This is a genomic window from Devosia sp. LC5 (genome assembly GCF_000735585.1).
Lineage (GTDB): Bacteria > Pseudomonadota > Alphaproteobacteria > Rhizobiales > Devosiaceae > Devosia.
Genome location: NZ_JNNO01000047.1, coordinates 1 through 57671, shown reverse-complemented (window position 1 = coordinate 57671; position 57671 = coordinate 1). Strand labels below are relative to the sequence as shown.

The following is a 57671-nucleotide window of genomic DNA, read 5'->3' as shown; positions in this document are numbered from 1 at the left end:
AAACTGATTGAAGCCGATGACGACGCCCCGCAGCGCATCGACCGCATAGGTGATCGGATTGATCTGCACCAGGAACACCAGCCATTCTGGATAGGCCGTGGCGGTCTGGGTGCGGGTCAGCGCCGGATCGAGCGGGAACACCGAGGACGAGGTGAAATAGAGCGGCAGGATGATGGTGTTGGAGAAAACGCCAAAGCCTTCAAAGCTGCGCACCCGCGCCGCCAGCACGACGCCGAAACAGGTCAGGCCAAAGGCCAGAACGAACATGAGGCCGAGCGCCATGGCCATCTGTTCGAGGCTGAGGGTGACATCGGCAAAGCGGGCGAGGATGAGCACCAGGCCGCCATGGATCATGGCCACGGTGCTGCCGCCCAGCACCTTGCCGAGCAGGATCAGCGCCCGCGGCATGGGGGAGACCAGCACCTCGCGCAGGAACCCGAATTCACGGTCCCAGATCACCGACACGGCGAACTGGATCGAGGTATACATGATGTTGAGCACGATCACGGCGGGGAACAGGAATTGCAGATAGGTATAAGGGATGACATAGCGCACCTCCCCATAGACCTCGCCGCGGAAATAGGGGTTGAGGCCGACGCCCAGGATCAGCAGCCAGATCAATGGCCGGCTGACGCCGCCGATCATCTGGCCGCGGTCGCGGGTGGCGCGCATTATCTCGCGTAGCCACACGCCATAGACGCCGCGCATGAGGATGATGGGACTGCTCATCGGCGGCCTCCGCGCTTGCCGGCAGCCTTTTCAGCATCGCGCTGACCATCGGCCCGGTCGCGCAATTCGCGGCCGGTGAGCGAGAGGAAAACACTTTCGAGCGTCGGTTCCTGGAAGCGGATTTCGGACAGGCTATCGCGGAATTCGGCGAGGAAGGCGTCAGTGACGGCATCGTCGCCAGCGGGGAGGGCCAGGCTATGGCTGCCCAGCTTCTGGGCTGCGGGATAGCGTGCGAGGATGGCCTTTGTGGCGGCGGCGTCGCGGGGCAGGATATGCAGCCAGCGGGTGCCATATCGGGCCTTGAGGTCTTCGGGCGGCGCCTGGGCAATGATCTTGCCGTGGTCGATGATGCAGACCATATCGGCGCTTTCGACTTCCTCGATATAATGGGTGGTGGTGAGCACGGTCAGTTCGCGCTCGCGACGGAGCTGGTCCAGATACTGCCAGATGCGCTGGCGGGTCTGGGCGTCGAGGCCGACAGTGGGCTCGTCGAGGAAGAGGATTTCGGGCTCGTGCAGCAGGGCCCGGGCGATTTCGAGGCGCCGGCGCATGCCGCCGGAAAAGCTGCGCACGATCTCGTCGCGCCAGTCTTCGAGTTCGACCAAAGCCAGCACGGTGGCGCTACGCTCGCGGCGGATTTTCGGGGCGAGGCCATAGACGAGGCCATGGAATTCAAGATTTTCCCAGGCGCTGAGACGGTCATCCAGGCTTGAATCCTGGAACACGACGCCAATGGAGCGGCGGGCCTTGGTGGGCTGGCGCAGGACATCGGCCCCGGCCACGACGGCGCGGCCGCCATCGGGGCGGCGCAGGGTGCACAGGATATTGACCAACGTGGTCTTGCCCGCGCCATTGGGTCCGAGCAGGGCAAAGCTGGAGCCGCGCGGAATGGTGAGGCTGACGCCATCGAGCGCGGCCTTGGTGCCATAGGTAGCGCGCACATCTTCGACGGTGACGGCGGCGGGGATCATGGCAGGCACTTTCGCGTTGGGGTGCTTCGCGGATGAGGTTCCATTATCCGAACCACGGCGCGGTGTCATTCCCGCGGGGTCCAATGGGTGACCAAGTGTACCAGATCGGGCCGCGGCCGGTCGGCTGGGATATCGGTGGGGGTGCCGATGTGAACAATGCCGGCAATATGTTCGTGTGGCTTGACGCCATATACCTGCGCCGCGCCCCGGCTTTCGGCGGCCCAGCCGGTGAGCAGGATCGCGCCATAGCCGCTGGCATGGGTGGCGTTGAGCAGATTCATGGCGACGGCGCCGGCGGAGAGTTCCTGTTCCCGCAGGGCGATCTTGGCATCGGGCGCGGGGCTGGAGACGATGAGGATGACCAGCGGCGCATAGGTGAAAACGCGGGTCATGATGCCGGCGAATTTTTCGAGGCGCTCGGGCGGCATGTCTTGTTTTTCAAGGCGATAGACGGCGGAGAGGCGCTGCCCGACCTGATGGCGTGTGTCGCCGGAAAAGACGATGAAACGCCAGGGCACCAGCGCGCCATGATCGGGGACGCGGGTGGCGATGGTGAGGATACGGGCCAGTTCCGCCTCACTTGGTGCGGGTTCGGCCAATTGGCTGGTGGGCACCGAGCGGCGGGTTTCGAGCAGGCGGAGGGCCGCTTCGTTGGGGGAAAGCATCATCGTGTCCGCAGCCGTTTGGTGAGGGAGCTGGCGGAGACGGCGAGGATGATGATGCCGCCGACCAGGATTTGCCGGACATAGCTGTCGACGCTCATTTGGGTCAGGCCATTGTCGAGCACGCCAAGAATAAGGACGCCGACAATTGTGTAGAGAATGCGCGGCTCGCCATGTTCGCTCAGCGTCGAGCCGAGGAACACGCCGGCAATGGCGTTGAGCATGAGGCTGGAGCCCTGGGTCGGGTTCGCCGAGGCGACGCGGCTGGCATACATGATGCCGGCCAGGGCCGCCGTGCTGCCGGTGAGAGCGAAGGCGATGAGCTTGAGTTTGCGCACGGCGACGCCGCTCAGATGAGCCGCTTCGCTATTGCCGCCAATGGCATAGAGGCGGCGGCCGAACGTGGTTTGCTCGAGCAGAACCCAGACCAGAATGACCACGGCGAGGGCCAGAAGGGTGAGGTTGGGGATGCTGACGGCGACGCCGCCCCAATCGCCTAAAGCTATGCCGCCACGGGAAAATTGGGAAAAATCCTCGGGGATGGCGCGGCCCGAAATGGTCTTGCCGCCGCTGACAACGAAGGCGGCGCCGGAGAACATGGTGAGGGTGGCAAGGGTCGCGACAAACGGCAATATGCCGATGAAACTGATCAGCGCACCATTGATGGCGCCGCCCGCCAGACCCACCAATAAAGCCAGGGAAACTGCGGCCCAGACGGGAACGCCGAGGGTAAAAAGCACGGCCACGACGATGCCGGAAAGGCTGGCCATGGAGCCGACGCTGAGGTCGAAATCGCCCATCACCATGACGATGGTCATGCCCGCGGCGACCACGATCAGCATGGATAATTGCTGGGAAATGTTGAGCCAGTTGCGGGCGGTCATGAAGGTGTCGGGCAGGCTGACCCAGAAGAAAATCAGGATAGCTGCACATCCGATAATTGTGCCGTAACGCCGGAGAAGGGTTAGCATAGGGTTATCCTGTGGCGCGACCAAAGGTGAGATTGATGAGAGCTTGCTCGCTCAGGGAGGCCGCCGCGACAAAATCGGTAATGGCGCCGTCGCGCATCACTGCGATGCGGTCGGCCATGCCGAGCAATTCGGGCAGGTCGGACGAGACCAGAATGACCGCCATGCCGCGGGCGGCCATTTCGCGGATCACCGTATAGATATCGAATTTGGCGCCGACATCGACGCCGCGGGTGGGCTCGTCGAGCAGCAGCAGGCGCGGATCGCCGACCAGGGCCTTGGCGAAGACCACCTTTTGCTGGTTGCCACCGCTCAGTTCACGGGCGCGCTGATTGGGGCCGGCGGATTTGAGGCGGACGAGCTGGCCGCGTTCCGCTGTAAGGCGGCGTTCGCGGCGGGGGTCAAGGAAAGTGCCCCAGCGGCTTTGCGCCTTGAGATGAGGCAGGGTGGTGTTTTCAAAAATCGGGCGCGAGAGGATCAGCCCCTCCGAGCGCCGCTCGCGCGGGATATAGGCAATGCCGGCGCGCCAGGCGTCGGCGGGGCTGCGCGGCCGATAGGGGTGACCGGCCAGGGCCATCGTGCCGCCCGTGGCGACGAGGTCGCCAAAGAGGGTGCGCAGGAGTTCGCGCTGGCCGGCATTGGCGATGCCGGCAAGGCCCAGGATTTCACCGGCACGGACCGAGAACGAGACGGGTGCGCGGCCGCGAATGGTGAGGTTGGTGGCGGTGAAAGCGATGTGGTCTTGCGGCGGGGTGAGCTGGCGCGGATAGGCTTCCTCGACGCGGCGGCCGATCATCAGGGCGACCAGATCGTCATGGGTGATATCAGCTATTTTTCCGGTATCGATGCTGCGGCCATCGCGGATGACACTCGCCTTGTCGCAAATGGCCATGATCTCGTCGAGCCGATGGGAGACGTAAAGCACCGAAGCGCCCTGGAGGCGTAGTTCGCGCAACACGGTGAAGAGGCGTTCGGATTCCTCACTGGTGAGGGCGGCGGTGGGCTCGTCCAATACATAGAGACGGGCGGGGGCACCGGCTTCGCTGACAAAGGCGCTGGAAATGCGCACCAGCATCTGATCGCCCAGCGTCAGTGTGGCCAGCTTCTGGCGTGGATCGATATGGGTAATGCCCAGTTTGAGCAGGGTTTCCCGCGCGGCGGCGTTGAGCTTTTTCCAATCGACGAACAGGCCGGCGCGGCGGGGGTAGGCGCGGCCCATGAAGATGTTTTCGGCCACCGAAAGGGCCGGCACGACATTGAATTCCTGATGGATGAAGCGCAGGCCCAGCCGATAGGCATGCTGGGCGCTGTCGATATGGACCGGAGTGCCATCAAGGCTAATGGCGGCGCTGTCGGGCGCGACGACCCCGGCCAATATCTTGATCAGGGTGGATTTGCCCGCGCCGTTTTCGCCCATCAGCGCGTGAATCTCGCCCGAAGCAATATCGAGGTCCACGCCCTTGAGGGCCGGGACACCGCCATAGGCCTTGGTCACGTCTTTGAGGGAAAGCAAGCTCATATGGCGGTGTTCGCTGGTTTGGGGGCGGTTCGTCAAGCATTGAGCGAACACGAGCGACGATTGCCCGCCCGTTCTCCCACTGGTGCGGTCGCGAACTCCGCCATAAGCTCTTTCCGACTGTAGGGGATGCGGCCATGTCCGAACAATTTGATGCCATCATTATCGGCGCGGGTCAGTCCGGCCCTTTCCTCGCCGCAAGGCTTGCCGGCACAGGTCTCAAGACCGCGCTGATCGAGCGCGAGCATCTGGGCGGCACCTGCGTCAATGATGGCTGCACGCCCACCAAAACTCTGGTTGCCAGCGCCCGCGCCGCCTGGAGCGCGCGCCACGCCAAGGATTTCGGCGTCGTGGTGAAAGGCCCCGTTACCGTGGACATGAAGGCGGTCAAGGCGCGCAAGGACAAGGTGGTGGGCGCCTCGGTCAAAGGCCTCACCGATTGGCTGGGGAGCCTGGAAACGCTCGACTATATCAAGGGCTCGGGCAGTTTCGTTTCGCCCAATGAGGTGTCGGTCAAGGGCCGCACGCTGACCGCGCCGCAGATTTTCATCAATACCGGCGCCAAGGCGAGCATTCCCGATTGGCCGGGCCTCGATAAGGTCCCCTATCTCACCAATACGACCATGATGGATCTCGACACCCTGCCGAGCCATCTGTTCATCGCCGGGGCCAGCTATATCGGGCTCGAATTCGCCCAGATGTATGCCCGCTTCGGCGCCAAGGTCACGGTGATCGAGCGCGGCCCGCGCCCTGCCGCGCGGGAAGACGAGGATATCTCGGCGTCGATCCGGGACATCGTCGAGGCCGATGGGGTGACGTTCCTGTTCAACACCAATGTCCAGGCGGTGGCCCGGGCCGGCAATGGCGTGCTGCTCTCGCTCGATACCGGTGGGCGGCTGTCCTCGGTCGAAGCCAGCCATCTGCTGATCGCGCTGGGCCGCACCCCCAATTCGGCCGATCTCAACCTTGCCGCGGCCGGCATCGAGACCGACAAGCGGGGCTATATCCCGGTCGATGATCACCTGCGCACCAAGGTCAAAGGCATCTGGGCCATGGGCGACATCAATGGCCGCGGTGCCTTCACCCATACATCCTATAATGATTTCGAGATCGTCGCGGATAATGTGGTTAATGGCGGCAACCGCTCCATCGCCAACCGCATTCCGGTCTATGGCCTTTTCATCGACCCGCCCCTGGGTCGGGTGGGCATCACCGAGGCCGAAGCCCGCAAGCTGGGCCGCAAGGTGCTGATGGGCACCATGCCCATGTCACGCGTCAGCCGCGCCAAGGAGCGCGGGGAAACCCAGGGCCTGATGAAAGTGCTGGTCGATGCGGAGAGCGAAAAGGTGCTTGGTGCCTCGATCCTGGGCATCGGTGGCGATGAGATCGTGCACTCGCTGCTGCAATTGATGGCGGGGGGAATGAGCTACAAGACGATGATGCACGCCGTGCATATCCATCCCACGGTGACGGAACTGATCCCCACGCTCTTGGCGGATTTGAAGCCGTTGGAATAGGGGGGAACTCAACCCCACCCATGGTGTCATTCCCGCGAAAGCGGGAACCTCCGTTTCGGGATGTTGGAGAAGAAAACAGAGGTTCCCGCCTGCGCGGGAATGACATTGTGGTTGATGGATGGTTCGCTGAATTTGCCGGCCTGTAGTGGGCAGCGAGCTACGCCTCCAGCCGCGTCGTCACGAAATCCCGTTCCGCTGCCAACCCGTGCCATTCCCCCGGCACCTCGCTGTCGAAAATCAGCGTGTAGGGTCCCTTGTATCCGGCCTCTTCTGCCGCCGCGATGCATAGGCCGTAATCGGCCTCGTCCAGGTCGCCATCGATGAAGCTGGCCTTGGCGTGGCACAATTCGGCGCGGCCGAAAATCGATTGCAGATCGGCATATTTCTCCGGCCCGGTCCAATTGCCCATATCGGCCAACAGCCCGACCCGTCCGTCCAGCTTGTCGAGCAAATAATGCACATGCGCCGGTTCGGCCAGCAGGTCGAACCAGTTCTCGGTCACCAGCCGCACCTTGGAGCCGGCATTGCCATCGGCCAAAGTGGTCAGCGCCTTGACCGAGCGGTCCAGCGCGTCGCGCGTCGGCTTCTGCTTGCCCGCGATCACCCGCGCATTCCCGGCGCCCAGTTCGTTGGCGACTTCGAGCCAGCCGGCAATCCACTTGGTGTCGCGCGCGCCATGTTCGGGATGGCTGATATCGCCGGCATCGATCAGCAGCGTCTGCAGCGTCACGCCGGACACTTTGAGCTGGTCGCGCAATTCCCCCAGATAGACCGGGTCGCGGCTGCGCAGGTGAAACGACACCAGTTCGAGCCGGTGATAACCATGGTTACTCAGCACCGATGGGAGGCCAAGGAGCGATTCTTCGCCGTCGCCGTAGCGCTGGTCTTCGGGGCCGATGGCACTCGTGGTCAGGTCATGGGGATAAATGCTGCCCAGAATGCGATGCAGCGACCAGGTAGAAACGGCGATTCGGTCGGCGATGGAGGCCATGGGGGTAATCCCTGTTCTTGTTACCAACCAGAGTGCAACGGACCGGTGACGCCATCAAGGCGGCACGCAGTAAAATTCAGGCTTTGTAGATGCGTTCCGCATTGCGATGGAACAGGCGCGCCTGTTCGTCCTGGCTGGCGCCTTTGACGATCTCGCGGGTGGCTTCGACCCAGCGGGTGAGCGAGCCGGTCTTGGTGACCACGGGATGGTCGGAGCCCCACACCACCCGGTCCCAGCCGAAGCACTCGATGATGTGTTCGACATAGGGGCGCAGCGTGTCGATGGTCCAGTCGGGGCCGGAATAGGCAATGATTCCAGACACTTTGGCATTGAGGTTGGGCAGCTTGGCAATCGCCTTGATGTCGGCGCGCCAGGGATCGAGCCCGGCGCCGGTGACATCGGGTACCCCGCAATGATCGAGGATGAACGAGGCATCGGGCGCCCGCTCCACCAGCATTTTGCCGATGCCCAATTGGTCGGCCCGCACGCAGAGGTCAAAGCTCAGATCATAATCGGGCAGGTGGCGGATGTTTTCGACGAACAGATCGGATTGGCTGAGATCATCGGGCGCCTCATGCAGGATGCGGCGGACGCCCTTGACGTGCGGGTGCTCGGACAGCCGCTCGATCTGGTCGACAAAAGCCGGGTTTTCCGGGCGGCAGGCGGCAATGGCGCCGATGATGCGGGGCAGAGCGAGCACGTATTCGGTCTCGGCCAGCATGTCTTGTTCAGCGACATCGACCTCCATATGCAGCGCCGATTCGATGCCCAGCGGCACGGCTTCGGCAAAGTAATCCTCGAGGGTCCAGGTGCGGTTGAGTACCGGCTGGCCAGCCAGCCAGGGATAGGAAAACTGGCGGGGATAAACCAGGTGCAGATGGGTATCGAGAATGCGCATTGGGGTCTCCTCACCGCCACTTCATCGTAACATCAGGCCCGTTTGCGTTAACGGACTGTTAGGACCAACCGCCATTCGCTGAGGCTGGCCTGCAAATGGCAGTTTTCTGCGCTTCCGGTGCTCACGTACCCAAATGTACGTTCCGCTCCGGTTCTCGAAAACCGCCATTTTCGACTCAGCCTGAGCGAATGTCGATTGGTCCTAAGCATCGAGAGCCACTCACAGCCCCGCCACCAGATATTGCCCCATGAACCACACTTCGCGGGCGAGAAACGGCATGGTCGTCTCCCAACTGAGATAGCGGCTGGTGGGGGTGGGTGAGGGTTGGGCGCTCAGACCCGCCCGGCCGGCGATCAGCATGGCGCGGCGCATATGCAGCGGATCGGACACGATCAGGATGCTGGAAATACCCGCCTCGGCCAGCACCGGGGCGGCAAGGGCAAAATTTTCGATCGTGGTGCGCGACTGGTTTTCCTCGATGATCGCTTCGGCCGGAACGCCATTGGCCACCAGCCAATTGCGGCTGGCTTCGGCCTCGCTGAGCTTATCCTCGGGACTGCGTCCGCCGGTGACCACGATATGGCTGACCTGGCCGATGTCATAGAGCGCCTTGGCATGACGCAACCGTTCGGCCAGCACGGGGCTGGGGCGATCCCACAAGACCGCCGCACCCAGCACCAGGGCGGCATCGGCCTTCTGGGCCGAGGATTGGCCGGCATAGCGCCAGATATCGAGCGCCAGCCCGCCGGCTACCGCCACGATGAGCAGCGACAGGGCAAAGATCGCACGATAAATGCGGTGGACGAGGCGCATGCTGCCGGTTCTCTGGTTGGTGTCTCCGGTCCCGTTTGGCACATTCTGGAGCCACCCGCCACGAGAACGGGGCGGAATGATGGAAGCCGCATCCACCCCAGCCACGGTTCTCCCTCGGGCTTGACCCGAGGGCCTCTCTCAATCCGGCGCAAGCGGCGAGTGGCCCTCGGGTCAAGCCCGAGGGAGAGCGGTGACTCAAACCGTCCACGGTGTCATTCCGGCGAAGGCCGGAATCCATGCTGTGAAGCATCCACCAACACCAGTGGTTGTGGGACCATGCGGACATGGATTCCGGCCTTCGCCGGAATGTCACCGCGTTTCTTGGATGCGCCCAGGGTAAGCCCTCCTCATCAAAGGGAGGGTGAGCCCGGTGGAGGACCAGATTATGCGCCACGCACCGGGCTTGGTTCAGCCTAAGCCCACTCGCCCTTGCGCATGACGGGTTCGCTGCTGCCGTCGGCGTGGACGCCGTCGATGTCGATCTTGTCCGAGCCGATCATCCAGTCGATATGGATGTTGGAGGTGTTGCCGCCCCGGGCGAGGATCTGCTCCTGGGTCAAATCCTTCCCGCCCACGAAGCAATCGGCATAGCACTGGCCCATGGCGATGTGGCTGGAGGCATTTTCGTCGTAAAGCGTGTTGTAGAACAACAGGCCCGAGGCCGAGATCGGGGAGGAATGGGGCACCAGCGCCACTTCGCCCAGGCGGCGGGCGCCTTCATCGGTGTCCAGCACGCGGTTGAAAATGTCCTGGCCCTTGGAGGCCTTGAGCTCAACCAGGCGGCCGCCCTCGAAGCGCGCCTGCATATCCTCGATCAGCGTGCCATTGTGGCTGAGCGGTTTGGTGGAGCTGACAATGCCCTCGACGCGCAAGCGGTGGGGCGTGGTGAAGACTTCCTCGGTCGGGATATTGGGATTGCAGGTAATCCCGTTCTTGGCTTCCGAAGCGCCGCCCTTCCAGCGGTGGCCATCGGCCAGGCCAATGGTCAGGTCGGTGCCCGGGCCGGAATATTTGAGCGAGGCGAAATTCTTGCCGTTGAGCCAGCTCCAGCGCTTCTTGAGATTGGCATTGTGCTCCTTCCAGGCGGCAATCGGATCGTCCACATCGACGCGGGAAGCCTTGAAGATGGCGTCGGCCAGCTTGCCCACGGCAATTTCTTCGCTGTCATCGGGGAACATCAGCTTGGCCCAGGCGGCATTGGGGTAGGAAACGATATTCCAGTTGATATCAAAGCCGGTGATCAGCTGCAGGGCGGGTTTGTAGGCGGCCGAATTGGCGCGGTTGGCGCGGGATACCTTGTCGGGGTCCTGGCCGGCCAGCATCATCGGATTGTCGCCCGAAATGGCGAGGCGCGCCGTATTGGCCTTGAAGGCTTCGGCCATGCCGGCATAGAGCCAGGCGGCACCTTTGTCGAAACTCTTGTCATTGGCATATTTGTAGCGGGCGAGGGTGGCTTCCTCATCCGAATAGATGGTGGTGACCAGGCCCGCCCCGGCTTTATAGGCATGCTCGGTGATGCGGCGCACCAGCGGCGCTGCGCTCATCGGCGCGGTCATCAGCAGGTCCTGGCCCTCGGCCAATTGCAGCCCGACCTTGATGGCCACCTGGGCCAGCTTGTCCAGTTTGACGGGATCGATGGGAGTGGCGGTCATTGGGCGTCAGCCTCTTGGTTTTTGAATCGCTGAAGGCTGAGCCTAGCGCTGCTTTGTGGGCAATGTCAGCCATATAGGAAAAAATGTTGCGTGAGGGTGGTCCCCACCTGCCGGCTCGCATGACCGAATGGTAATGTGGCAGCTCTTGTGACATTCCGCCGGGTCGACCATTTAGGGCACCTGCCCACAAGCGATCGGACCTCTCATTCATGACAGCTGCCATGCCTTCCCGCCGTCGCGGCCTGATGCTGGTCAATCCCAAATCCCGCCGTGGCGGCGCGGCGCTGGAGCCGGTGATTGCCCGGCTCGAAGCGGGTGGCATCGACGTGGTGGTCGAGCGCTTCGAGACACCCGAGGAAGTGTCAGCCGATATCGCCCGGCGGCGGCACGAGGCGGATCTGGTCATTGTCTGCGGTGGGGACGGCACCATCAATTCGGCGGCCAAGGGCGTGCTCGCCACGGGGCTGCCGATGGGCATCCTGCCCATGGGCACGGCCAACGATCTGGCGCGGACGCTGGCCATTCCCGACGATCTGCTCAAGGCGGCAGATATCATCGTGGCGGGCCATCAGCGCCGCATCGACCTGGGTGAGGTCAATGGCCATCCGTTTTTCAATGTCGCCAGCCTTGGCCTCAGCGCCGATCTGGCGCGGGGGCTGACGCCGGAAGCCAAGAAACGTTGGGGGAAGCTCGGCTATGGGCTGGCCGCCATTCGCGTGCTGGCCTCGGCGAGGCCGTTCCGGGCGCAGATCATCGGCGACGACGGCGCGGCGGTGACCGTCAAGACGCTGCAGATCGCGGTGGGCAATGGCGTGCATTATGGCGGCGGCACGGTGATCCACGAAGACGCCACGATCGAGGATGGGCATCTCGATCTTTATAGTCTCGAGCTCAAGAACGTCTGGAAATTCGGGCTGATGCTGGGTGCCTTCCGGCGTGGCCAGCATGGCGCCTGGGACGAGGTGCGGACCTCCAAGAGCACCGAATTCGACATTCGGACGCGCGAGCCGCGCGAGATCAATACCGATGGGGACATTGTCACCCAGACGCCGGCGCATTTTATTATCAGGCCCGGTGCGATTGCGGTGTTTGCGCCGTAGGGGTGGTGCCACGACCTCGTGGTTCGACAGGCTCACCATGAGGTCTACTGGTAAGACGTGATCTCCCCATGGACCTCATCCTGAGCTTGTCGAAGGACGAGGTCGTACCACAGGGTGCGGCGCAAGCGGGGAACGGCCCTCGGGTCGAGCCCGAGGGAGAATCCGGGTGAGGGCGAGGGCGGTGATGGCTGGGATGGCGGAGGGCCATTGCCGCCACTTCGACTGCGGCATCTTTGCAACTGCTTTTGGTGGGCCGTCACAATGGGGTGAAAAACCGGGTTGGCAAAGCCGAACGCTTTGGCTAGTAATCGTCTACCGCTTCAGATCACAACCAAGGGAGGCGTCATATGACAGTAATGTTTACCGCTTCCCCCATCGGCATGGCACACCGTTAGGTCCCTGCCATCCGCGGCCCGCCGACAAGGCCAGCCGCCCGCGGTTTTTCCATCGCAGCCATTTCTGATCTGACGGGAATATTTGTCCCGTTCCCGGCTGTGCCTTTCATGACTTTCACATAAGGGCCGGCGCGCTTGGCGTCCGGGTCACCACCATGAGTCGCAAGAAGCTCGATTTCCGCGCCGACGCATTCGCCAATGTGCTCGGCTTCACGTTCCATCATTGGGCCAAACAGCCTTGGCGGGCCACCGGCATTGCCCTGCTGGTGCTCGCCGCCACGCTGGCGGAAGCCTTCAGCCCGGTTTTTGCCGGGCGGCTGGTCGACGCCGTCGCGTCCGGCAGCGGGCAGAACGAAGCCTTCTGGGCCCAGGCGCTGAGCGCGTTCTGGATCATGGCGGCGCTCTATCTGGGCTCGGTTGTGCTGCGCCAGTTCGTCTATTTCGGCGTGATCGCCTTCACGCTGCAGATGATGAATGACGTCATCACCAATGCCTTCCATCGGGTGCAGCGCTTCTCCTCGGATTGGCATGCCAATAGCTTTGCCGGCTCCACGGTGCGCAAGATCACGCGTGGCTCGGGCGCGCTCGACCTGCTCAATGACGTGTTGCTGGTAGCGCTCTGGCCATCGCTGGTCATGCTGATCGGCGCCACGGTGATCCTTGGTGCGGTCTGGCCGGTTATGGGTCTCGTCGTGGGCCTGGGCTCGCTGATCTATGTGGCGGTAACCGTATGGCTGTCGCTGGGCTTCGTCGCCCCCGCCGGCGCGCTGGCCAATGCCTGGGACACCAGGATGGGCGGCGCTTTGGCCGATGCGGTGAGCTGCAATGCGGTGGTCAAGGCCTTCGGCGCCGAACAGCGTGAAGAAGCCATTCTGGCTCGCGTCGTCAGCAAATGGCGCAAGCGGACCCGTCGCGTCTGGCAGCGCGGCACGCTCAATGGTGGCGCGCAGGGCCTGATGATGGCCATCATGCAGGCGGCCATTCTGGGCACCGCGCTCTGGCTGTGGCAGCAGGGCGCGGCGAGCCCGGGCGACATCACCTTCGTGCTCACCATGTTCTTCGTGCTGCAGGGGCATCTGCGCGATGTGGGCCAGCATATCCGCAACCTGCAGCGCTCGGTCAATGACATGGAAGAACTGGTCGCGCTCGACAAGCAGCCCTATGGCATTGCCGACAAGCCTGGTTCGGGCAAGATCAAGATCGGGGAAGGCGCCATCGCCTTTAACAATGTGACGTTCCAATACGGTTCGCACGCCACCCCGCTCTATCGCGATTTCTCGGTGAAGATCGCCCCGGGCGAGCGCGTCGGGCTGGTGGGTCATTCGGGCTCGGGCAAGACGACTTTCGTCAAGCTCATCCAGCGGCTCTATGACGTCAATGGCGGTGCCATCACCATCGATGGGGTCAATATTGCCGATGTGCAGCAATCGAGCCTGCGCAGCCAGCTGGCCATCGTGCAGCAGGAGCCCATCCTGTTCCACCGCACGCTGGCCGAGAACATTGCCTATGCCCGCCCCGGCGCCTCGCGCGCCGAGATCGAGGAAGCGGCTTTGCAGGCCAATGCGCATGACTTCATCCTGAGCCTGCCCAAGGGCTACGAGACCATGGTAGGCGAGCGTGGCGTCAAACTCTCGGGCGGCGAGCGGCAGCGTGTCGCCATTGCCCGGGCGTTCCTGGCCGATGCACCGGTGCTGATCCTGGACGAGGCCACATCGAGCCTGGACAGCGAAAGCGAAGTGCAGATCCAGGAGGCGATGGAACGGCTGATGGTCGGCCGCACCACGCTGGTGATTGCGCATCGGCTGTCGACCGTGCGGGCGCTCGATCGCCTGCTGGTGTTCGACAAGGGCCGGATCGTGGAGGAAGGCGATCATGCCAAGCTGATCACGCTCAAGGGCGGCATCTATCGCCGGCTGTTCGAGCGGCAGGCGCTGGAACTGACCAAGGGGCTGAACGTGGCCTGATAGGAAGCGCCGGGGTGAGAGCCCCGGCGTTGTTTTTTAGACCACAGCCAAATCCACCTCGAACCCCTTCCGCGATACCTCGCTATAGGGGCAGATGACATGGGCACGCTTGACGATGTCTTCGACCTTGGCCTTGTCCATGCCCGGCACGTCCACCTTGAGCGCGGCCTGGATCCAGAAGCCTTCGCCGTCGTCGCGGTCGCGGAAGCTGACTTCGGCGGTGACCTTGGCGTCTTCGGGAATGGTGTCGCCGCTCTTGCGGGCGGCCGCCTTCATGGCGCCCAGGAAACAGGCCGAATAGCCCACCGCGAACAATTGCTCGGGATTGGTGCCGCGTGCGCCGTCGCCGCCGATTTCCTTGGGCGTGGTCAGGGTCACGTCCAGCACGCCATCATCGGTTCTGCCATGGCCCGAACGGCCGCCGGTGGAGGTGGCCCTGGCGGTGTACATGATCTTGGTCATTCAAACGTCTCCTTGCACTGCGCTTGCCCGCCCCTGCGGCAGGTCACGTGAGGAGGGAACGTGCAAGTGGCGGAATGGTGGCGGCTTTGGAGCAATCGATTTTGCGCCAAGGCTATCGCCCATGCCGGCTCACCTCGCCCCTCAGGGGAGAGGCCGGCGCGTAGCGTCGGGGGTGCGATGCTGCAACGGGAGTGGTGTCCCGGCATCGCACCCCTCACCCTGACCCTCTCCCCTGAGGGGCGAGGGGACGAAAGAGCCCGGACTTTTTCATGGTGTGCAGATCGTGGCTTACTGCTTTTTGCGCATCGCCTCATTCAGCCGGTCGCCGAGCGAGCCCAGTGGGTTGGACGGCTGTTGTGGCCGCTGCGATGGGCGGACCGGCTTGTCGCGGGGCATCTCGCGCGGTGCATTGGCGTCGATCTCGCGGCGCATGGTCAGGCCAATGCGCTTGCGGGCGACATCGACTTCGACGACGCGCACCTTGACCACGTCGCCGGCCTTGACCACGGCATGGGGGTCCTTGACGAAGCTGTCGGCCAGCTGGGACACATGCACCAGCCCATCCTGATGCACCCCGATATCGACGAAGGCGCCGAAGGCGGCGACATTGGTCACCGTGCCTTCGAGCTGCATGCCGGGTTTCAGATGCTTGATGTCATCGACGCCCTCGGCAAAGGTCGCCGTCTTGAAGGCGGGGCGGGGGTCGCGGCCGGGCTTTTCCAGTTCGAGGAAAATGTCGCGCACGGTCGGCAGGCCGAAACGGTCATCGACGAAGCGGGCGGGATCGAGCCCGGCCAAAGCCGATTTGTCACCCATCAGGCTGCGCAGGTCGCGGCCGCAGGCGGCAACGATCTTGCGGGCAACGCCATAGGCTTCGGGGTGGACCGAGGAGGCGTCGAGGGGTTCGGCGCCATTGCTGATGCGCAAAAAGCCCGCACATTGCTCGAAGGTGCGCTGGCCCAGGCGCGGCACTTCGAGCAGGGCCTTGCGGGTGGGGAAGGGGCCATTGGCGTCGCGGTGGCTGACAATGGCCTCGGCCACCGACCCGCCCAGCCCCGAAATGCGGGCGAGGAGCGGGGCGGAGGCGGTGTTGAGATCGACACCGACCGCGTTCACCGCATCTTCCACCACGCCATCGAGCGAGCGGCTGAGCCGGTATTGATCGACATCGTGCTGATATTGCCCCACGCCGATCGCCTTGGGCTCGATCTTGACCAGTTCGGCCAAGGGGTCCTGGAGGCGCCGGGCGATGGAGACCGCGCCGCGCAGCGAGACGTCGAGATTGGGGAATTCGGCGGCGGCCAGCTCGGAGGCCGAATAGACCGAGGCCCCGGCTTCCGAGACGATCACCTTGGTCGGCCTGGGGGCGGGCAGGCGCTCGATCAGGTCCAGCACCAGCTTTTCGGTCTCGCGGCTGCCCGTGCCATTGCCGATGGCAATCAGCTCGATCCCGTGCTTGGCGATGAGGTGCTTGAGGCTGGCCTGGGCGCCCATCACATCGTTGCGCGGCTGGAACGGATAGACCGTATCGGTATCGAGCACCTTGCCGGTGGCGTCGATCACCGCGACCTTGACGCCGGTGCGAATGCCGGGGTCGAGCCCCATTGTGGGGCGGGCGCCGGCCGGGGCGGCCAGCAGCAGGTCCTTGAGATTGCGGGCAAAGACCGCAATGGCTTCCACCTCGGCCCGTTCACGCAATTCCACCATCAGATCGACCGAGAGCGATACCCGCAGCCGCGTGCGCCAGGCCCAGCTGGCGACCTCGCGCAGCCAGGCATCGCCGGCCCCCGGCCCCTGGGCTTCAAGGGCCGAGATCACCAGCCGCTCGACTGGCTTGATCGGGTCGGTCACATCCGCATCCACCTCGATTTCAAGGCTGAGCATGTCCTCGTCGCGCCCGCGCATCATGGCCATGGCGCGGTGCCCGGCGACTTTCGTCCAGCGCTCGGAATGGTCGAAATAATCGGAAAATTTGGCGCCGGCCTCTTCCTTGCCGGTCACCACACGCGCCCGCAACATGGCCTTGTCGCGCATATGCTGGCGCAGCCTTCCGAGCAGAGCGGCATTTTCCGACAGGCCCTCGATGACGATATCGCGGGCGCCTTCCAGCGCTTCCCTGGTGCCGGGCACGTCGGGGGTGATATAGGCAGCCGCCAGCGCCACCGGATCGGCGCGGCGGTCGGCCAGGATCGCCTCGGCCAGCGGGCCCAATCCGCGCTCGCGGGCAATCTCGGCCTTGGTGCGGCGCTTGGGCTTGAACGGCAGGTAAAGGTCTTCCAGCTCCGCCTTGGTCGCCGCGCCAATGATGGAGGCGGTCAGAACCCGCGTCAGTTTGCCCTGCTCCTCGATGGATTTCAGGATCGTCGCCCGCCGCGCTTCCAGCTCGCGCAGATAGCCCAGCCGCTCGGACAAGAGGCGCAATTGCGTATCGTCCAGCCCGCCTGTCACTTCCTTGCGGTAGCGGGCGATGAAGGGCACGGTCGCCCCGCCATCCAGCAATTCGATAGCCGCCAGGGCCTGGGCCGGGCGGGCGGCAATTTCAGTGGCAATCTGGGTGGCGATACGGGTGTCGAGGTCGGCCATGAATGTGTCGGATGCTCCAAATCGAGGCGCGACCATATCGGGCTTGCTCGGGGGATGACACCCAATCGCCCGTGATATCCTCAGCTCACGAGCGATGCCACCTGCGACATCTGTAGCCTTGTCGCAGAGCGAGCCCCGCGCTACAGCCTTACCACGGGGGAAGGTTTGCATGCCGTTTCGGAACAGGACCATAGCACGCGAGATGGGCGCCGCTTTTGCGGTGCTGGCCATCTATGTGCTGACGCTCCTGGCGCCGCTGCATCAGGCCGCCGGACTGCAGCGCGATCTGGCCAGCATCGGTTTTGCGACCGACATTGGCTGGTCAATCTGCGCGCCACTAGCTCAGGATGCCGACGGCAACAAGACGACGGTTGCGGTCAAATGCGCCGCTTCCGGCATAGCCAAGAACGAACTGGCTTCTGTCGAGCCGGCAGTGCTGCATGTCGGGATCATCCGCATTGGCGAAGTCGTCGCCTATGCGCTGCGGCCCGCGCCCGATGCATTCGCCATGCCGGCCCATATCGGGCAAGCGCGCGCCCCGCCAGCTTTGGCCTGATCCAAGCGGCAGCTTTGCTGCCAATCAGACCATTTTATTGCTGGAAATCATCATGATCCGTATTTTTGCTCGCGCGGCTGTGGCCGTCGCAACCCTTGCTGCCCTGTCCGCGCCCGCCTTTGCCCATGTCACGCTCGAAGTGAAAGAGGCCAAGCTCGGCTCCACCTATAAGGCCGTGGTCCGCGTGCCCCATGGCTGCGGCGCCGAGGCGACGACCACGTTGCGCATCCAGATTCCCGAGGGCTTCTACAATGTGAAGCCCATGCCCCATGCGGGCTGGACACTGGAAACCGTCACCGGCCCCTATGCGGGCAGCTATGACAATCACGGCACCACCCTGACCGAAGGGGTCAAGGAAATCGTCTGGTCGGGCGGCAGCCTGCCCAATGAATTCTACGACGAATTCACCTTCCGCGGCACTTTTGCGGGAACGCTCGAGCCGGGTCGGTTCTACTTCCCCGTGGTGCAGGAATGCGCCAATGGCGAGGAAGCCTGGATCGACGTGACCGGGGCTGAGGATGCCGAAATGCCCGCACCCAGCCTGGAACTGCTCCCGGCGGATGCGGGGCATTAAGGGCTGAGCGCTGCGATCGGCTTCCCTCCCCCCCAGGGGGGAGGGAACATACAAATTCAGGGCGTCATCGTCCCCTCGCCCCTCAGGGGAGAGGGTCAGGGTGAGGGGTGCGATGCTGGGACACCACTCCCGTGGCAGCATCGCACCCCTCACCCGGCGCTGCGCGCCGACCTCTCCCCTGAGGGGCGAGGTGAGCCCGGCATATGCGATAATTTCCCCTCAAGAGGGGAGCGCTTGTGGAGTGCATCATGCGCCATTTCCGGATCATTCTTGCGCTCAGCCTGTTGCTGGCCTTGCTTGTGCCTATGCGGGCCTGGGCGCATGCGCAATTGCTGTCGGCTGATCCGGCTGACAATGCCGTGCTCGAGAGCGCGCCGCAGGCGGTGCAGCTGCAGTTCAACGAGCCGGTCAGCCCGCTCGCGATCAGCCTGATCGGCAGTGATGGCGGCAAAAGCGATCTGCTCGCTGGCACGACCGGCGGCGAGAGTGTGGCGGTGACGCTGCCGGCTGGTCTGCCCCAGGGCACCCATGTTCTGAGTTGGCGGGTCGTGTCCACCGATGGCCACCCTATTGGTGGCTCGCTGGTGTTTTCCGTCGGCACGATTACCGGGGCCGCCGCGGCAGAAGTGAGCGATCCGGCTGTCGGTGTGATCTTGTGGGCCAGCAAGGCGGTGCTGTTCATCGCCCTGTTCGCCGGCATTGGCGGGGCGGTGTTCGGATCGGTGGCGAGCCTGCCGTTGGGGGCGGAAAAGGCTTCTATTGGCCTGGTGATCATCGGACTGCCGGCTGCCGTGCTCAGCTTGTGGCTGCAAGGGCTGGACGCGCTTGGGCTGCCGCTGCTGTCGGCCAATGCGCGCATCCTGGACACCGGTTTTGCCACCAGCTATGGCGCGACGGTTCTGGCCATCGGCATCGGATTTCTGCTGGCGTTGGTTGCGCTGTGTTTGAAGCGGGGCAAGGTAGCGGCCGTTTTTGCCTGGCTCGCGCTGATTACCGGCGCGCTCGCGCTGGCGCTGAGCGGCCATGCCGGCGCCGCCAGCCCGCAATGGCTGACCCGGCCCGCCGTGTTCCTGCATATTGCCGGCATTATCTTCTGGGCCGGTGCGTTGCTGCCGCTGTTTTTGTTGCTGCGTGAGCGCAGTGCTGCGGCCGATCAGGCGCTGGCGCAATTTTCCCGCTTCGTGCCCTTTGCCGTGGCGCCGATCGTGTTGTCCGGCGTGACCCTAGCGGTGATCCAGATGGGCTGGCCTGGTCCGCACTGGCTGGCGCCCTATGGTCTGATCCTTGGCGCGAAACTCTGCCTGCTTGCCGTGCTGTTTGGCCTGGCGCTGTGGAACCGGCTTTGGCTGACCAGGCCGGCTCTGGCTGGCGACGCCAGTGCGCGGCAGCGGCTGCGTCAGTCAATCGTGCTCGAAGTGCTGCTGATCCTGGTCATCCTTGGTCTGGTGGCAGGCTGGCGTTTTACCCCGCCGCCGCGCGCTCTTGCCACGGTGGAGGCGGGCATTCCCGCCGAGCCGCTGATGCTCCACCTGATGGACGCCACGACCATGGCCATGGTCAGCCTGGCGCCGGGGCAGGCGGGGCCGGTTGGTCTCGACATCTGGCTGACCGATCTTGAGGGCATGCCGATCTCCCCGCTCGATGTCGCGGTGACGCTCTCGGCACCCGCTTTGGGTATCGAGCCGTTCACGCGGGTCGCCACCGAGCAGGATGGCCTGTGGTCTGTCGAGGGGCTGACCATCCCCGTGGCCGGCATCTGGCGCATCGAGCTGGACATCCGCGCCAGCCGGTTCGAATTGATCAAGCTGGCGGACGAGTTGACTGTTCCCTGATCACGGCCAAGGCGATCACACTGTTCGATGAAGCGGGGATGCCCGGCTGGCCGGATGCGCCTATCTTGAGGCCAATCAAGGAGGCCATCATGATCGATGCCAGCATCCAGACCGACGTTCGGTCCAAGCCTGTCCTGCCGCTGACCACAAGTCTGGGGCCGGTGCATATCGCCGTCACCGACCGGGCCCGCGCCCTTGCCATCTGGCAGGATGTAGTGGGGCTCGATCTCATCGCCGAGCAGGGCAAGGAGCTGACCCTGGGCGCCGGCGGCAAGCCGCTGATCGTACTCGAAACCGGCGCTGTCCGGCCCAGCCAGCGCCACACGATCGGGCTTTATCATGTGGCCATTCATGTACCGCGCCGGGCCGACCTGGCGCAAATGGCTGTGCGGGCACTGCAGCGCAATGTGCGGATTTCGCCCACCGACCATCTGGTTTCCGAGGCGATTTATCTATGGGATCTCGATGGCAATGGCATCGAAATCACCTTCGAGACGCCCTGGCGCGGCACGCTGAGCGACCCGGAAACCGGCCATTATGCCGTAACCAGGGAAGGCAAGCCGCATTCGGGCCGCGACCCGATCGATCTCGATGGCCTGCTGGCGGAACTGGGTGAGAGCCCCGTGGTCGCGCCCCGCATGCCGGCCGGCACGCGGATCGGGCATGTGCATGTCCATGTCAACGACCTGCATATGGCGATGGATTTTTATCGCGATGTCATCGGCTTTGCCGGGTTCATGCTGATCCAGTCCTTCGGCATGGGCGATGTGGGGCTCGACTACATGCCCCATACCATTGCCTTCAATATCTGGTCGGGCCCCAATGCCGGCCTGCCGCAGGCGGGGTCGGCCGGACTGCGCTGGTTCACGATTGTGGTGCCGGATGGGACGACGCTTGATGGGGTTCGGGCTCGCTTGGCTGCCGCCAATGCGCCGGTTGCCGAAGCAGAAAATGGCATCGAAACGCAGGATCCGTTCGGCAATCGGATTAGGGTATTGGCGGGCTGAGGGGAGCGATGCTGGTGGAATATTGCAGCATCGCACCCCTCACCCGGTGCCGCGCGCCGACCTCTCCCCTGAGGGGCGAGGTGAAGTCCGTCTCAGTCTGCACTTTCTGTTCGCGCACTAACATGTTAGTTCTCCCGCCAATGAGGTGGGAGAACCAGACATGCGAGCCATTTGCTGTGCCGCGCCGGGCGAACTGGCATTGATCGAGATCGACCGGCCGGCGCTGAAGCCCGGCTGGGTTCGCGTCGGCATCCGCCATATCGGCATTTGCGGCACCGATTATCACATCTACGAAGGCAAGCATCCGTTCCTGCAATATCCCCGCATCATGGGGCATGAATTGAGCGGAGTGGTGCTCGACGCCAATGGGGCAACGAGCCTGCGCGACGGCGATCCGGTAGTGATCAACCCCTATCTGCCCTGCGGCCATTGCCCGGCCTGCCGCGAGGGCAAGACCAATTGCTGCGAAACGCTGAGCGTACTCGGCGTGCATGGCGATGGCGGCATGACCGAGGAGATCGTCATGCCCGAGGCCAATCTTTATCCGGCGGGCGATCTGTCGTTGCGCGACGCGGCCATGGTGGAATTTCTGGCCATTGGCGCCCATGCCGTGCGGCGCACCGAACTCAAGCCGGGCTGGCGGGTGCTGGTGGTCGGCGGTGGGCCGATCGGGCTGGGCGCGGCGTTTTTTGCCCGCATTGCCGGCGCCGATGTCACCATTCTCGATGCCGCCGCCGATAAGCTCGAGGCGGCTCGCGGCTTCGGGTTCGGCGCGGCCTCGCTGCAGGATCGCGAAGGCGAGGCGTTCAAGGCCAAGATGGCGACCGGCTTTGACGCGGTATTTGACGCCACCGGCGCCATTCCCGCCATGAACCAGGCCGTGCATTATTGCCGCAATGGCGGCGCGCTGACGCTGGTCGGCGTGGTCAAGGGCACATTGAGCTGGGAAGACCCCGAAATCCACCGGCGCGAGCTCACCATCCGCGCCTCGCGCAATGCCACGCGCGAAGATTTCGAGCATGTCATGTCGGCCATCCGCCGGGGGGAAGTGCCCACAGACCATCTGGCCACCCACGCCACCAGCCTGGACGATGTGCCCAAGAATCTGCCCAAATGGGCGCATGAACGCGAGGGGCTGATCAAGGCGATCATCACGGTTTAGGAGATAGGGCGATGCGCAGCAGTCACGATGTCATCCGGTTCTGGTTTATCGACCACGGCAAGGACGATTGGTTTGGCGGTAAACCCGAATTCGACGCGGCTTTGGCCCAGGCTTTTGCGCAAACCCATGCCGAAGTGGCGCGGGGCGAAGCCTGGCAATGGCGGCGGACATCGGAGGGGCGGCTGGCCGAAATCATCGTGCTCGACCAGTTCTCGCGGCAATTGCATCGCGGCGTGCCGGAGGCCTTCGCGCAGGACAAGATGGCCCTGGCACTGGCGCAGGAAGCCATTGCCGCCGGGGCCGATCAGGCGGTGCAGCCGGAATGGCGGAGCTTTTTCTACATGCCCTTCATGCATGCCGAATCGCTGGTGATCCAGGAGGAGGGGGTGCGGCTGTTCACGGCTCTGGGCAATGACGAGCAGCTGAATTTCATGGCCGGTCACCGCGACTGCATCGCCCGCTTCGGCCGGTTTCCGTTCCGCAACAAGGCACTGGGGCGGGTGAGCACGGATGAGGAAGTGGCTTATATGAAAGAGCAGGGGGATCGCTCGTTTTAAGGAGGTATCCCGATGCCCTTACGGCACCCCACCGGGCTCGATCGAGCCAATCCGTTTGCTCGCAATCGGCCAGGCCAGTTCTGTCACCCGCGCAATGATCGCCTCGACCAGCGTGAACAGTGACCCATTGGCGTCCCAGGTGCGATCGAGCGCCGTGCGGCAGGGCAGCACCAATTTGGCATAGCGCGACACCGGGCTCATCCATTCGTCAGTGATAAGGATGATCTGTGCCCGCCGGGCCGCCAGCTCGCCAGCCGCCTCGAGCAGGCTTGGATCATAGCGCCGCACGTCGAACAGGATGGCCGTATCACCGGGGCGGACGTCGATCATCTGGTCGGCGCGGGTGGCGGGGCGGCCGTCAAAGCGGCGCATGCCGGGGCGGATCAGCCGCAAATGGGCCTCCATATAACCGGCCAGGAAATCGGTGAAACGGCCGCCGCCCAGATAGCATTGGCCCTTGGCCTCGGCGATGCGCTGGCAGACGGCTTCAAATTCCGATGGCGGGATCAGTCCGGCCGTGCCGCGCAGATTGCCGGCGGCCTGGCTAACGAAGCGGTCAAGGAAATTGTCGTCGCTGGCGCTCGCACTGGCCGATTGGCCGCGCTGCAGGGGGGATTTGGCGCGCTCCTCCAGCTCGTCGCGCAGGGCGCGCTGGAAATCGGGATAGGATTTGTAGCCCAGTTGCGAGACGAACCGCAGCACGGTGGCTGAACTCGCGCCGGCCTGCTGGCCGAACTCGGCCACGGGAGCCAGGCCCAGCGTGGGATAGGCGCCGAGCAGGCCGCGGGCAGCACGCTTTTCGGCCGGGGTCAGCCGGTGAATGGCGTCGTGAATACGCGCGGCGACGCTTTTTCCCTCCAAGATGGCCTCCGATTTTCTGAAATTCAGATTTCAGTATTGACAGATTTTGCAATTACGGAACACTTGATACAGAAGTTAATTGGCCACGCGTAGAGGGAAAGTGGACGCTAGCGCAGAAAAATCGGTGCAGGTACTCAATGCGCGGGGGCAATCGCCCTACGTCATCGTATGCGATCATGCCTCCAATCGCCTGCCGGCCAAATATGGCGATCTGGGCCTGAGCCAGACCGAGCGGGTCAGCCATATCGCCTGGGACCCCGGCGCGCTGGCGGTGAGCCGCGAACTCTCGCAATTGCTCGATGCGCCGCTGGTGCAATCGACGGTGTCCCGGCTGATCATCGACTGCAATCGCGATCTGGACGCGCCGGACCTGATCTGGACGCTGTCGGAGACGACACGGATTGCAGCCAACGAAAATATCGACGCCGAAGAACGGCAATACCGGATCGAGCACTTCCACCGGCCCTACCACGCTTCGATCGAAACCCTGCTCGAAGCGCGCCGCCATGCGGGGCAGGAGACGGTTCTGGTCTGCATGCATTCCTTCACGCCGGTCTATCATGGCGTGGCCCGGCCCTGGCCCATCGGGCTGATCCATGGCGCGGATGCCAGCTACACCAAAGGCCTGTTCGATGCGCTCAAGGCCGAGGTGCCCGAGATGAATATCGGCTGGAACGAGCCCTATGCCGCGCTCAATGGCGTGACGCTGACACTGGAGAAACATGGCGACGGGCGGGGGCTCGATGCCAGTATGATCGAAATTCGCAATGACGAAATTCTCGAACCTGCCGGCGTGACCCTGTGGGCCGACCGGCTGGCCCGTTGTCTTGAGGCCGCACGATTGGCGCGGAAAGAGGCGATGGCAATCTAGACTCTACCGGGGCTAACAATCAGGGGACGTGGTTATGGCTGAGACAAGGAAGGTCGGCAGTGTCGCCTATGCGACGCGCGACAAGGATTATTTCGAAAAGCGCGGCCTGCAACGCTATGCAGGCATCTGGTCACTATGGGCGCTGGGTGTTGGCGCGGTGATTTCCGGTCACTTTTCGGGCTGGAATTTCGGCTTCATGACTGGCGGCTGGGGCGGCATGGTGGTTGCCGCCGGCATTATCGCCATCATGTATCTGGGCCTGGTCTCATCCATCGCCGAAATGAGCCCGGCTCTGCCCCATACCGGCGCGGCCTATTCCTTTGCGCGCACCTCGATGGGGCCTTGGGGCGGCTTCATCACGGGCCTGTTTGAAAATGTCGAATATGTGCTGACCCCGGCGGTGATCGTCACCTTCATTTCGGGCTATTTCGGCTCGATTACCGGGCTCGACACCGCCTATTATCCCATATTGTGGATCGTGTTCTTCGCCATATTCCTGGCGCTCAACATCTATGGCGTGGCGCTCAGCTACAAGGTCACGCTGGTGGTGACGCTGATCTCGCTGGCGGGCCTGGTATTCTTCTGGTTCAGCGCCTTCCCCAATATCGACTTCTCGCGCTGGGCGCTCAATATCGGGGTCGGCCCGGATGGCGCCGCGGTCGAATTGCCCGAGGGCAATGGTTCGTGGTTCCCCTTTGGCTGGCAGGGCGTGCTCGCCAGCCTGCCCTTTGCAGTCTGGCTGTTCCTTGCCATCGAGCAGGTGCCGCTGGCCGCCGAGGAATCGGTTGACCCCAAGCGCGACATGCCCAAGGGCATCCTGCTAGGCTTCTGCACGCTGCTGCTCAGCGCCTTCATGATCGTGCTGCTCAATCCATCCATTGCCGGGGTTGGCTCGTTCAGCCTGGGCTCCTCGCTGGAACCGGCATTGCAGGGCATTCGCGCCATTTATGGCGATGCTGCCGCACCCATTTTCGGCATTGTCGCCCTGATCGGGCTGGTCGCCTCGTTCCACACCATTTTGTATGCGCAGGGCCGTCAGGTCTATTCGCTGAGCCGGGCGGGTTATTTCCCCTCCGCGCTGTCGGTGACCCACCCCACCTACAAGACCCCCCATGTCGCCATGATTTCGGGGGCCCTGCTGGGCCTGGCCGTGATGCTGGTGATCTGGTTCGTCAATGGCGGTGGCGGCGCGGGCGAAACCCAGCTAGGCGACGATATTATCGGCTCGGTGCTGCTCAACATGGCCGTGTTCGGCGCAATGCTGAGCTATATCATGCAGGCGCTCAGCTTCATCATCCTGCGCCGCAACCTGCCCAATATCGAGCGGCCGTTCCGCTCGCCCGTGGGCATTCCGGGCGCCGTGCTGACCATCATCATCGCGGCAATCACCCTGTTCTACCAGCTGCAGGACCCGAACTTCTTCAAGGGCGTGATCTGGGTCGTGCTGTGGTGCGCGGTGGGCATTGCCTATTTCGCAGTAATCGGCCGGCACAAGCTGATCATGTCGCCCGAAGAAGAGTTCGCGCTGGAACACAAGGCCATTGCCTAAGGGCCAGGTTCTAACCCCCGCTCGCGGTGCCGGAGGGGCATTGCGGGCGGGCACGCCACAAAACAAACGAGGGAAATATGGCCTATTCACTGGAAGAGCTGCGCGAGGATGTCGCTGCCGGCAGGATCGATACCGTGCTCGTGGCCTTCCCCGACATGCAGGGCCGCATGATCGGCAAGCGCTTCCAGGCCGAGTATTTTCTCGAAACCGCCCATGACGAAACCCATGGCTGCGATTACCTGCTGGCCGACGATATCGATATGGAGCCGGTGCCCGGCTACGCGGCGGCCAATTGGGCCAAGGGTTATGGCGATTTCGTCATGAAGCCCGACCTGACGACCTTGATGAAGGCGAGCTGGCTCGAGGGCACGGCCATCGTGCTGTGCGATCTCAGTGATCACCATCATCACGAACCCATTCCGCATAGCCCGCGCGCCATTCTCAAAGCCCAGATCGAGCGGCTGTCTTCCATGGGCTACACCGCCAATGCGGCGACCGAGCTCGAATTCTACCTGTTCGACGACGATTATCGCACGATCAGCCAGAAGGGCTATCGGACCGCCCAGACGGCGGGCGATTACATCCAGGATTACCACATCTTCCAGACCACCAAGGAAGAAGGCGTGGTGCGCGCTTTGCGCAAGCATTTGCAGGCCTCCGGCATTCCGGTGGAGAGCTCCAAGGGCGAATGGGGCCCGGGCCAGGAAGAGATCAACGTCAAATATTCCGACGCGCTGACCATGGCCGACCGCCATGTCGTGCTCAAGAACGCCACCAAGGAAATCGCCTATGCCCAGGGCAAGGCCGTGACCTTCATGGCCAAGTGGGATTATGCCCTGGCCGGCTCGTCGAGCCACATCCACATGTCGCTGGCGGGCAAGGACGGCAGGCCGCTGTTCGTCGACGGCAAGGACGAGCGCGGGATGAGCGCGCTGATGAAGCACTTCATGGCCGGGCAATTGGCCTATGCCCGCGACATCACCTATTTCCTCGCGCCCTATATCAATTCCTATAAGCGCTACCAGGCCGGCACCTTTGCGCCCACCAAGGCAATCTGGAGCCCGGACAACCGCACCGCCGGCTTCCGCCTCTGCGGCGAGCATTCCAAGGCCATCCGCGTCGAATGCCGCATGGGCGGGGCCGATCTCAACCCCTATCTCGCCATTGCCGCGCTGATCGCGGCTGGGATCAAGGGCATCGAAGACAAGCTGGAGCTTGAACCGGCCTTTGTCGGCGACGCCTATGTGACCAAGAAGCTGCGCGAAATCCCCAAGACGCTGCGCGAAGCCACCGACACTTTGCGCAAATCCAGAATGCTCAAGGACGCCTTTGGCGAGCAGGTGATCGGCCATTATGTGCATACGGCGGAATGGGAACAGGCAGAATATGATCGCCGTGTCACCGATTGGGAACTCAAACGCGGGTTTGAGCGGAGTTGACACGGCCGACCGAACCGAATCCGCCCAACCCACCGGCTCTTCCTCGGGCTTGACCCGAGGACCATTCTCATCGTTCACCAGACGACGAGCGACCCTCGGGTCAAGCCCGAGGGAGAAGCCGGTGATGGGGCGGAATGGTGCCACAGTTTTAGAGGCCAATAGCATGACCGAAATGATCAAGATCATCTCACCCATCGATGGCAGCACCTATGCCGAACGCCCGCTCGCCAGTGGCGCCGAAATCTCGGCCGCCGTTACCCGCGCCAAGGCGGCGCGGCTGGGCTGGGGGGAACTGACTATTGCCGAGCGTGGCAAGATCGTTTCCCATTTCGTCGATGCGCTGCTGGGTATGAATGACGAGATCGTGCCCGAACTCGCCTGGCAGATGGGCCGCCCGATCCGTTTTGGCGGGGAAAAGCGGGGCGTCGAGGAACGCGCCCGCTATATGATCGACCTGGCCGCCGAAGCGCTCGCCCCGGCCGAAAAAACCGGCAAGGAAGGCTTTACCCGCTACATCACCCGCGAGCCGCTGGGCACGGTCATGGTCATCGCGCCCTGGAATTATCCCTTCCTCACGGCCGTCAATTCCATCATTCCCGGGCTGATGGCGGGCAATGCCATCCTGCTCAAACATGCCAGCCAAACGCTCCTCGCCGGCGAGCGCTTTGCCGCCGCCGCACGCCAGGCGGGCCTGCCCGATGGACTGTTCCAGAACCTGGTGCTGGGCCATGCCGATACGGAAAAGCTGATCGCCTCGGGGCAGATCGACCACATCAATTTCACCGGCTCGGTCGAGGGCGGGCGGCGTATCGAGCAGGCCGCCGCCGGCACCTTTGCCACGCTGGGGCTCGAACTGGGCGGCAAGGACCCCGCCTATGTGCGCGAAGATGCCGATATCGCCAATGCGGTCGAGAACCTGGTCGATGGCTCGTTCTTCAATTCCGGGCAGAGCTGCTGCGGGGTGGAGCGCATCTATGTGCATGCCTCGATTCACGACGATTTCGTTGCCCGCTTCATCGACAACGCCAAGGGGTGGACGCTGGGCAATCCGCTCGATGCCGATACCATTGTCGGGCCGATGGCGCGCGGCAGCTTCGCCGATCACGTCCGCCAGCAGACCGAAGAGGCCGTGCGCGGCGGGGCGATGCGGCATCTCAATTCCAAACATGCGCTTGATGTCGCCGGCTCGCCCTATCTCGCGCCCGAAGTGTTGACCGGCGTCAATCACCAGATGAGTGTGATGCGCGAGGAGAGCTTCGGCCCGGTGGTCGGCATCATGAAAGTGGCCGACGATGCGGAGGCCGTGACGCTGATGAATGACAGCCCCTATGGCCTGACCGCCTCGATCTGGACGCAGGACCTCGACACGGCCGCCAAGCTGGGCGCAAAAATCGAGACCGGCACGGTCTTCGCCAATCGCTGCGACTATCTCGATCCGGCCCTGGTCTGGACCGGGGTGAAAAACACCGGCAAGGGCGGCGGCCTCAGCGAAATCGGCTATGCGAACCTTAGCCAGCCCAAGTCGTTTCATTTGAAACGGGTTTAATTCCGGGAGCCCCACCGCTTCCCGTGCAATCGTCACCACCGGGCTTGTCCCGGTGGTCCATGCTGCCGCCAGCGCGATCCCGCGATGGATTGCCGGGACAAGCCCGGCAATGACGGCGGTGCAGGGGCCAGTGGCCCCAACACAACAACGAGGCCCAAATGACCAAAGCCAACTGGAACTACCCCACCGCCATCAAGTTTGGCCCCGGCCGCATCGCTGAACTGCCCGAAGTGCTCAAGGCCACCGGTATCACCAAGCCCCTGTTCGTCACGGACGCGGGCCTCGTCAATCTGCCGGTGACGCAAAAGACCATCCAGCTGCTCAAGGATGCGGGCATTCCGGTCGGCGTGTTTGCCGAGGTCAAGCCCAATCCGATCTCGGCCAATGTGGAAGCCGGCATCAAGGTGCTGCGCGAGGGCGGCCATGATGGCGTCATCGCCTTTGGCGGCGGTTCGGGGCTGGATGTGGGCAAGGTCATTGCTTTCATGGCTGGGCAGACCCGCCCGATGTGGGACTTCGAGGACATTGGCGATTGGTGGACCCGCGCCGATCCCAAGGGTATTTTCCCCATCATCGCCGTTCCGACCACGGCAGGCACGGGTTCGGAGGTCGGCCGCGCCGGCGTCATCACCGACGAAACGAGCCATACTAAAAAGGTCATCTTCCACCCCCTGATGATGCCAAAGGTGGTGATCGCCGACCCCGAACTGACATTGGGCATGCCCCGCTTCATCACCGTGGGCACCGGCATGGATGCGCTGGCCCATTGCCTCGAAGCCTATTGCGCGCCGGGCTATCACCCGCTGGCCGATGGCATTGCGGTGGAAGGCATTCGGCTCGTGTTCGAAAACCTGCCCAAGGTCGTGGCCGATCCCAATGATGTGGAAGCGCGCGGCCATATGATGAGCGCGGCGGCCATGGGCGCCACGGCCTTCCAGAAGGGGCTCGGCGCCATCCATGCGCTGAGCCACCCTGTCGGCGCGCTCTACGACACCCACCACGGTATGACCAATGCGGTCTTCATGCCCTATGTGCTGATGGTCAATAAGCCAGCGATCGAAGCCAAGATCGCCCGGCTGGCCGCGTATCTGGGCCTCTCGCCCACCTTCGAAGCGTTCCTCCACGCCATTATCGGCCTGCGCCTGCGGCTCGACGTGCCGCATACCCTGGCCGAGTTCAAGGTGGATGGCAGCAAACGCGAGCTGATCGGGGACATGGCGATCCTCGATCCGACAGCGGGGGGCAACCCGGTGGAGCTGACCAAGGCGCGGGCGCTGGAGATTTTCGATCGGGCGATGGAGGGGCGGGTTTAGGCGAAGCCGCATCGGCGTGTGGCGAGCTATGAATGCCACCGGCCCGTCACCTCGCCCCTCAGGGGAGAGGTCGACGGCGAAGCCGGCGGGTGAGGGGTGCGATGCTGCAAGATACCGGATGTACCCAGCATCGCACCCCTCACCCAGCTTTGCCAGGTCGCCTTGCTCCCGGCGCCGCTACCCTCTCCCCTGAGGGGCGAGGGGACGATGGAGCCTATGGATTGAGGCCTATGCGATAGCCTTGCCTGCAAGGGGGAGGGTGTCGACTGAAGGCTTCCCGCCAAGTCGACTGCGGTCTCTACCCCACAATCTCCCGCACCGTCTCCGCCGCACCGACATCGAATAGACTATCAAGGTGTTCCACCACGTCGGCACCGAACACTTCATTGTCCGCCAGATCGTCGCCGAACACTTCGGTCAGCCCAACCAGCCCCTCATAGAGCTCCTCCGGATCGCCACCCGCGCCGGCAGCAATCGCCATCATCCGCATGGCCAGCGGATCGCGCACGTCGATATTTTCGCCCTTCTCGTCAATGCCCATGACATAGCGCATCCAGGCGGCGACCCCGAGCGACAGGCGCTCGATGCTCTGCCCGGCGGCCAGACGGTCGCGAATGGTGCCGAGCAGGCGTTGGGGCAGTTTCTGGCTGCCATCCATGGCGATCTGCCAGGTGCGGTGCTTGAGCGCGGGATTGGCGAAGCGCTCCAGCAATTGATCGCGATAGGCGCCCAGGTCCACGCCGGGCATGTCGAGGGTCGGCATGACTTCCTCGCTCATCAGCCCATGGATCAGCGCCACAAAGGCCGGATCGCCCATGGCGTCGGACACATATTCGTGGCCCGCCAGATAGCCCAGATACGCCATGGTCGAGTGGCTGCCATTGAGCATGCGCAGCTTCATCCGCTCGAAAGGCTCCACATCCTCGACCAGTTGCGCCCCGGCCTTCTCGAAGGGCGGGCGGCCCTGCGGGAAATGGTCCTCGATCACCCATTGGGTAAAGGGCTCGGTCATGATCGGCCAGGCATCCTCTGCCCCGATCAGCTCGGCAATCGTCGCGCGATCGGCATCGGTGGTCGAGGGCACGATGCGGTCGACCATGGTGCCGGGGAAAGCCACCCCGGCCACGAATTCGCCCAAAGCCGCGTCGCGCAGGCTGGCAAATTTGGTGACGATCCGCTTCACCGTCGCGCCATTGCTCGGCAGGTTATCGCAGCTCATCACGGCGAAGGGCGCAATGCCCGCCGCCTTGCGCCGCGCCAGGGCTTCGACCAGCATACCGGGGGCCGATTTAGGGGCGGTGGGATTGGCCAGGTCATGCACGATATCGGGATGGCGCTGATCGAGTTCGCCGGTCGCCGGATCGTGGCAATAGCCCTTTTCGGTCACCGTCAGCGAGACGATGCGGATTTGCGGGCTCGCCATCAGCGTCAGCAAGTCCTCGCGTTCCGTGTTGGCATCGAGCACTTTGAGGATCGAGCCGATGACGCGTGGATGGGTGCCGGCGGCATCGCGCACGGCAATGGTATAAAGCCCGTCCTGCGGCTCCAGCGCGTGCTTGGTATCAGGGCGGCGCAGGCTCGCGCCGACAATGGCCCAGTCCGGCTGCTCTTTCAGCAGATCGTCGACATAGACCGCCATATGCGCGCGATGAAAGGCGCCGATGCCCAGATGGACGATGCCCGGGCTGATCGTGCTGCGGTCATAATCGGGCACCCTCACGCCGGCAGGTGCTTGGGCAAGGATAGCGGTGCTGAGGCGCGTCATAGTGGTCTCCGGCTCGAAATCGGCGTCACCATAGTGACAATCATTCTTGTATGGAAGATGGAAGGTACTTCAAGTAGATCTCATGGAGAGCCTGTCGAACCACGAGGTCGTGGCAATCAGACCTCCACGCGCTCGACCTCGTCCTTCGACAAGCTCAGGATGAGGTCTTCTAAACTGCTTGCGCGGGAATGACACCGTGGGTAAGCGGGAACCGGCACGAAAGAGGATCAGGTTTTGGCACAGCAGCGTTTCGTCAGCATCGGGGAATGCATGATCGAGATGAGCGGGGGCGAGGATCGCCAATACCGCTTGGGCTATGCGGGCGATACGCTCAATACCGCCTGGTATATGCGGGCGCTGCTGGGCAAGGATTGGTCGGTCGATTACTTCACCGGGCTGGGCGAAGACCGCTATTCCGACGATATCCGCACTTTCCTGCAAGCCCATGATATCGGCACCAGCCATATCCGCACTGTCCCTGAGCGCCGCCCCGGCCTCTACATGATCCACCAGGACAAGGGCGACCGACACTTCACCTATTGGCGCGATACGTCTGCCGCCAAGCTCCTGGCCGACGACAAGGAAGCGCTGCATGCCGCGCTCGACGGCGCCAGCATGGTGTATTTCTCGGGCATTACCCTGGCCATCCTGGCGCCCCGTGCCCGTGGCCGCCTGCTGGGCGCTATCGTCAAGGCGCGCGATGCCGGCGCGAAAATCGTGTTCGACACCAATCTGCGCCCGGCCCTGTGGACCAGCCCCCGCGTCATGGCCTCGGTGCTGACCGCCGCCGCAACCCTCTGCGATATCGTGCTGCCCACCCATGCCGACGAAGCCCCGCTATTCGGCGACAAATCGGTGGAGGACACCGCCGAACGTTATCTGGAACTGGGCGTCGAGGAAGTCGTGGTCAAGGACGGGGCCGGCGAAGCGCTGATCGCCACCGCCAGCGAGCGCGTCAAGGTCGCTCCCAAGCCGGGTGCCAAGGTCGTGGATGCGACCGGGGCAGGGGACAGTTTTAACGGGGCCTATCTGAGCGCGCGGCTGGCGGGCAAATCGCTGAAGGAAGCGGCAGAGGCGGCGCATCGGGTGGCCGGCGTGGTGATCGGGCAGAAGGGGGCTTTGGTCGATCCGAAGCTCGTCCGGTAGGGGATACCCCACCTGGCCTCCCCCTGACAGGGGGAGGGATATCGCCACTCTTGGGGCAGGCTAGAGTTTTCACTCACTCTTCTTCAGCTTCAAAAACGCATCCGCACTCAACCTGATCTTGGGATCGATTTCCCCGATCGCCTTGGGGCTTTTGCCTTGATAGTCCAAAGCATCGAGCACGGTGCGGATCACGTTGAGCCTTCCCCGCTTTTTGTCATTGGCGCGGATCACCGTCCAGGGAGCGTGCTTGCTGTCGGTGCGCTCGAGCATCACGTCGCGTGCCGCCGAATAGGCATCCCACTTGCCCAGGGCCTCCAGATCGATGGGCGAGAGCTTCCACACCTTGAGCGGGTCATGGCGGCGGTCGTGGAACCGCTTGAGCTGCATTTCCCGGCCGATCGACAGCCAGAATTTGAACAGGTGAATGCCGTCCTTGGTGATGCGCTTTTCAAATTCGGGCGCTTCGTCCAGAAATGCCTCGGTCTGCTCGGGCGTGCAGAAGCCCATTACCGGCTCCACCCCGGCCCGGTTATACCAGGAACGGTCGAACAGCACCGTCTCGCCCGCCGCCGGCAGCCAATCGACATAGCGCTGGAAATACCACTGCGTCCGCTCCCGGTCGTTGGGCTTGGGCAGCGCCGCGATCAGATTGTAGCGCGGGTTGAGATTTTCCAGATACCGCTTGATCGTGCCGCCCTTGCCGGCCGCGTCGCGCCCTTCAAATACCAGCATGACGCGTTCGCCGCTGGCCGCCAGATGGGCCTGCAGCAGCACCAGCTGCTTTTGCAGCGCGTACATCTCCGCTTCGTAAATCTTGTTGTCCAGCTTATCCTCATAAGGGTAGCCACCCGAACGCATGGCGTGTTTTTCAATGGCCTTGGGCAGGTTTGGATCTTCAATATCGAAGCCCTCGAAGGGATCGCTCATGGTTGTCGCTCCGTTGTCATCCCGAACGTGCTATGAAGCCGCCCTTGAGTGCAAGGGCCACGATGGAAACCCTTGATTCGACATTGGCGTAACATGGACCAACCGACCGCATCGCCGCCTGCTTCTGCCCTCACCCAGATACTGGCGCGGCTGGCCGCGCAATCGAGCCTGTTGGCCGGAATTTTCGGGGTGTTTTTTGCGCTGGTGCTGTTCGGCTTTCTGCCCGTATTGCCCGCTATCATCGCCTTTCTGGCCATTGTTGCCGCCATGGCCCTGCTGCCCGCGGGCCTGGTGACGGTGACCCAGACCGCGCCGGCCCCCGTCATGTCCTTGATGGTGGCAAATGAGCAGATCCCCATCACCGCCTTTGCCGATGCGCTGACCGATCCCTGCTTCGTGCTCGACCGGCGCGCCGTGGTTGTCCATGCCAATGCGGCCGCGCGACGCCAATATACCAATGTGCTGCCGGGCAACCCCATTACCTTCTCGCTGCGCAATCCCGAACTGGTGCAGGCGATCGACGCGGTGATCCGCAGCGGCACCACGCGTACCATCGAGCTGCATGAAACCCTGCCGTCCGAAACCTGGGACAAGGTCATCGTCGCCCCGCTGCGCCGCGAAGGCGCCGACTGGTTCGCCGACGAAGGCCGCCAATTGGTGGTGACCATGCAGAGCCTGACCGAGCTCAAGCGGGTCGATGCGCTGCGCAGCGATTTCATCGCCAATGCCAGCCACGAATTGCGCACGCCCCTGGCCTCGTTGCTGGGCTTTATCGATACTCTTTTGGGCCCGGCTGCCAAGGATGCGGCGGCGCGCGAAAAATTCCTCGGCATCATGCGCGGCCAGGCCGAACGCATGAGCAAGCTGATCGACGATCTGCTGAGCCTCTCGCGCATCGAAATGCACCAGCATGTGCGCCCCACCGGCTCCATCGATCTGGCCGGCCTGTTGCGCGAAGTGCGCGAGGGCCTGATGACCCAGGCCAAGGCGGCCGAGCTCGATATCGTACTCAGCCTGCCCGCGGGCACCGCCATTACCACCGGCGATCGCTCCCAGCTCTACGAAGTGTTCGAAAACCTGCTCGACAATGCCATCAAATATGGCGCCGATGGCAAGACCATCGAAGTCAGCCTGGCGCCTGCGGGTCGTCCGGGCTTCCAGCATATGGTAACGGTGGTCGATCATGGGCCGGGTGTGGCGCCGGAATATGTGCCCCGCCTCACCGAGCGCTTCTACCGCATGGACGCCGATATCAGCCGCAAGAAAAAGGGCACGGGCCTGGGGCTGGCCATCGTCAAGCACATCGTCAACCGCCACCGCGGGCAGCTGGTCATTCGCAGCAAGGTGGGCGAGGGGATGCGGGTGGATGTGTTGCTGCCCTAGGGGCACCCCATTCCTACGATAACGCGTAGGTGCCGATCTTCGCCACAGTGTCATTCCCGCGAAAGCGGGAACCTCCGTTTACTTTCTTGCATCCCAACAGAGGTTCCCGCTTTCGCGGGAATGACACCGTGGGTGGGTGAGCCGGGTTGTGAATTGCTGCACCCCGCGCACCCCAAACAAAAAGGGCGCCGCCGGCGCCCTCTTGTCATGTCCAGCTATTTTTCGCAGCCTAGCGGCGCTTCTTGTCGACCTGGTGATAGGCGCGGCGCGAGTGGAATTCGCAATAGGGGCCGCTTTCCAGGCTATGCTGGCCGCAGAAGTAAAAGTCCTTGGTCAGCGGGTCGCCGATCGGCCACTTGCAGGTGCTCTCGGTGAGCTGCAGCAGGTTCAGCCTTTTGTCTTCGGGAATGAACAGCTCGGCCGCAGCCGGTGCGACATAAAGATTGGTCTCGATCTCGGGGCTCGCCGCCAGAGCGGTGGCGCCCATGGTCTGCGGGCGCGGCATGCTCATCCGGGCCTTGGCGGCGCCGCCCATCATGCTGGAGCCGCCACTGCCGGAGGAGAGGCTGGCCGAAGGGCCGGACACCCGGCGGGGGGCCGGGCGCGGCGCCGGACGGGCGCGTGGCGCGGTATTGGTGGGCTTGGCGCGGGCCGAAAGTTTAAGGCGGTGCACCTTGCCGATAACCGCATTGCGGGTAACGCCCTGGCCGAGTTCCCCGGCAATCTGGCTGGCCGACAGGCCTTCCATCCAGAGCTTCTTCAAAGTTTCGACGCGCTCGTCAGTCCAGCCCGCCGCTTGTGCTCCTGAATCCATCGTCAAAACAGAATCCTTCATTGTGCTGCCAAGTTGGATCTTGGCAGCCGTAAACTCTAGCGGTCGTATGTTAGGCGGGTCCGCCACACGAGATATCGTGTCCCCAACGAATGTTAGACTACGCTATCGGCGGAATCAGGATCAAGAGTCAGGGAAGGATATCCCCGAATATTCACTGGTTAAAATTGCCTTAACGATCATTGAGTCAAATCAGGCACTTGGGCCTGGAACGTTGACTTATCTGGCAAAAATGGCCTAACTCTGACGTATAAACGCGCTGCGCAACGAGCGCGTTTTTGATTTTTGTGGCGCGAATGCCACGGCCCCTCTTAATCGCGCTTGCACCAGAAGGAATGACCATATGTCTGCGCTCTACGGCACCTATGCCCGGTCCGAACTCGCTTTCGAGCGGGGCGAAGGCATGCGCCTGTATGACCAGCATGGCCGATCCTATCTCGATTTCCATTCTGGCGTGGCCGTCAATGCCCTGGGCCATGGCGATGCCCATCTGGTCACGGCGCTGAAAGCAGCGGCCGAAAAGGTCTGGCACACGGCCAATACCTTTACCATTCCCGAGCAGGAACGGCTGGGCCAGCGGCTGGTCGAGGCGAGCTTTGCCGACTCGGTGTTTTTCACCAATTCGGGCGCCGAGGCCATCGAATGCGCCATCAAGACGGCGCGGCATTATTTCTGGGCCAAGGGCCAGCCGGATCGCTACGAGATCATCGCCTTTACCGGCTCGTTCCATGGCCGCACGCTGGGCACCATCGCCGCCGGCGGCAATCCCGATTATCTGGAGGGCTTCGGCCCCGCCGCGCCCGGTTTCAAGCATGCCAGGCCGGGAGATCTGGACAGCGTCAAGGCGCTGATCAGCCCGCAGAGCTGCGCCATCCTGATCGAGCCGGTGCAGGGGGAGGGCGGCGTTACCGCCATGACTTCCGAATTCATGCAGGGCCTGCGCAAGCTGTGCGACGAGAACGACATGCTGCTCGTGCTCGACGAAGTGCAGTGCGGCTATGGCCGGACCGGGCGGTTTTTTGCCTATGAGTGGAGCGGCATCACCCCCGATATCGTGGCGGTGGCCAAGGCCATTGGCGGCGGCTTCCCGCTCGGCGCGTGCCTGGCCAAGGGCGATGTCGCTTCCTCCATGGTGCCCGGCACGCATGGCTCGACCTATGGTGGCAATCCGCTGGCCTCGGCCATGGGCAATGCCGTGCTCGACCGGATTCTCGCGCCCGGCTTTATCGACCATGTCAACCAGATGGGCCAGAAACTGGCCTGGCATCTGCAGCAATTGGCGCAGCGCTATCCCGATTACGTACTCGAACTGCGCGGCAAGGGACTGCTCGCGGGCATCAAGATCACTCCGCCAGTGCGCGATTTCGTGTCCCGACTGCGTGACGATCACCAGATGCTGGTCATCGGCGCCGGCGACAATGTGCTGCGGCTCTTGCCCCCGCTCATCGTCACCGAGGCCGACATTATCGAAGCGGTCGAGAAGATCGCCGCTGCTTTCGATGCCATCGAGGCCGAAACGGCGTCGGTTCCGGCGGTGGGGTAACATGACCTCCACATTGTGGCATTATGGACGCCGACGACGCGGCCTGTTCCCTCCTCCCTGAGCGGAGGAGCAGCAGACCCGCGGCACTTTGCCGACCATATCAGCGTCACATAAGGAAACCCGGCCCATGACGACGACCGGCACACCAAACCATTTTCTCTCGATCGACGATTTCACCTATGCCGAACTGCGCGGCATGCTCGATGCCGCCACCTCACTGAAGGGACGCCTCAAGGAAGGCGACCGGCCGCAATTGCTCAAGGACAAGGTCCTGGCGATGATTTTCGAGCGCCAATCGACCCGCACCCGCGTCTCCTTCGATGTGGGCATGCGCCAATTGGGCGGGGAGACCATCATGCTCTCCGGCCAGGAAATGCAGCTGAGCCGCGAGGAAACCCTCTCCGACACCGCCAAGGTGCTCAGCCGCTATGTCGATGCGATCATGATCCGCATCCTCTCCCACGCCGATCTGCTGGACCTGGCCGAGGCGGCCACCGTGCCGGTGATCAACGGCCTGACGCGCCGCGCCCATCCCTGCCAGATCATGGCCGATCTGATGACCTTTGAAGAGCATCGCGGGCCGATCAAGGGCGCCAAGGTCGCCTGGGTGGGTGACAGCAACAATGTGCTGCATTCCTGGGTGAATGCGGCCGAGCTGTTCGAGTGCCATTTGACCATTGCCGTGCCGGATGAATATAGCCCGGAAAAGGACCTGATGCAGGATATCCGCCGGGCCGGCGACTATGTGAAACTGATCGAAGACCCGCGCGAGGCCGTCGAAGGCGCGGACCTGGTCATCACCGATACCTGGGTGTCGATGGGCGACGTGGACGTGGCCGAACGCCGCCGGGTCTTGAAACCGTACCAGGTCAACACCAATTTGATGGCGCTGGCGGACAAAAACGCTCTTTTCATGCACGACCTGCCCGCTCATCGCGGGGACGAAGTGACCGACGAGGTGATCGATGGTCCCCAGTCGGTGGTGTGGGACGAAGCCGAAAACCGCCTGCACGCGCAAAAAGCCATATTGTGCTGGGCCTTCGGGGTCGAAACCAACTAAACTGCTTCGATCTTCTGATCGGGACGGCCTGCAAATGGCGGTCTTCTGCGCTTCCGGTGCTCACGTACTTATGTACGCTCCGCTCCGGTTCTCGAAGACCACCATTTTCGGCTCGTCCCAACCAGAAGCTCATCGCAGTTGCGGTGCCATCAACCGCCGTGTCGTCCCCGCGAAAATGGGGATCTCCGTTTGCTTGAACGGAATGGAGGTTCCCGCTCGCTGGGAAGACACTGTTGTTGTGCGTGATGCGCTAGAACGTTTCGCCTTGAGGGTTTAGCCTCACGAAAGCCAAAAGAATGACGACGGATTCGACTGCAATGACCGAGAACCTGATGACTGCCCTGGGGCTCGACCGGCCGGAAACTGGCGATGATGCCGTCGTGCCGTTCACCCTCGACAAGCTCGACACACGCGGCCGCGCCGTTCGCCTGGGCGATGCGCTCGACACCATCCTCAGCCGCCATAACTATCCGGCCCCCGTGGCGCGCCTGCTCGGCGAAGCCGTGGTGCTGGCCGGGCTGATCGGCTCGTCCCTCAAATTCGAGGGGCGTTTCATCATGCAGACCCAGACCGATGGGCCGGTCAACCTGATCGTGGTCGATTTCGACGCCCCCGACGGGCTGCGCGGCTATGCGCGCTTTGATCACGATGCACTGGTCAAGGCTGCCGAAGAGGGCAAGACCCGCCCCGCCGACCTGCTCGGCAAGGGGCATCTGGCCATGACCATCGACCAGGGGCCGCATACCGAACGCTATCAGGGCATTGTCGCGCTCGAGGGCAACTCGCTCGAGGAAGTGGCCCATACCTATTTCATGCAATCCGAGCAGATCCCCACCATGGTGCGGATCGCGGTGGCCGAATTCCAGCAAAAGGGTGACCACCGCCCCCATTGGCGGGCCGGGGGCGTCCTGATCCAGCACCTGCCCGAGCATGGCCTGTCCAGGATGGCGGACCTTCCCGGCGACGGCAATTTCGACAATCCGGCAACTGCCGATCCCGATTTCGAGGAATCCGACGGCTGGAGCGAGGCCAGGGCGCTTTTGACTACGCTCGAAGATGTCGAACTGGCCGACCCCGACCTGTCGCCCGAGCGGCTGCTGTTCCGGCTGTATCACGAGACCGGCGTGCGGGTGTTTTCGCCCCTGCCCATGGTCGAGCGCTGCACTTGCTCGGCCGACCGCATCGAGGACATGCTGGCGACCAGCTTCACGCCCGAAGACCGCGAGGAAATGGCGGTCGACGGCGAAATCGAAGTGGTCTGCGAATTCTGCTCGACCGCCTATCACTTCAACCCGAACCAGTTCGGGACTAAGCACTGAGCTGGGGAGCCAACATCTGCTCCCCCTCAGGGGCTAATCGCATATGCCGGGCCTCACCTCGCCCCTCAGGGGAGAGGTCGACGGCGAAGCCGGCGGGTGAGGGGTGCGATGCTGCAACGGGAGTGGTGTCCCAGCATCGCACCCCTCACCCTGGCCCTCTCCCCTGAGGGGCGAGGGGACGATGGAGCGCCAGGTTCGGTGTGATCCTTCCGGCTATTGTCCTTCTGAAAGCTGAAGGGCGCGCTCGATGTTCGCTTCCGGCTCGCGCAAGTAAAACGCTTTACTCAAGCAGAAGACATTTATTTCTGGACTGACAATGACTTGGACAGATTTCACGACTTGCACACTCGCTAAATTGTAGTCAGTATTTATGCGGATAGACCGGGCAAAGGGGGCTGTGCCAGGTGGACGCGACCAGCAGGACATGCGCGCGACGAAGACGCTTGGATCATGGGTGGCAGCCCAGATGATCTGAGCATATGTCGCCCGCCCAAAGCCTGATCCAGGCCGTTCTGGCAGAGCATTGTCCCGATGCCGCCGCCGCGCAGCGCGTGCTTGAGGCGGCGCTGGAACGCGAGGTCGATCCGCTGCGCTATTGCGCCGCTAGCCTGGGGATCGGGGAGGCCCTCGTCATGGAACGCGCGGCGCGCTGGGCCGGCTTCGCCTTTTACGACAATGTGCCCAACCATTTGCGCGGCCAGACCACGCCAACCCGGCTCGAGGCCCTGGGTGAAGTCAGAATGTTCCGGGCGATCCTGTTCGATACGGAAATCGCCTTCAGCGCCCCCGATTTCTTTGGCTTGCTGCGGTTGCAGGCCCGCCGGCTCGACAATCCCGATCTGGCCCGGCGGCTCTGTCTCGTGCCCGAAAGCGCGCTGCGCGACTATCTCGTGCGCGCAGCGGCGCCGGCTTTGGTCGATGCCGCCAGGCAAACCCTGGCCCGGCGCTGGCCCTATGCCGCAGCGCAACTGGAACTGACCGTGCCCGCGCGCAATATCTTTGTCGGGCTGACGCTGGCGCTGTTCTGCGTGGTGCTGCTCGCGCCGCATTCCGGTCAGGTCCTGCTCCTGCCGGTCTGGGCGCTGCTGCTGCTTGGTCCCGCTGTTATTCGCATCGCCGCGCTCAGCATACCCAATCCGCCCCGGCCATCCGCCAAGGAACCACCCGATCCGGCCGAATTGCCCATCTATAGCGTGCTGGTGCCGCTGCGCGACGAGGCCCATATGGTGCCCCAATTGTTCCGCGCGCTGGGAGCCTTGCGCTATCCGCCGGAAAAGCTCGACATCAAATTCGTCGTCGAGGATTGCTCGGCAGCAACGCTCGAGGCGGTGCGGCAACAGCTGGGCGATCCGCGCTTTTCGCTGCTGGCCGTGCCCGACGCCTTGCCGCGCACCAAGCCCAAGGCGCTCGATTTTGCCCTGCCACTGTGCCAGGGCGAGTTTGTAGTGGTCTACGATGCCGAGGACACGCCCGAGCCAGACCAGCTCTGGCAGGTGGCACAGCGCTTTGCCGATGCGCCGGATATCGAATGCATCCAGGCCCAGTTGGTAATCGATAATGGCGGGGAGAACTGGCTGGCCGGCATGTTTGCCGCCGAATATGCGGGCCTGTTCACCGTGATGCTTCCGGCTTTGACCAAGTGGGGACTGGTGGCGCCCCTGGGCGGCACCTCCAATCACTTCCGGCTGGCCACCCTGCGCGCGATTGGCGGATGGGACGCGTTCAACGTTACCGAAGATGCCGATCTGGGCGTGCGGCTGGCCCGGCGCGGTCATCGTGTGGACGTGATCGCCCTGGCCACGCTGGAGGAAGCCCCGGTCGCACTGGCTACCTGGATGGGACAGCGCACCCGCTGGATCAAGGGCTGGATGCAGACGCTGATCGTGCATAATCGCCGCCCGCTGCAATTGCTCGCCGATATCGGCTGGCGCCGCATGCTGGCCTTTGAGGTGCTGGTGCTCGGCATGATCCTGGCGCCGCTGCTGCATAGCGCGCTGATCCTGTTGCTGCTGGCGCGGCTGATGGTGGGCGAACCGCTGCTGGACAGCGGTGGGCTGTGGTCCTGGGCGTGCCTGTTGACGCTGGGTATCGGCTCCGGATCGGCGATCATCGTCAATATGGCGGGCCTGGTCCGCCAGCGCCGGTTTGCCCTGCTGGCCAGTCAATTGAGCCTGCCGCTCTATTGGCTGCTCGTGGCCTGGGCAACCATACGGGCGCTCTACGCCCTGGCCAAAAGCCCGTTCGAATGGGCCAAGACTACCCATCGCGGCGTCAATCGCGCGCCGCTGGCCAGCGAAATGCCAGCCGCTGGCGAATAGGCGCCAGGCCTGTGCCGGGCATTGGTCTGCAATGCGCCGCCATTACCAAACAGATCCTGGCACAGCACTAACTTGACGGTTCAAGTCATAATATGTAGCACCCGTACTCGACGATACAAGGGGTGCGCGATGACCAGGATGTTTCATGAGGCTAGGCTTGTCGGCCGCCAGGTGCTCTCGCCGGGCATGCTGCGGCTGACCTTTGGCGGGCCGGGCCTCGCCGATTGGAAAACCACCGGCATTGGCGACGAATATCTGCGCCTGTTCTTTCCTAACGAAAAGACCGGCAAGCTGCATCTGCCCCAGATCAGCGAGGATGGCCGCTGGACCTATCCCGACGGGCAGGACGCCATCCGCTGTTCGACCTACACCATCCGCCGCCAAGATGCAGCCAAGGGCCAGATCGATATCGATTTCGTCATCCACGAAGGCGGGCTCGCCAGCGAGTGGGCGCAGCGCGCCCGAGTGGGCGAGGTGATCACCATCAACAATCCGCGCGGACTCTATGCCCCGCCCGCCGATACGGCCTGGCAATTGCTGGTTTCCGATGCGACCGGCCTGCCGGCGCTGTCGCGGCTATTGGAGCAGACGCCGGCCCATATCGAAACCCGCGCCTTTATCGAAGTGGCGGAGGGCAGCCATGAATTGGACCTGCCGCGCCACCCCAAGGCGACGGTGACCTGGCTGCATGGCAGCGGCAATGGCGTGGCGCCCAGCCGGCTCGAAGACGTGGTGCGCGCCGTGCCCATGCCCAGGGCGCCCGGCTATCTCTGGGTGGCGGGCGAACAAAAGGCTGTCCGCGCCATCCGCAAATATGCCCGCAAGGAACTGGGCCTGCCTGCCGAGCGGTACGAGTTGGTCGCCTATTGGATCCACGAAGGCGAAGACTGGGAAGCCAAATTCGCCGCGCTCGATCCGGCGCTGAAGGCAAGGATCGACGCCGCCTGGCACTCTGGCCGCGACCCGGAGGAAGTGCGCGACGAATATGAGGCGACGTTGGAGAAGCACGGGCTTTAGGGCGAAGTTATAGGTGAGATCGGGGTACCCCCTTAGCCCCAAATCCCGCCGGCCCGCATCACCCCATCGTCAAACCGGAACCCGTCAGGCCGGTCCGCCGCGAGGAGCAGCGGACCATCCAGATCGCACCAATCGGCTTGCCCGGCCAGCAAGGCCACCGGTGCCGTGGCGAGCGATGTGCAGACCATGCAGCCCACCATGATCTTGAGATTTTTGGCCTTGGCCGCCCGCGCTAGGTCCAGCGCCTCGGTCAGCCCGCCGGTCTTGTCGAGCTTGATGTTGACCGCGTCGTAGCGGCCGATGAGGGCGCCCAGGCTCGCCAGCCCATGCGCGCTTTCGTCGGCGCAGATCGGCACCAGATGCTCGACATGAGCCAGTGCCGCATCGTCGCCAGCGGGCAGGGGCTGTTCCACCAGCTCGATCCCCAGATCGCGACAGGCAAGCATATTGGCCGCCAGATCGTCCGGCATCCAGGCCTCATTGGCATCCACGACCAGCCGCGCTTGGGGCACGGCTTCGCGCACCGCCGCCAGCCGCTCCCGGTCACCCGCTCCACCCAGCTTGAGCTTGAGCAGCGGATAGGCGCTCGCCGCCCGCGCCGCTGCGGCCATGGTTTCAGGCGTTCCGAGGCTGATCGTATAGGCGGTGATGATGCTCTCGGGCACGGTCACGCCTGCCAGTTCTGCAACGCTGAGCCCAGCCAGCTTGGCCTCCAGCTCCCAGAACGCACAATCGATGGCATTGCGCGCCGCACCCGGCGGCAGGGCGGTTTGCAGTCCTGTTCGATCCAACCCACCAGCAATGGCCGGCCGCAGCGCTTCAATCGCCGCAATAGTCTGCGTCAGGCTCTCGCCATAGCGGGCATAGGGCACGCATTCGCCCTGGCCGGTCTGACCATCGCGCGTCAGTGCCACCCGCACCACATCGGCCATGGTTTTGGAGCCGCGGGAAATGGTGAATGTGCCCGCAATGGCGAACTGCTCGGCAAAGACGTCCAGTTTTGTCGTCATGGCGGCTCCCCAGTAGACCTCATCCTGAGCTTGTCAAAGGACGAGGTCGTGGCAATATCGGGCACGGCCTCGTGGTTCGACAGGCTCACCATGAGGTCTAGTGGAATTCAACTCGCCTTGCGCAGGCGCGGGTCGAGCGTGTCGCGCAATGCGTCACCTAAGAGATTGAAGCCGAACGACAGGAAGAGGATCGCAAAGCCCGCAAATACCGCCGGCCAAGGCGCCAGCAACAGGAAATTGCGCCCCTCCGACAGCATCAGCCCCAGCGAGGGGATCGGCGGCTGCGAGCCCAGGCCGAGGAATGACAGCGAGGCTTCGACCAGGATTGCCGCTGAGAGCAACAGGCTCGTCTGCACCAGCACGACCGAGGCCAGGTTGGGCAGCAGATGCAGGAAGATGATGCGGAAATCCGACGCACCGATGGCCTTGGCGCCGTTGACATATTCGCTCTCGCAAATGACCAGAGCCGGGCCGCGCAGCAGCCGGGCAAAGATCGGTGCATAGACAATGGCAATGGCAATCGCCGCGCTCCAGGCGCTTGGCCCTAGAATGGCGATGACGGCAATGGCCAGCAGCATGATGGGGAAGGCGAACAGGATATCCATCAGCCGCATCACGATGCGCTCGAACCAGCCGCCATAATAGGCCGCCAGCATGCCCAGCGTGCCGCCGAGCACCAGCGCCAGCACCACGGCGGTGACGCAGGTCAGCAGCGACGCACGATAGCCATAGACAATGCGCGACAGCACATCCCGGCCCAATTGGTCGGTGCCCAGGAAATTGAGCAGGTTTGGACCCTTCATGCGCTGCACGATGACTTGGGCATAAGGGTCCTGCAGGCCCAGCACGGGGGCAAAAATAGCGCCCAGAACCTGCAGCGCCACCAGCGCTACGGCAAAGGAGAGGAGCTTGTTGCGGCGGATGGATTGGATCATTTCGACACGCGGGGATCGATCACCGCATAGAGCAGGTCGACCAGGAAATTGACGATGACGAAGCTGGCGGTGAGCACCAGGATGGAGGCCTGCACCAGCGGATAATTGCGCTCGGAAATCGCCCCCAGCACCAGCCGCCCCAGGCCCGGAATGGCAAACACCTGCTCGATGACAATGGCGCCACCCAGCAGATATCCGGCCGAAACACCGACACTGGTGATGAAGGGGATCAGCGCATTGCGGAGCGCGTGCTTGTAGATGATGCGCCGCCGGTCGGCCCCCTTGGCCTTGGCGGTGCGGATATAATCCTGGCTCAAGGCATCGAGCATGGCCGAGCGCACCAGCCGCGACAGGTTCGCCAGCATGGGCAAAGACAGCGCGATCACCGGCAGTACCATGCGTTGCAGATTGCCCAAAGGGTCCTCGGTAAACGGCACATAGCCCAGCGCCTGCACGCCCGGCAGCAGTTTTGACACGAGAAAGATCGACACGATCCCCAGCCAGAACGAGGGTATGGTCAGCCCCGCGATCGCCCCGATGCGCACCGCAACTTCGGAGGCATTGCCGCGCGCCTGCGCCATGAAAGCGCCCAGCGGAATGGAGAGGCCCGCGCCCACCAGGATCGACAGCAGCGTCAATTCGATGGTCGGCCACATATTGGCGGCGATCTCGTCCAGCACCGGCCGTCCGGTCCAGATCGAGGTGCCGAAATTACCCTGCAATATGCCCCAGATCCATTGCCCATATTGCTGGAACAGGGGCAGGTCGAGCCCCAGCCGGCTGCGCAGGGCGGCGACGCGCTCGGGCGTCACCTCGGTATTGGCGCCCAGCATGATGGTCACGGCATCGCCCGGGATCAGGCGGATCATCAGGAAAACGACGATCGAAATGCCGAACAACACGACACCAAGGTCGATCAGCCGGCCGATCCAGAAGCGCTGCGCCATGTAGATTACCTTGTTAGAACTCGATCTTCCCCCCGCCGTCATCACCGGGCTTGTCCCGGTGATCCATGCGATGGGTGGGTTCCGCTGGATAGCCGGGACAAGCCCGGCAATGACGGCAATCGGAAATCGAGCAAAAGCAAACCGGCGCCGCTAGGGCGCCGGCCCAATCAACTATTCCGCCTTGGTCGTATTGACCAAACTCGTCAGCCGCCCATTCGGGAAGATCTCGAACCCGTCCACGCCGTTGGCGACGGCCGTGTAAAGCGTGCCATAGGCGATATGGGCGGCCGGGCCGTCACAGGCCAGCTTTGCCTGTACCTGATCATAGATCGCCTTGCGGGCGGCCGGATCGGTTTCGGCGCGGCCTTGGTCGAGCCAGGTGTCGATTTCGGGGTCTTCGTATTTGAACACATTGGTCGAACCGCCACCGCGGAAGGTGCGGTAGAAATATTCGTCCGGATCGGGGCTGCCGCCATTGGCGGAGATGAAGGTGTCGAAATCCGAATTCTTCCAGGATTGGACGAAATCGCCGATTTCCTGGGTGAGGAGGCTCACTTCGATGCCGCCAGCGGCGAGCTGCTGCTGCACCACCTGGGCGATGTCGCGCGTATCCTGGCGCGGCAGCACATTCATGCTGACCTGGAGCGGAGTGGTCACGCCGGCCTCGGCCAGCAATGCCTTGGCTCCTTCCACATCCTGCGTGTAGCAGGCAAAAGTCGTGGGATCGACGGCCCAATTGACCAGGGCGGGCGAGAGCGGACCGGCCGGGACGCCCGAGCCGAACAGAGCTGCGTCGATGATTTCCTGCCTATTGAGCAGCATGTTGATCGCGGTGCGCACCTTGGGATTGGTGAAGGGCTCGCGGCTCGTATTCATGCCCAGCAGCGTATAGGCGATGTCGCGGGTTTCCTGCACGGTGACATTGGGCTGGCCCTGCAATTGCAGCGCCGTCGCCGGATCGATGCCGGGCAGCAAGTCATATTCCCCGCTGGTGACGCCCACCTGGCGGGTCGCCGATTCCGGCACGAAATTGAACTTGACGCCTTCCAGCTTGGGCAGGCCATCGAGGTAATAATCCTCGTTCCTGGTGAGCCCGATAAAGCCATTGGGCTGCCATTCGGCAAACTTGAAGGGCCCGGTGCCGATCGGTGTCTGCTGCAGGCCTTCGACATTGGTTTCAACCTCGGCCGGCACGATGGCAATGCCCGACAGCGAGGTCAGGATCGGCGCAAAGGGGGCATCCAGCGTGAACTTGATACTGGTCGGGTCGACCACTTCAATGCCGGTGATCGGGGTTACGCGACTGGCGAGCGGGGAGGCTACGGCCTCCGATTGCACGCGGCGGATCGAGGCGGCGACGTCTTCGGCATCCATGTCCGAACCGTCATGGAATTTGACGCCGCTGCGCAGCTTGAACGTATAGCTCAGCCCGTCCTCGGAAATCTCCCAGCTTTCGGCCAGCCCCGGCACCACGGCCAGATCCTTGTCGATGGCGGTCAGCCCCTCATAGATATTGGACTGCACGATCACCACCGAATTGAACGCGGTGATCAGATGCGGGTCGAGCCCCGCCGGCGATGAATCGATCGCGACATTCAGGGTGGCCGCCGATGCCATCCCCGTCAGCAGCGTGGTGGCCAAAAGCGTGGCCAGGGTCTTTCTCAACGACATTGTTCCCTCCAGGAAGCGATGAGTGACGCGATTGGTACTTAAAATCTAAGTCCAATATAAAACCAGTCTGGACTTTTGTGACGCTATGGTACTAACTCGTCAAGCGCTAGTAAGCGCGAAACGGCGTAAATCCCTGTCTTTCCGGCAGATTTGCATTCGACTTTCGGCGGAGTGGCCATGCCGGCAGAGGCACTGCTGACTATTGAGAATTTGCGGATTTCCGCCAGTGGCCGCCCGGTCATCGAAGGGGTGTCGCTAGAGATCCGGGCCGGTGAAATGCTGGGCCTGGTCGGGGAATCGGGCTGCGGCAAATCGGTGACCGCGCTGTCCATCATGCGGCTTTTGGCCGAGCCACCCATGCGCATCGATGGCGGCTCCATCCGCTATGACGGGCAGGACATTCTGGCGCTGGACGAACATGCGCTGGAAAAGCTGCGCGGCGACCGCATCGCCATGATCTTTCAGGAGCCGATGACCTCGCTCAATCCGGTCTTCACCGTGGGCGACCAGATTTCCGAGGTCGTGCTGCTGCATCGCGATGTCTCGCGGCAGGTGGCCGATGCCCGCGCCGTCGAGCTCCTGACCCGCGTCGGCATTCCCGCGCCCGCTGCCGCGATGACCCGCTATCCCCATCAATTGTCCGGCGGTCAGCGCCAGCGCGTGATGATTGCCATGGCTTTGGCTTGCGACCCCAGCCTTTTGGTAGCCGACGAGCCGACCACGGCGCTCGACGTCACCGTACAGGCGCAAATTCTCGACCTCATCGATGACCTGCGCCGCGAGACCGGCATGGCTGTCCTCTTAATCACCCATGATCTGGGCGTCGTGTCGCAATATTGCGACCGGGTCGCGGTCATGTATGGCGGGCGCGTGGTCGAACAGGCGCCTGCGGACGAACTCTTCGCCCATCCGCGCCACCGCTATACCGAGGCACTGCTGGCCACCATTCCGGCCTCCAACCCGCCCGGCACGCGGCTCCCCGCCATTTCGGGCACCGTCCCGCCGCCCGGCAAACGGCCCAATGGCTGCACCTTCCATCCGCGCTGCCACGCCAATGTCGCGCGCTGCTCGGTGGACATGCCGGACCTTGTGGGCGAGGCTCACTCGATCCGTTGCTGGAACCCGGCCTCATGAGCCTGCTCGAACTCGACAATCTCTCCAAGACCTATCCCGGCGGCGTGCGTGCGGTGTCCGAAGTCTCGCTCAGCATCGAGGCCGGCGAAGTGCTGGGCGTCGTGGGGGAATCCGGCTGCGGTAAGTCCACCCTCGGCCGTACTCTGTTACGGCTGATCGAGCCCAGTGGCGGCTCTATCCATTTTGCAGGGCGCGATCTCACCAAGCTGAGCCGCCACGACATGAAAGCGGTGCGCCGCGACCTGCAGGTGATCTTTCAGGACCCCTTCGGCTCGCTCAATCCCCGTCATACCGTGGGCTATATCATTGCCGAACCGCTGGTGGTGCATCACGTCGGCGACCGCCAGGCGCGGGCCAAGCGCGTCGCTGAATTGCTCAATATTGTCGGCCTGCCCGAAGACGCGGCCAGCCGCTATCCGCACGAATTTTCCGGCGGCCAGCGCCAGCGCATCGCCATTGCCCGCGCTCTGGCGCTTGAGCCAAAACTGCTGGTGGCCGACGAGGCCGTGTCGGCGCTCGATGTCTCGATCCAGAGCCAGATCATCAATCTGATTGCCGAATTGCGCCAGAAGATGAACCTGGCGATCCTGTTCATCAGCCATGACCTGTCCGTCATCCGCCATGTCAGCGATCGCATTGCGGTGATGTATCTGGGCCGCATCGTCGAGATCGGGCCGACCGAAACGATCATGACTGCGCCCAAGCATCCCTATACGCAGGCGCTGCTCTCGGCCGTGCCGCGGCCCGGCGTCGCCCGGGTTGATCGCGTCGTGCTCAAGGGCGAATTGCCGGACCCGGCCAATCCGCCTGCCGGCTGTGCCTTTCACACCCGCTGCCCCAAGGTCATGGATATCTGCCACACCAAGCGGCCCGTGCTGGCCGCGCCGGGCGGAACGCTTGCCGGAGACGTCGCATGCCACCTCTATCCCTGAGTTTCGAGCGCGCCTTCGCCCCGCTTGAGGCCGCTGTGGCCGCCGGCCGCATTCCCGGCGGTGTGCTCGGCATAATCGAGGCCGATGGCACAAAGCATGTCAGCCATATCGGCAAGGCGCAGACATTTCCCACTGAGCGCCCCATGACCGAACACACCTGGTTCGATCTGGCCTCGCTGACCAAAGTGCTGTTCACCACCCCGGCCATTCTGGCGCTGGCCGATGCCGGGACCATCGATCTCGACGCGCCGCTGACGACCATCCTGCCCGATTTGCGGCACTACAAAGCCGACGCCTGGGAACGCCAGGTTACCTTCCGCCAGTGCCTGGGCCACCAGACGCCGTTTCCGGCGGTCGAGCCCATCTATACCTATGGCCGCGATCCGGATCTGCTGCGCACCTTCATCCTGCAACGCGAATGGCGCGCCGGGCCTGCGGTCTATTCCGACATCAATTTCATCCTGCTCGGCTTTGTCCTCGAACGGCTGAACAAGAAGTGGATCCGCGAGCTCGATGCCGGCCCGGGCTTTGCCTGGTCTGCCAATCCGCAAGACGCCGCCGCCACCGAAGACTGCTATTGGCGTCACCGCGTGCTGGTGGGTGAAGTGCATGACGACAATTGTTCGGCTCTTGAGGGCGCGGGGCACGCGGGCCTGTTCGGCACGGTCCATTCCATCCTCGATCACGCCCGTGGCCTGCTCGACGGCACCGGCGCCTCGCATGAGGCCATTGCGCTCATGCGAGAACCCATCCATGGCAACCGCACCCATGGCTGGGAAAAGCCCTATGCCGGCTGGTCCGGTGGTGATCTGTGCAGCCCGCAAACCATCGGCCATACCGGCTTTACCGGCACCGGCCTGTGGATCGACTTTGCTGCCGGCCGCGCCTGGACCCTGCTGACCAACCGCGTCCACCCCACGCGCCATTTCGATAGCGGCATCGTCGCCCTGCGCCGCGCCGTTGGCGACGCCATCAACGGGAACTAGAACATGCAACCCATCTGGGCCATCGGGCTGATGACCGGCACGGTGCTGGACGGCAATATCGACATTGCCCTGCTGCGCACCGACGGCGAGACCATCTCCGAATTCGCCGGTTACACTCTGGCCCCCTACGGCGCGGACCTGCGCGCATTACTGGTCGAAACCCTTGACACCGCCCGCAAATGGAACTTTGCAGCCGAGGACCCCGCGATCTTCGCCAAGGCCGAAAAGGCGCTGACCGAAGCGCAGTCCAATGCCGTGCGGGACTTCGTTACCGCCCAGGGCCTGAGCATGGCCGATATCGGCATTGTCGGCTTTCACGGCCAAAGCGTGTTGCATCGCGCGCCCCAGCCCGGCCGTATCGGCGCCACCCGCCAGCTTGGCGATGGCGCGCTGATGGCGGATATGCTGGGCACCAAGGTCGCCTATGATTTCCGCAGTGCCGATGTGGCCGCCGGCGGGCAGGGGGCGCCGCTCTCGGCCATCTATCACGCGGCGCTTTTGCGCGGCCTCAAGGCCAATGGCGATACGGCGGTGCTTAATCTGGGCGGCGTCGCCAATATCACTTGGTGGGATGGCGAGGACCTGGTCATCGCCTTCGATACCGGCCCCGCCAATGCCCCGATCAACGATTTTGTGGGCGCGCTCGGCCTTGGCGATATGGACCGTGATGGCAAGCTGGCATTGGCCGGCACGGTTGACGAAGCCCGTCTCGCCAAGCTGTTGGAGCATCCCTATCTCCGCGCCGCCTATCCCAAGTCGCTCGATCGTTTCGATTTCACCGCCGACATGGCCAAGGGCGAAACAGCCGAAAACGGCGCGGCTTTGCTCACCGCCTTCACCACTTCGGCTGTCGGCAAGGGGCTGGACCTGCTGCCGCGCCGCCCCAGGCGGATCATTGTCTGCGGTGGCGGTCGGCGCAATCCGGCGATCATGGCTATGCTGCCCGCTCGGGCGGGTGTGGAAGTGATCCCTGCCGAGACCGTCGGCTGGCGCGGCGATGCAATTGAAGCGGAATGCTTCGCGTTTTTGGCCGTGCGGGTCTTACGTGGCTTGCCGATCAGTTTCCCGACGACAACGGGTGTGCCGGCGCCGATGGCGGGTGGGCGGCTCGCAGGGTAAGTTTCAGTAGACCTCATCCTGAGCCTGTCGAAGGACGAGGTCGTGACTGGATGGTGCCACGACCTCGTGGTTCGACAGGCTCACCATGAGGTCTACTCTTACTAAGCTACCACCACCTTTTGCGACGTCCGTGCCCCCACCGCGCAGGCCGCAATGATCAGTGCGCCGCCCAGATAGAGCTCCAACCCCGGCACCTCGGCAAAGAACAGCCAGCCGAATACCGCCGCCCAGATCAGCCCGGTATAATCGAGCACGGCAAACACCGAGACCGGCACCCGCTTGAGCCCGTTGATCAGCAACAGGAAGCCACCGGCTCCTAAAATCCCGATCAACACCGCCTGGCCCGCCACGATCCCGGTGGGAACAACGAAGTTGCTCGCCGCCAGTGGCAGGGTGAACGCCGCCGCCACCAAAGACTGCGCCAGGGTAATCGCCGCCGCGCTTTCGTCGCCCGAATGATGCTTGAGCAGCACCAGCGTCAGGGCGTAGCAGAGCGGCGCCAGGATCGCCGCGCCCCAGGCCAGGATATCGGCCGAGCCGCCCGTCACCGCATCCCCACCGCCGAACACGATTATGGCCGAGCCGATCCCGCCCAGCAGCAGTGCAACCACCGGCTGCAACCGCGCCGGCTCGCGCAAAGCCAGCATGCCCAGCCCCGTGACATAAACCGGGGCGGTCATCGCCAAGGCCGCCGCAATCGCCAGCGGCAAATGGCTCACCGCATAAAAGAACATGAAGGCGGTGACCGAAAATAGCGCTCCGCGCATGATGTGGCGTTTGAGGTTGGCCCGCTTGGGCCAGGCGCCGCGGCTCAACCAGATCCACAGCACCAGCCAGATCGCCGCGCCGGCAAAGCGCACGAATACCACTTCAAATGTCGGCAAATGCGCGCCCAGCGCCTTGGCCAGTGCATCCATGCTGCACAGCACGACAATGCCCGCGGCGCCCAGCCCGATGCCGCTCAGGGGAGTATTCATGCGGGCAATGCTTTCATGAGGAATGAACGGGTGCGACCCTTGGGGAAGTCTTCGAGCGCGCCGAATATGGCATAGCCCGCTTTGCGATAAGTCCGCAACGCCACCGGGTTGAAGGTGTCGATATAGGCGCCGTGACACCCCCGGTTCACCGCCTCGGCTTCGGCCGCTGCCAGCAATTGCCCGGCAATCCCCTTGCCGCGATGGGTGTCATGGATCCACAGCCACTGGATATAGAGCCAGCCCCAGGCGGTGTAGCCGGATAGGCCGGCGGCGATAGTGTCGCCATCGCGCAGGAGCACGGCAAGGGTTCGGCGGTTTGAGGGGCCGACATCGGCCTGGTTGAATGCGGCGAGTTCGTCGCCGATCCGGGCAATTGCTGGGTCAGTGGCGTCATCGGTGATATGAAAATTCACTGGCCCATCCCCTCAACGGTGTCATTCCCGCGCAAGCGGGAACCTCTGTTTACTTCCCTTGCATCGCCAACAGAGGTTCCCGCTTGCGCGGGAATGACACTGTGGGGGCTGATGCAGCGCTGCCCCCCATCCGCTCTTCGGTCCCCCTATTCCAACGCCTTCCGCAAATTCCCCCCGGCTGCCTCGAGCGCCTTGCCGGCCGCCAACGCATCCACGCCCTTTTCCAGCATCACCGTCGCCAGCTTGATACTGCCATCGGCAAGATCCAGCGTCTCCCGTGCGGTGTCATAATCCGCCCCGGTGAGTGCCGCGACCATCTTGGCGGCGCGGTCGACCAGCTTCACATTGGTGGGCTTCATCTCCACCATCAACCCGCGATAGACAAAGCCCAGCTTGATCATCACCCCGGTCGAAATGCAGTTGAGCGCCGCCTTTTGCGCCGTGCCGGCCTTCATGCGGGTCGAACCCGCGAGGAACTCGCTGCCGGTTGCCAGCAGCACGGCAATATCGGCGACCTCGCCCAGCTTGCCGCCGGGATTGTTGAAAATGCCGATGGTCAGCGCCCCCGCCTTGCGCGTATGCACCAGCCCCGCAATGGCATAAGGTGTGCGGCCGCTGGCGGCGAGGCCAATCACCACGTCATTGGGGCCCACCTGCACCTTGTCGAGGTCCGCCTGCGCCAGCTCTTCGCTGTCCTCGGCGCCTTCGGCGGCCAGCGTCAGTGCGGTCGAGCCGCCGGCCATCAGCGAGAGAGCGCGCTCATAGGGCCAGTTGAAGGTGGGGGGCAATTCGGCTGCGTCCTGCGTGGCGATGCGGCCCGACGTGCCCGCGCCCATATAGATCAGCCTTCCGCCCTTGGCCAGGCGCTCGGCGCCCCGGTCGATCGCCTCGGCCAAAGCGGGCGCTGCGGCCTGCACGGCGGCGATGGCGGCAAATTGTCCCTCAAGGATGCCCAGCACCAGCTCGCTGCTGCCCCAATCCTCAATGCCGGCAAAACGCGGGGAGGCGGATTCTGTGGTGCTCATGGAATAACCTTTTTGTCGGAACGCCGTTCGGCTGTGCATAGTCCGGCGGTTTTTGCTTTACACATTTCACCGGCTGGTGAATGATATTGGTATTGAATTGGCTTTCAAGTGGTCTTGTGGGGACCGGGTGAGGATATATGGCACGGTTGTCGCTGCGCGGCATCAAAAAGCGCTTCAAGGCAACCGAGGTCTTGCATGGCATCGATCTCGATATTGGCGACCGCGAATTCGTCGTCTTTGTCGGCCCCTCCGGCTGCGGCAAGTCCACTCTGTTGCGGCTGATCGCCGGGCTCGATCCGATCAGCGATGGCGAATTCACCCTCAATGAAAAGCGCATGAACGATGTGCCGCCGTCCAAGCGCGGCATTGCCATGGTGTTCCAGTCCTACGCACTTTATCCGCATATGGACGTCTATGAGAACATGGCCTTCGGCGCCCGCCTGATGGGGCTCGATAAGCCCGAGGTCGAGGCTCGCATAGCCGAGGCCGCCCGCATGCTGCGCCTCAACGAGCTCTTGCAGCGCAAACCGCGCGAACTCTCGGGCGGCCAGCGCCAGCGTGTCGCCATCGGCCGGGCGCTGGTGCGCAAGCCCGAGGTCTTCCTGCTCGACGAGCCACTGAGCAATCTCGACGCCGCCCTGCGGTCCGAAGTGCGGCTCGAAATCGCCAAGCTGCATCGCGATATCGGCGGCACCACCATTTACGTCACCCATGACCAGGTCGAAGCCATGACCCTGGCCGACAAGATCGTGGTGATGAATCTGGGCCGGATCGAACAGGTCGGCAGCCCGCGAGAACTGTTCGAAACTCCCGCCAATACGTTTGTGGCCACCTTTATCGGCTCGCCCAAAATGGCGCTGATCGATGTCACCGCGCAGGGTGGCAAGGTCGGCATTGCTGATGGCGGCGCGGTGTCGATGGCCGCGCCCGCGGGCGAAACCGCCTTCAAGCTCGGCGTGCGGCCCGACGCACTCAAACTGATGCGCGGGTCCGGCGAGGGCTTTGCCGCCAGCGTGGTCTATGCCGAATATCTGGGCGACAACGCCTATGTCTATGCGCGCCTCGCCGATGGCACGCTGGTCAGCATACGCACCGAGCCCAACGATCTCTACGTGCCCGACGAGGCGGTGACCATCTCGGTCGATCCGGCTCAGGTGCACTTCTTTTCCGCCGCGGATGGACGGCGGCTGACTTAAAGCAAGGTGCGAAAAGGTGGAAACCGGCTTTTCGCGAAACAACCTTGCGACAGTAAAAGTGGATCGGGCGATTTGACTTTTAAATCGGCCGATCTTGGGAACGACGTTTTTCGACATTCAAGGAGGGAACTATGAACAAGACTGCAATCCGCATCGGCGCCGGCCTGGGAGCATTGCTGATCGCACTGCCCGCCATGGCCCAGGACCTGACATTCTGGAGCTGGCGCCAGGAAGACCGCGCCCAATATGAGCAGTTCATCGATACGTTCGAGGCTGCCAATCCGGGCATTACCGTCACCTTCGAAACCTTCGAAGCGGCCAATTACAACACCATCCTGTCCACCGCCCTGGCTGGTGGCACCGGCCCGGACCTGATGATGGTGCGCGCCTATGGCGGCATGGAAAACGTCGCCTCGGCCGGCTATCTCGAGCCGCTGTCGAGCGAAACCATCCCGGCCCTGGCCGATTTCGCCCCAACGGCTCTGGCCGCCGAAACCATGCGCTCCGACCAGACGCTGTATGCGGTGCCTTTCGCCAGCCAGACCCAGCTGGTCATCTACAACAAGGGCATTTTCGACGCCAATGGCATTGCCGAACCCCAGACCTGGGACGAGCTGCTTGCCGCTTCGCAAAAGCTCAAGGACGCAGGGCTAATGCCCTTTGCCAATGGCACCGCGACTGCCTGGCAGAACGAAACCATCGTCTTCGATCTGACCGCGTCCATCATGGGCAAGGGCTTCTACGACGATCTGATCGCCGGCAAGGCCGACTTCACCGACGCCCGCTTCGTCGAGGCGCTGACCGCGCTCAAGGACATCACCCAGTATTTCCCCGATGGCTTTATCGGGCTGGACTACCCCTCGGCTCAGCAGCTGTTCAGCTCGGGCATGGCGGCAATGTTCGCCGGCGGCTCCTATGAGCTGGCAACCTTCGCCACCCAGAATCCCGATCTCGAACTGGGCGTCTTTGCCGCCCCGGGCAAGACAGCCGAGGACGAAAAGCTGGTCGGCCTCTATTACGATGGCGGCTACGCAGCCAATGCCAACGGCGCCAACAAGGAAGCCGCGCTGAAGTTTCTCAACTTCGTCGCCAGCCAGGAATTCGGCCAGGCCTTCGCCAATAGCCTCAACAATATCTCGACCATTCCGGGCGTCACCTTCGACAACCCGCTGCTGGCCGAAGTCGCCGAGTTGAACAAGTCCTCCATCCCCTATCTGATGCTGGTCCACTTCCGCTATGGCGAGCCCTCCGGCTCGGTGCTGCTGCAGGCCGAAGTGCAAAAGCTGCTGGCTGACCAAACCAGCCCGGAAGCCGCGGGCAAGGCCATCACCGACGGCCTGGCCGCCTGGTACGAGCCATTCAAGAAGTAAGTCTTTGGGGGCGCTATCCCTCCCACCCACCGGCTTCACCCTCCCCTTGATGGGGAGGGGTAGGGAGGGGTGGAGGAAAGCCCCGATATTCGGCCCGAGGGATTGCGAGTCTCCACCAATACTGAGTGCCTGGAGCCCGCAGACCCCCTCCCTAGCCC

General features: G+C 63.3%; 49 protein-coding genes (1 of these 49 running past the window's edge). 27 read left to right on the top strand and 22 right to left on the bottom strand.

Annotated features, from left to right (window positions below; genetic code table 11):
- From FF80_RS20235 to FF80_RS20215, 5 genes are all read right to left on the bottom strand, one after another.
- A protein-coding gene (locus FF80_RS20235; protein ID WP_035103694.1) for an ABC transporter permease crosses the window boundary here: on the bottom strand, positions 1-729 show its 5' portion. 84 nt of this gene lie to the left of the window's left edge; the window shows 729 of its 813 coding nt (coding positions 1-729); its start codon is at positions 727-729; the stop codon falls past the left edge of the window.
- Entirely contained in the window at positions 726-1700 is a 975-nt protein-coding gene (locus FF80_RS20230; protein ID WP_035103693.1) for an ATP-binding cassette domain-containing protein, read from the bottom strand. Before FF80_RS20230 ends, FF80_RS20235 begins: the two co-directional genes overlap by 4 nt.
- Before the next feature lie 65 nt (positions 1701-1765).
- Positions 1766-2365, bottom strand: a complete 600-nt coding sequence (locus tag FF80_RS20225) for a nitroreductase (protein WP_244445845.1) — start codon at positions 2363-2365, stop codon at positions 1766-1768.
- Positions 2365-3333: an ABC transporter permease gene (locus FF80_RS20220; protein ID WP_035103691.1), complete on the bottom strand. Its 969-nt coding sequence runs from the start codon at positions 3331-3333 to the stop codon at positions 2365-2367. Before FF80_RS20220 ends, FF80_RS20225 begins: the two co-directional genes overlap by 1 nt.
- Before the next feature lie 4 nt (positions 3334-3337).
- Positions 3338-4849: a sugar ABC transporter ATP-binding protein gene (locus tag FF80_RS20215; protein ID WP_035103690.1), complete on the bottom strand. Its 1512-nt coding sequence runs from the start codon at positions 4847-4849 to the stop codon at positions 3338-3340.
- A gap of 134 nt (positions 4850-4983) precedes the next feature.
- Between FF80_RS20215 and FF80_RS20210 the strand changes: the two genes are divergently transcribed.
- Complete coding sequence (locus FF80_RS20210; protein WP_035103689.1) at positions 4984-6363, top strand: FAD-containing oxidoreductase; 1380 nt, start codon at positions 4984-4986, stop codon at positions 6361-6363.
- 157 nt (positions 6364-6520) lie between these two features.
- Here FF80_RS20210 and FF80_RS20205 read toward each other — a convergent pair whose 3' ends face one another.
- The 4 genes from FF80_RS20205 to FF80_RS20190 all read right to left on the bottom strand — a co-directional run bounded on the left by FF80_RS20205 (position 6521) and on the right by FF80_RS20190 (position 10717).
- The gene (locus tag FF80_RS20205) at positions 6521-7354 is read right to left on the bottom strand and encodes a TIM barrel protein (protein ID WP_035103687.1); all 834 of its coding nucleotides are present in this window, start codon (positions 7352-7354) and stop codon (positions 6521-6523) included.
- 76 nt (positions 7355-7430) lie between these two features.
- Positions 7431-8252, bottom strand: a complete 822-nt coding sequence (locus tag FF80_RS20200; protein ID WP_035103685.1) for an amidohydrolase — start codon at positions 8250-8252, stop codon at positions 7431-7433.
- Positions 8253-8471: 219 nt separating this feature from the next.
- Positions 8472-9065: a YdcF family protein gene (locus tag FF80_RS20195; RefSeq protein ID WP_035103683.1), complete on the bottom strand. Its 594-nt coding sequence runs from the start codon at positions 9063-9065 to the stop codon at positions 8472-8474.
- A gap of 413 nt (positions 9066-9478) precedes the next feature.
- Positions 9479-10717 (bottom strand): aminopeptidase, encoded by a 1239-nt coding sequence (locus FF80_RS20190; RefSeq protein ID WP_035103681.1) that lies wholly within the window; start codon positions 10715-10717, stop codon positions 9479-9481.
- Positions 10718-10926: 209 nt separating this feature from the next.
- On the opposite strand from FF80_RS20190, the gene FF80_RS20185 reads away from it, so the two are divergent.
- On the top strand, positions 10927-11817 hold the full coding sequence (locus FF80_RS20185) for a lipid kinase (protein WP_052153804.1): 891 nt from the start codon (positions 10927-10929) through the stop codon (positions 11815-11817).
- A 550-nt stretch (positions 11818-12367) separates the two neighbouring features.
- Complete coding sequence (locus FF80_RS20180) at positions 12368-14176, top strand: ABC transporter ATP-binding protein (RefSeq protein ID WP_035103680.1); 1809 nt, start codon at positions 12368-12370, stop codon at positions 14174-14176.
- A 36-nt stretch (positions 14177-14212) separates the two neighbouring features.
- Here the strand turns inward: FF80_RS20180 and FF80_RS20175 are convergent, their stop codons facing one another.
- Entirely contained in the window at positions 14213-14638 is a 426-nt protein-coding gene (locus FF80_RS20175) for an organic hydroperoxide resistance protein (RefSeq protein ID WP_035103678.1), read from the bottom strand.
- Between the two features lie 288 nt (positions 14639-14926).
- Positions 14927-17221 carry a Tex family protein gene (locus FF80_RS20170; RefSeq protein ID WP_035103677.1) on the bottom strand — a complete coding sequence of 765 codons (2295 nt, stop codon included), beginning with the start codon at positions 17219-17221 and terminating at the stop codon, positions 14927-14929.
- A 169-nt stretch (positions 17222-17390) separates the two neighbouring features.
- Here FF80_RS20170 and FF80_RS20165 point away from each other — a divergent pair, with 169 nt between their 5' ends.
- From FF80_RS20165 to FF80_RS20140, 6 genes are all read left to right on the top strand, one after another.
- Positions 17391-17777, top strand: a complete 387-nt coding sequence (locus FF80_RS20165; RefSeq protein ID WP_152558451.1) for a hypothetical protein — start codon at positions 17391-17393, stop codon at positions 17775-17777.
- 52 nt (positions 17778-17829) lie between these two features.
- The gene (locus FF80_RS20160) at positions 17830-18351 is read left to right on the top strand and encodes a DUF1775 domain-containing protein (protein WP_035103675.1); all 522 of its coding nucleotides are present in this window, start codon (positions 17830-17832) and stop codon (positions 18349-18351) included.
- 248 nt (positions 18352-18599) lie between these two features.
- Positions 18600-20183, top strand: coding sequence for a copper resistance protein CopC (locus FF80_RS20155; RefSeq protein ID WP_035103673.1), 1584 nt, complete (start codon positions 18600-18602; stop codon positions 20181-20183).
- 89 nt (positions 20184-20272) lie between these two features.
- Positions 20273-21190 (top strand): VOC family protein, encoded by a 918-nt coding sequence (locus FF80_RS20150; protein ID WP_052153824.1) that lies wholly within the window; start codon positions 20273-20275, stop codon positions 21188-21190.
- A 160-nt stretch (positions 21191-21350) separates the two neighbouring features.
- The gene (locus tag FF80_RS20145) at positions 21351-22352 is read left to right on the top strand and encodes a zinc-binding alcohol dehydrogenase family protein (protein WP_035103671.1); all 1002 of its coding nucleotides are present in this window, start codon (positions 21351-21353) and stop codon (positions 22350-22352) included.
- A gap of 11 nt (positions 22353-22363) precedes the next feature.
- Positions 22364-22909 (top strand): DUF924 family protein, encoded by a 546-nt coding sequence (locus FF80_RS20140; protein ID WP_035103670.1) that lies wholly within the window; start codon positions 22364-22366, stop codon positions 22907-22909.
- 18 nt (positions 22910-22927) lie between these two features.
- On the opposite strand, the gene FF80_RS20135 is transcribed toward FF80_RS20140, so the two are convergent.
- Positions 22928-23770, bottom strand: coding sequence for a MurR/RpiR family transcriptional regulator (locus FF80_RS20135; protein ID WP_052153803.1), 843 nt, complete (start codon positions 23768-23770; stop codon positions 22928-22930).
- Between the two features lie 100 nt (positions 23771-23870).
- Between FF80_RS20135 and FF80_RS20130 the strand changes: the two genes are divergently transcribed.
- The 5 genes from FF80_RS20130 to FF80_RS20110 all read left to right on the top strand — a co-directional run bounded on the left by FF80_RS20130 (position 23871) and on the right by FF80_RS20110 (position 30488).
- The gene (locus tag FF80_RS20130; RefSeq protein ID WP_035103669.1) at positions 23871-24641 is read left to right on the top strand and encodes an N-formylglutamate amidohydrolase; all 771 of its coding nucleotides are present in this window, start codon (positions 23871-23873) and stop codon (positions 24639-24641) included.
- 34 nt (positions 24642-24675) lie between these two features.
- Entirely contained in the window at positions 24676-26190 is a 1515-nt protein-coding gene (locus tag FF80_RS20125; RefSeq protein ID WP_035103668.1) for an amino acid permease, read from the top strand.
- Between the two features lie 77 nt (positions 26191-26267).
- The gene (locus FF80_RS20120) at positions 26268-27629 is read left to right on the top strand and encodes a glutamine synthetase family protein (protein ID WP_035103667.1); all 1362 of its coding nucleotides are present in this window, start codon (positions 26268-26270) and stop codon (positions 27627-27629) included.
- Between the two features lie 163 nt (positions 27630-27792).
- On the top strand, positions 27793-29175 hold the full coding sequence (locus tag FF80_RS20115) for an aldehyde dehydrogenase family protein (protein ID WP_035103665.1): 1383 nt from the start codon (positions 27793-27795) through the stop codon (positions 29173-29175).
- A gap of 158 nt (positions 29176-29333) precedes the next feature.
- Positions 29334-30488, top strand: a complete 1155-nt coding sequence (locus tag FF80_RS20110; protein WP_035103664.1) for an iron-containing alcohol dehydrogenase — start codon at positions 29334-29336, stop codon at positions 30486-30488.
- Positions 30489-30786: 298 nt separating this feature from the next.
- On the opposite strand, the gene FF80_RS20105 is transcribed toward FF80_RS20110, so the two are convergent.
- The gene (locus FF80_RS20105; protein ID WP_035103663.1) at positions 30787-32253 is read right to left on the bottom strand and encodes a mannitol dehydrogenase family protein; all 1467 of its coding nucleotides are present in this window, start codon (positions 32251-32253) and stop codon (positions 30787-30789) included.
- Positions 32254-32487: 234 nt separating this feature from the next.
- Here FF80_RS20105 and FF80_RS20100 point away from each other — a divergent pair, with 234 nt between their 5' ends.
- Complete coding sequence (locus FF80_RS20100; RefSeq protein ID WP_244445844.1) at positions 32488-33399, top strand: sugar kinase; 912 nt, start codon at positions 32488-32490, stop codon at positions 33397-33399.
- Positions 33400-33468: 69 nt separating this feature from the next.
- Here FF80_RS20100 and ppk2 read toward each other — a convergent pair whose 3' ends face one another.
- Positions 33469-34326 carry a polyphosphate kinase 2 gene (ppk2, locus tag FF80_RS20095; RefSeq protein ID WP_035103662.1) on the bottom strand — a complete coding sequence of 286 codons (858 nt, stop codon included), beginning with the start codon at positions 34324-34326 and terminating at the stop codon, positions 33469-33471.
- A 93-nt stretch (positions 34327-34419) separates the two neighbouring features.
- Between ppk2 and FF80_RS20090 the strand changes: the two genes are divergently transcribed.
- On the top strand, positions 34420-35709 hold the full coding sequence (locus tag FF80_RS20090; RefSeq protein WP_244445843.1) for an ATP-binding protein: 1290 nt from the start codon (positions 34420-34422) through the stop codon (positions 35707-35709).
- A 229-nt stretch (positions 35710-35938) separates the two neighbouring features.
- Here the strand turns inward: FF80_RS20090 and FF80_RS20085 are convergent, their stop codons facing one another.
- A complete protein-coding gene (locus FF80_RS20085; protein ID WP_035103836.1) occupies positions 35939-36523 on the bottom strand; it encodes a GcrA family cell cycle regulator in 585 nt (194 codons plus the stop codon).
- Between the two features lie 361 nt (positions 36524-36884).
- Between FF80_RS20085 and FF80_RS20080 the strand changes: the two genes are divergently transcribed.
- The 5 genes from FF80_RS20080 (at position 36885) to FF80_RS20060 (ending at position 43798) form a co-directional block, all read left to right on the top strand.
- The gene (locus FF80_RS20080; RefSeq protein ID WP_035103661.1) at positions 36885-38084 is read left to right on the top strand and encodes an aspartate aminotransferase family protein; all 1200 of its coding nucleotides are present in this window, start codon (positions 36885-36887) and stop codon (positions 38082-38084) included.
- Positions 38085-38211: 127 nt separating this feature from the next.
- A complete protein-coding gene (argF, locus tag FF80_RS20075; RefSeq protein WP_035103660.1) occupies positions 38212-39144 on the top strand; it encodes an ornithine carbamoyltransferase in 933 nt (310 codons plus the stop codon).
- 317 nt (positions 39145-39461) lie between these two features.
- Positions 39462-40463, top strand: a complete 1002-nt coding sequence (locus FF80_RS20070; RefSeq protein ID WP_081917589.1) for an Hsp33 family molecular chaperone — start codon at positions 39462-39464, stop codon at positions 40461-40463.
- Between the two features lie 479 nt (positions 40464-40942).
- Positions 40943-42781: a glycosyltransferase gene (locus FF80_RS20065; protein ID WP_052153802.1), complete on the top strand. Its 1839-nt coding sequence runs from the start codon at positions 40943-40945 to the stop codon at positions 42779-42781.
- Between the two features lie 129 nt (positions 42782-42910).
- Complete coding sequence (locus tag FF80_RS20060) at positions 42911-43798, top strand: siderophore-interacting protein (RefSeq protein WP_035103658.1); 888 nt, start codon at positions 42911-42913, stop codon at positions 43796-43798.
- Between the two features lie 32 nt (positions 43799-43830).
- On the opposite strand, the gene dgcA is transcribed toward FF80_RS20060, so the two are convergent.
- The 4 genes from dgcA to FF80_RS20040 all read right to left on the bottom strand — a co-directional run bounded on the left by dgcA (position 43831) and on the right by FF80_RS20040 (position 48361).
- Positions 43831-44808 (bottom strand): N-acetyl-D-Glu racemase DgcA, encoded by a 978-nt coding sequence (dgcA, locus tag FF80_RS20055; RefSeq protein WP_035103657.1) that lies wholly within the window; start codon positions 44806-44808, stop codon positions 43831-43833.
- Positions 44809-44915: 107 nt separating this feature from the next.
- Positions 44916-45743: an ABC transporter permease gene (locus tag FF80_RS20050; RefSeq protein ID WP_035103656.1), complete on the bottom strand. Its 828-nt coding sequence runs from the start codon at positions 45741-45743 to the stop codon at positions 44916-44918.
- Complete coding sequence (locus FF80_RS20045; RefSeq protein WP_035103655.1) at positions 45740-46690, bottom strand: ABC transporter permease; 951 nt, start codon at positions 46688-46690, stop codon at positions 45740-45742. Before FF80_RS20045 ends, FF80_RS20050 begins: the two co-directional genes overlap by 4 nt.
- Positions 46691-46861: 171 nt before the next feature.
- Positions 46862-48361 carry an ABC transporter substrate-binding protein gene (locus tag FF80_RS20040; RefSeq protein WP_035103654.1) on the bottom strand — a complete coding sequence of 500 codons (1500 nt, stop codon included), beginning with the start codon at positions 48359-48361 and terminating at the stop codon, positions 46862-46864.
- Between the two features lie 177 nt (positions 48362-48538).
- On the opposite strand from FF80_RS20040, the gene FF80_RS20035 reads away from it, so the two are divergent.
- From FF80_RS20035 to FF80_RS20020, 4 genes are read left to right on the top strand one after another with little or no spacing between them, the layout of a single operon-like run.
- Complete coding sequence (locus FF80_RS20035; RefSeq protein ID WP_035103653.1) at positions 48539-49495, top strand: ABC transporter ATP-binding protein; 957 nt, start codon at positions 48539-48541, stop codon at positions 49493-49495.
- Positions 49492-50427 (top strand): oligopeptide/dipeptide ABC transporter ATP-binding protein, encoded by a 936-nt coding sequence (locus FF80_RS20030; RefSeq protein ID WP_035103651.1) that lies wholly within the window; start codon positions 49492-49494, stop codon positions 50425-50427. Before FF80_RS20035 ends, FF80_RS20030 begins: the two co-directional genes overlap by 4 nt.
- Positions 50409-51413, top strand: a complete 1005-nt coding sequence (locus FF80_RS20025) for a serine hydrolase (RefSeq protein WP_035103650.1) — start codon at positions 50409-50411, stop codon at positions 51411-51413. The genes FF80_RS20030 and FF80_RS20025 overlap by 19 nt, the downstream gene beginning before the upstream one ends.
- Before the next feature lie 3 nt (positions 51414-51416).
- On the top strand, positions 51417-52532 hold the full coding sequence (locus FF80_RS20020; protein ID WP_035103649.1) for an anhydro-N-acetylmuramic acid kinase: 1116 nt from the start codon (positions 51417-51419) through the stop codon (positions 52530-52532).
- Positions 52533-52633: 101 nt separating this feature from the next.
- On the opposite strand, the gene FF80_RS20015 is transcribed toward FF80_RS20020, so the two are convergent.
- The 3 genes from FF80_RS20015 to FF80_RS20005 form a co-directional block, all read right to left on the bottom strand.
- Positions 52634-53509 (bottom strand): DMT family transporter, encoded by an 876-nt coding sequence (locus FF80_RS20015; RefSeq protein ID WP_035103648.1) that lies wholly within the window; start codon positions 53507-53509, stop codon positions 52634-52636.
- Positions 53506-53922, bottom strand: coding sequence for a GNAT family N-acetyltransferase (locus FF80_RS20010; protein WP_052153801.1), 417 nt, complete (start codon positions 53920-53922; stop codon positions 53506-53508). Before FF80_RS20010 ends, FF80_RS20015 begins: the two co-directional genes overlap by 4 nt.
- Before the next feature lie 146 nt (positions 53923-54068).
- Entirely contained in the window at positions 54069-54947 is an 879-nt protein-coding gene (locus tag FF80_RS20005; protein ID WP_035103646.1) for an N-acetylmuramic acid 6-phosphate etherase, read from the bottom strand.
- A 137-nt stretch (positions 54948-55084) separates the two neighbouring features.
- On the opposite strand from FF80_RS20005, the gene FF80_RS20000 reads away from it, so the two are divergent.
- Positions 55085-56143, top strand: a complete 1059-nt coding sequence (locus FF80_RS20000; RefSeq protein ID WP_035103643.1) for an ABC transporter ATP-binding protein — start codon at positions 55085-55087, stop codon at positions 56141-56143.
- 131 nt (positions 56144-56274) lie between these two features.
- Positions 56275-57513, top strand: coding sequence for an extracellular solute-binding protein (locus tag FF80_RS19995; RefSeq protein WP_035103642.1), 1239 nt, complete (start codon positions 56275-56277; stop codon positions 57511-57513).
- Positions 57514-57671: the final 158 nt, after the last annotated feature.

Bases quoted from the DNA above. Each gene is read 5' to 3' on its own strand.
- FF80_RS20230 (WP_035103693.1), bottom strand. From the start codon at position 1,700: ATGATCCCCGCCGCCGTCACCGTCGAAGATGTGCGCGCTACCTATGGC.
- FF80_RS20225 (WP_244445845.1), bottom strand. From the start codon at position 2,365: ATGCTTTCCCCCAACGAAGCGGCCCTCCGCCTGCTCGAAACCCGCCGC.
- FF80_RS20220 (WP_035103691.1), bottom strand. From the start codon at position 3,333: ATGCTAACCCTTCTCCGGCGTTACGGCACAATTATCGGATGTGCAGCT.
- FF80_RS20215 (WP_035103690.1), bottom strand. From the start codon at position 4,849: ATGAGCTTGCTTTCCCTCAAAGACGTGACCAAGGCCTATGGCGGTGTC.
- FF80_RS20210 (WP_035103689.1), top strand. From the start codon at position 4,984: ATGTCCGAACAATTTGATGCCATCATTATCGGCGCGGGTCAGTCCGGC.
- FF80_RS20205 (WP_035103687.1), bottom strand. From the start codon at position 7,354: ATGGCCTCCATCGCCGACCGAATCGCCGTTTCTACCTGGTCGCTGCAT.
- FF80_RS20200 (WP_035103685.1), bottom strand. From the start codon at position 8,252: ATGCGCATTCTCGATACCCATCTGCACCTGGTTTATCCCCGCCAGTTT.
- FF80_RS20195 (WP_035103683.1), bottom strand. From the start codon at position 9,065: ATGCGCCTCGTCCACCGCATTTATCGTGCGATCTTTGCCCTGTCGCTG.
- FF80_RS20190 (WP_035103681.1), bottom strand. From the start codon at position 10,717: ATGACCGCCACTCCCATCGATCCCGTCAAACTGGACAAGCTGGCCCAG.
- FF80_RS20185 (WP_052153804.1), top strand. From the start codon at position 10,927: ATGACAGCTGCCATGCCTTCCCGCCGTCGCGGCCTGATGCTGGTCAAT.
- FF80_RS20180 (WP_035103680.1), top strand. From the start codon at position 12,368: ATGAGTCGCAAGAAGCTCGATTTCCGCGCCGACGCATTCGCCAATGTG.
- FF80_RS20175 (WP_035103678.1), bottom strand. From the start codon at position 14,638: ATGACCAAGATCATGTACACCGCCAGGGCCACCTCCACCGGCGGCCGT.
- FF80_RS20170 (WP_035103677.1), bottom strand. From the start codon at position 17,221: ATGGCCGACCTCGACACCCGTATCGCCACCCAGATTGCCACTGAAATT.
- FF80_RS20165 (WP_152558451.1), top strand. From the start codon at position 17,391: ATGCCGTTTCGGAACAGGACCATAGCACGCGAGATGGGCGCCGCTTTT.
- FF80_RS20160 (WP_035103675.1), top strand. From the start codon at position 17,830: ATGATCCGTATTTTTGCTCGCGCGGCTGTGGCCGTCGCAACCCTTGCT.
- FF80_RS20155 (WP_035103673.1), top strand. From the start codon at position 18,600: ATGCGCCATTTCCGGATCATTCTTGCGCTCAGCCTGTTGCTGGCCTTG.
- FF80_RS20150 (WP_052153824.1), top strand. From the start codon at position 20,273: ATGATCGATGCCAGCATCCAGACCGACGTTCGGTCCAAGCCTGTCCTG.
- FF80_RS20145 (WP_035103671.1), top strand. From the start codon at position 21,351: ATGCGAGCCATTTGCTGTGCCGCGCCGGGCGAACTGGCATTGATCGAG.
- FF80_RS20140 (WP_035103670.1), top strand. From the start codon at position 22,364: ATGCGCAGCAGTCACGATGTCATCCGGTTCTGGTTTATCGACCACGGC.
- FF80_RS20125 (WP_035103668.1), top strand. From the start codon at position 24,676: ATGGCTGAGACAAGGAAGGTCGGCAGTGTCGCCTATGCGACGCGCGAC.
- FF80_RS20120 (WP_035103667.1), top strand. From the start codon at position 26,268: ATGGCCTATTCACTGGAAGAGCTGCGCGAGGATGTCGCTGCCGGCAGG.
- FF80_RS20115 (WP_035103665.1), top strand. From the start codon at position 27,793: ATGACCGAAATGATCAAGATCATCTCACCCATCGATGGCAGCACCTAT.
- FF80_RS20110 (WP_035103664.1), top strand. From the start codon at position 29,334: ATGACCAAAGCCAACTGGAACTACCCCACCGCCATCAAGTTTGGCCCC.
- FF80_RS20105 (WP_035103663.1), bottom strand. From the start codon at position 32,253: ATGACGCGCCTCAGCACCGCTATCCTTGCCCAAGCACCTGCCGGCGTG.
- ppk2 (WP_035103662.1), bottom strand. From the start codon at position 34,326: ATGAGCGATCCCTTCGAGGGCTTCGATATTGAAGATCCAAACCTGCCC.
- FF80_RS20090 (WP_244445843.1), top strand. From the start codon at position 34,420: ATGGACCAACCGACCGCATCGCCGCCTGCTTCTGCCCTCACCCAGATA.
- FF80_RS20085 (WP_035103836.1), bottom strand. From the start codon at position 36,523: ATGGATTCAGGAGCACAAGCGGCGGGCTGGACTGACGAGCGCGTCGAA.
- FF80_RS20080 (WP_035103661.1), top strand. From the start codon at position 36,885: ATGTCTGCGCTCTACGGCACCTATGCCCGGTCCGAACTCGCTTTCGAG.
- argF (WP_035103660.1), top strand. From the start codon at position 38,212: ATGACGACGACCGGCACACCAAACCATTTTCTCTCGATCGACGATTTC.
- FF80_RS20070 (WP_081917589.1), top strand. From the start codon at position 39,462: ATGACCGAGAACCTGATGACTGCCCTGGGGCTCGACCGGCCGGAAACT.
- FF80_RS20065 (WP_052153802.1), top strand. From the start codon at position 40,943: ATGTCGCCCGCCCAAAGCCTGATCCAGGCCGTTCTGGCAGAGCATTGT.
- FF80_RS20060 (WP_035103658.1), top strand. From the start codon at position 42,911: ATGACCAGGATGTTTCATGAGGCTAGGCTTGTCGGCCGCCAGGTGCTC.
- dgcA (WP_035103657.1), bottom strand. From the start codon at position 44,808: ATGACGACAAAACTGGACGTCTTTGCCGAGCAGTTCGCCATTGCGGGC.
- FF80_RS20050 (WP_035103656.1), bottom strand. From the start codon at position 45,743: ATGATCCAATCCATCCGCCGCAACAAGCTCCTCTCCTTTGCCGTAGCG.
- FF80_RS20045 (WP_035103655.1), bottom strand. From the start codon at position 46,690: ATGGCGCAGCGCTTCTGGATCGGCCGGCTGATCGACCTTGGTGTCGTG.
- FF80_RS20040 (WP_035103654.1), bottom strand. From the start codon at position 48,361: ATGTCGTTGAGAAAGACCCTGGCCACGCTTTTGGCCACCACGCTGCTG.
- FF80_RS20035 (WP_035103653.1), top strand. From the start codon at position 48,539: ATGCCGGCAGAGGCACTGCTGACTATTGAGAATTTGCGGATTTCCGCC.
- FF80_RS20030 (WP_035103651.1), top strand. From the start codon at position 49,492: ATGAGCCTGCTCGAACTCGACAATCTCTCCAAGACCTATCCCGGCGGC.
- FF80_RS20025 (WP_035103650.1), top strand. From the start codon at position 50,409: ATGCCACCTCTATCCCTGAGTTTCGAGCGCGCCTTCGCCCCGCTTGAG.
- FF80_RS20020 (WP_035103649.1), top strand. From the start codon at position 51,417: ATGCAACCCATCTGGGCCATCGGGCTGATGACCGGCACGGTGCTGGAC.
- FF80_RS20015 (WP_035103648.1), bottom strand. From the start codon at position 53,509: ATGAATACTCCCCTGAGCGGCATCGGGCTGGGCGCCGCGGGCATTGTC.
- FF80_RS20005 (WP_035103646.1), bottom strand. From the start codon at position 54,947: ATGAGCACCACAGAATCCGCCTCCCCGCGTTTTGCCGGCATTGAGGAT.
- FF80_RS20000 (WP_035103643.1), top strand. From the start codon at position 55,085: ATGGCACGGTTGTCGCTGCGCGGCATCAAAAAGCGCTTCAAGGCAACC.
- FF80_RS19995 (WP_035103642.1), top strand. From the start codon at position 56,275: ATGAACAAGACTGCAATCCGCATCGGCGCCGGCCTGGGAGCATTGCTG.